A 57,671-nucleotide genomic window follows, 5' to 3' on the forward strand; every position below is an offset into this window, starting at 1 on the left:
ACCAAAGGGAGTGAATTTTCGATTAATTGTTTCCCAACCCCTTTACCTTGACGATTTGGCAATACTGCCAATTGCTCTAACTCCAGAACCGCCTCCGGACGGAAGCCGCTCTTTTGCATCCAAACAATATATCCAATAACGCTACACTCCTCCTCTACGACAAAGCAAAGAAATCGAGGAGAGGCACTGAGACTGCATTTCAACCATTCATACGAATGCGTTTGGCGAGGGAATGCCAGTGAATGAACGTTTGCAGCTTCATCCAAATCAGCGATATTCATTGACCTTATTTTCATTAAAAACCTCATCGATTTATTGAAGCATATCGGCTGCGACTAGCCTTTCAGTGCCAACCCTATTAGCCTGCTAATTCACTTTAAGGGTTTAGCATGCAAGAAACGACTTTTCGGCAGCGCTTGGCGGGTGTGCTGATTCTGCTTGGGTTGATCGCACAGATTCTTGGGTTTACCGGTCTGATAAACACGGCGCACGCAGTGAGCTATGTGTTGTGGCTCGCCGTGATATTGCTGTGGAAGGACATTCCCAAACGCTCACGTTTTCAGGCCGGCGTGTTGATGGCTTTGGGCATATTAATGCTGCTGGTGGCGCGCTTTTATTACCATAACCACGTAGATTGGCCCGCCATGCTGCAGGGCAATGCCTTTGTAGTGGCCATGCTGGTAGGCGTCAGCTTTATTTCCCTGGTAGGTAAACAGCAAGGGCGAAAAAAAGCACCAGGCAAACGCTTAACGGGCAGTGGCGGCGTATTACGTACCTGGCTTGGCGTGCATTTTCTGGGCACGATTTTGAATATATCAACCGTTATTATGGTCGGTGACCGATTGGCACGAACGGCTCCATTAACGATTCCACAGTACCTGGCATTGAATCGAGGGCTTTCAAGTGCCGCGCTATGGTCACCGTTTTTTGCTTCCATGGGAATAGTGATCGCACTCGCACCGCAGATGCAGTACTCCTACGTGGCACTCTTTGGATTCCCATTAGCAATGATTTCCGGGTTGCTAACGACGCTTGAACTTGGCCGTCGATTTGATTTACGTGAGGTGTATGGCTTTTCTCTGGCACCGCGTAGCCTGATAATGCCCGTGATCATGGCCTTGTTGGTCATGGTGTTTCATTTCTGGCTAACGCCCAGGCTCTCAATCGTTGGCATTATTACCTTTTTGATCCCGGCCGTTGCCTTGATCTATAACCTGCGCGAAGGCATCGGCTATACGTTGTGGCGTGTTCGCCAACACACCACCACACGGCTCCCGGCCATGCGAGGAGAAGTTTCACTGTTTTTAGCGGCGGGGCTTTTTACGCTGGGGCTTTCAGCGCTTGTGGCTGCCGTAGCGGGCAACGATTGGACGCTATTCGAAACCTTTGGCGCGCAACAAGGCATGATCAGTTTTCTCAGCATTGTGCTGAGTGCGCTGGTGGGGCTCCACCCAATTATTGGGGTATCGGTGCTGGCCTCTATCGTAAGTTTGCACGGTGGAGAGCACACTCTGTTTGCGTTTGTCTGTTTATGTTCATGGGCCGTGGGCACCAGCGTCGGGCCTTTATCAGGGATTAACCTGAGCCTTCAGGGCCGCTACGGGATCAACGGTTACCACATGATGAAAAACAATCTTCTTTATGCAGCGGTGATGAGTCTACTTTCGCTAGCCTCAATCACGGCGATGAGCTATCTGGTGACGTAGCTCCTCGCCTATTGCATCACACGGAATTACCAACACAACAGGGGCAGCCCCCTTCGGCGAGCCCCTGCTCTGACCCGCCCTCGCTGCCCACACCGTTTGTCAGCGGTTAGAGAGATGCTCAGGTTTCGATAATTTTACTGGGAAACCGATAAAAGTAGCGGTGACCACATTGATGGCAAGGCTCAAGGCGCGCCACATGGGGCAGCATTACCTGGGCATCACAGTGGACACAGGCCATCAAACCTGGTGCTGCCATTTCACCTTCGCAGTAATCTGCCCGAGCCGCCTCAAGATCGTCATCAAAGCGTTCACGCTCTACAATGCTTCGATCTGCGATGGAAAGTAGTGACTCCGCAACGCGACGTGAAAGCCCGCTGATATCGACACCCAACCAGGTAGCGACCTGCATCCCGGTATCTGCCAGGTAGTGGCGCATATCTTTTAAGTCGCGCTCAACCCAAGCACGCAGCAGGGCCAGCTCATCTTTCGTGTACTCTTCAAGCTCCGCTTCAAAAGCGACTGCGTCGTCTAAATCCTTTTGCAGGTTGTCCCAGGTTAAGTCATTTGCGCCATGCTGCATGCGCTCCAGCAAGCGCTCATAGCCTTCGCGCAAGCGGTGGTCATTGTGTTGTTCACTCATGATGCCTCTCCTTTTGTCGACGCAGGTGTTTCCTATCATCAGCTTGCCGTTCAAGGATACCCCTTCATAGGATACAATCGACACTACTTATCTGACAGTCGTCATCTACCATTCACTTTGCGCCCTATTGGGCGAATACGCCAAGGCATTAAAAAAACCGATGGACGCACACTATAGCCCTCGTGAAATTGAACGTGACGCCCAGCAGTACTGGGACAAACATCAGTGCTTCAAAGCAGTAGAAGACGCGAACCGCGAGAAGTTTTACTGCCTATCCATGTTCCCCTACCCCAGCGGCAAGCTGCATATGGGCCATGTGCGTAACTATACTATCGGTGACGTCGTTTCACGTTTCCAGCGCATGCAGGGTAAAAATGTGATGCAGCCCATGGGCTGGGACGCGTTTGGCATGCCTGCGGAAAACGCAGCGATCCAAAACCAGGTGCCGCCTGCGGAATGGACGTACCAAAACATTGATTACATGCGCAACCAGTTGAAGGCGCTAGGCTTTGCCTACGACTGGAGCCGCGAATTCGCCACCTGCGATACCAGCTACTATCGCTGGGAGCAGTGGTTCTTTACCAAACTGGTCGAGAAAGGCCTGGTTTACAAGAAGATGTCCACAGTGAACTGGGACCCGGTTGACCAGACCGTACTTGCCAATGAGCAGGTCATTGACGGCCGCGGCTGGCGCTCAGGTGCGCTGGTTGAGCGTAAGGAAATTCCGCTGTGGTTCTTGAAGATCACCGACTACGCCGATGAGCTTTTGACCGACCTAGACAAAGTAGAATGGCCTGAGCAGGTCAAAACCATGCAGCGCAACTGGATTGGTAAATCGCGTGGTGTTGAGCTGACGTTTGATATCGAAGCAGCAGACGGTAGCGCGGCTGAACCACTAGCCGTTTACACCACTCGCCCGGATACGCTGTCAGGGGTTACCTACGTCGCGGTAGCCGCTGGCCACCCGCTTGCCAAACAGGCGGCAGAACAAAATACAGAGCTGGCAGCCTTCTGTGAAGAGTGCGCCAAAGGCGGCACCTCAGAAGCTGAAATGGCCACTAAAGAGAAACTTGGCATGGCCACCGGTCATGTCGCCATTCACCCGCTTAGCGGCGCTAAAGTTCCGGTGTTTGTGGCCAACTTTGTACTTATGGAGTTCGGCACCGGCGCTGTCATGGCAGTACCTGCCCACGACCAGCGCGACTGGGAGTTCGCCACCAAGTACGGTGTCGATATTAAACCTGTTATTGCCGATGAAAACGGCAATACGCCCGACCTTTCCGAAGCCGCGTATATTGAGCATGGTGCGCTGATCAATTCCGGTGAGTTCGATGGCTTGGAGTTTGAGCAGGCCTTTGACGCGATTGCCGCAAAACTTGCCGAAATGGGCCGTGGCGAGGTTAAAACCAACTATCGCCTGCGCGATTGGGGGGTTGCCCGCCAGCGGTATTGGGGGGCGCCGATTCCGGTTAAATACGGCCCGGAAGGCCAGACCGTTCCGCTGACCGATGAAGAGCTCCCGGTATCACTGCCCATGGAAGTGACGGTTGACGCCTCCGGCTCACCGCTCAAGAAAATGCCTGAGTTTTCCGACCTGGGCGATGGCTGGGTACGCGAAACCGATACGTTTGACACCTTTATGGAGTCCTCCTGGTACTTTGCGCGCTTCTGCTGCGCCGATAACCATGACGCCATGCTGGATGATCGCGCCAACTACTGGTTACCGGTCGATCTTTATATTGGCGGTATCGAGCACGCCATTTTGCACCTGCTATACGCACGTTTCTTCCATAAGCTGATGCGCGACTTTGGCCTGGTGGATTCTGACGAGCCCTTCCAGCAGTTGCTTACCCAAGGCATGGTCATCGCGGAAACCTACTATCGCCATACCGATAACGGCGGCAAACAGTGGTTCAACCCGGACGATGTCGACGTTCAGCGTGATGAGAAAGGCCGTCCGCTAAGCGCTATCCTGATAAGTGATGGTCAGCCGGTTGAGATGGGCGGCATCGAAAAAATGTCCAAATCGAAAAATAACGGCGTTGATCCGCAGTCGATGATCGACAAGTTCGGTGCTGATACTGTCCGCTTGTTTATGATGTTTGCAGCCCCGCCCGAGCAGTCGCTGGAATGGTCTGACTCAGGTGTTGAAGGTGCGCACCGCTTCATCAAGCGCATTTGGCGCCAAGTGAGCGAGCATCTTGAAGCCGGCACACCGGGTGAGCTGAAGGTTGATGCGCTTAATGATGACCAAAAAGCACTGCGTCGAAAAACGCATGAAACCATCAAGAAAGCCAGCGACGATATTGGCCGCCGCACCACCTTTAATACCGCTATCGCGGCAGTCATGGAGCTTTCCAACGCGCTTGGCAAGTTTGATGACACCTCTGAGCTTGGTTTAGCGGTAAGCCGTGAAACGCTGGAAGCATGTATCTTGCTGCTTTCTCCAATCACTCCGCACGTGTGCCATCAGTTGTGGCAAAACCTAGGGCATGCAGAACCCGCTATTGAAGTGCAGTGGCCAGTGCTTGATGAAGCAGCGCTTACTCGCGATAGCATTGAACTTGTCGTGCAAGTAAACGGTAAGTTGCGTGCACGCCTGGAAGCACCGGCTAGTGCAGATAAAGCAGCCATCGAGAAACTGGCGATGGAAAACGAAAACGTCCAGCGCCACCTGGAAGACAAAACGGTCCGTAAAGTGATCGTCGTGCCAGGCAAGCTGGTAAACATTGTGGTAAGCGGATGAACCGACGCACATTTTTGACAACCAGCATCGCCGCTTCTGCGGCGGTGCTACTTAGCGGTTGTGGCTTTCATCTGCGCGGCCATAGCGCTATGCCCAGCCTGCCCGCACTGACGCTGGAAGGGGACATTAATAGCACCACGGCCCAGCAGCTACGTGCACGCCTGACACAGTTAGGAACCGAGATAAGACCTGACGCGCCCTGGCGCGTCACGTTAGGCACCCCTTCCTTACTGGAGCGACGTATTGGTAGCGATAGTCGCGCCAGCCGTGAACACGAGCTGGTGCTAAGCACAACGCTCTCGGTGCAACAGCGTCAGACCAATGCCTATGCGCTTAACGGCAGTAACGTATCTGTCAGCAGAACCATCCGTGTTAACGATGATGATTTGCTCAATCGTGAAACCTTGTTCAATGAAGCAGAGCGATCGCTTGCCCGGGAGCTAGCACAACGTATTGTGGAGCGCCTGGTTAACATTAAGGGTGTTGAGTGAAGGTTTTTGCCGACCAATTGCCGGGTGCCTTAAGTAAAGCGCTGCCTAAGGTCGTCATCGTAGCGGGCGATGAGCCGCTCCAGCACCGCGATGCCTGTGATGCAGTACGTGCCGCCGCACGCCAAGCCGGTATTGAAGAGCGCGAAGTACTGGACGTAGATGCCAACTTTGCCTGGACCCGCTTACTGGAGGCCGCCAGCAACCTTTCATTATTTGCAACCAGCAAGTTGATGGAAGTTCGCCTGGGCACCCATAAACTGGGCCAGGAAGGCAGCAAAGCACTAGCGCAGTACGCTGAAACCATCGCAAACAGCGACGACCTACTGCTACTCAGCATGGGTAAGCTGGATGGCAAACAGCAGAAAAGTGCCTGGTTTAAAGCCCTTGATAAGCACGGCCTGTTTGTCCCCGTATGGCCCGTAGATAATGCTCGCCTGGGCTACTGGCTACGTGATCGAGCATCAATGCATGGCTTGCAGATTGACCTTGAGGCTGCGCGCCTACTGGGTGAACGCACTGAGGGTAACCTGCTGGCCGCTGATCAGGAGCTTCAAAAACTCTCGCTGATTCATCCGCAAGGTACCCGCTTAAACGTTGAGAGCATCGCCCAAGGCGTAGAGGATAGCTCGCGCTTTGATGTGTTCAACCTGGCAGATGCCTGCTTGAAAGGTGAGGTTAGCCGCGCCTCACGCATAGTGCAGGGGCTGCGTAGTGAAGGGGTCGAAGCACCCATTGTGCTATGGGCATTAAGCCGCGAGTTACGCACGCTACTCTCTTTGCATCAGCACCTGGATCAAGGCCAAAGTTTTGAGCACGCCTGCAAAACCCAAAAGCCAATGATTTTTGATAAGCGCCGCCCCGCTTATCAAAAGGCCATAAAGCGTCTTCCCATGAAGCGTTTGCACAAGCTGCTTTTGATGGCGCAACGGCTGGATTTAGCCGTTAAAGGGGCCGCTAATGTGCCCTTATGGCCTGGCCTTCATGACTTGGCGATGACCATGGCGGGCGGAAAAGGTATTCTTGCTGAAACAGCCTGGACCTATCGCATTAGTGCAAATAATTAGCATATTGGACAATAGACTTAAAGCCTGCCCTCTTTATTCCTATACTAGTGATTAGAGCAGCACAATGCTCGACACCCCTGACCAGTCTCTAAGGAAGAAGACGATGAAAACATTGCGCGCTTACCTCTCTGCACTCTTGATCGCGGCGCTAGTGATCACCAGCTTGCCCGTCGCTGCTGCGCCTGCCGCCCCCCAATCCATGGATTTAGTTTCAACTCAGTCTGTTTTAGCAGGTGATCGTGTCGGCGCTGACCGTGAGCGGATAAACGAAATTCTGGCCCGTGCCGATGTACAGGACCAGCTGCTAAAGCAGGGTGTGGATCTTGATGAGGTGGACGCCCGCGTTGCCGCTCTGAGCGATGCCGAAGCACAGCAAATGACTCAGCAGCTTGATCAGTTGCCTGCCGGTGCAGGCGGCGGTGTTATCGGTGCCCTGTTTGCCGTTTTCATCATTTTGCTGATTACTGATATTCTCGGTTTAACCGACGTTTATCCGTTTACCCGCTAAGCTAGTCACTATGAAAACATTGTTACCCTACGCCCGCTTTGCGGGCGTTTTTATGCTCGCCCTACTGCTTTCTGCCTGTGCCCGCAGCCCCATTTTACTCGACAGCACCTACGAAGCCTTGACCCCTCAGGTAGAAAATCGTGCCGTGCCGTTTTTTGCCCAAAGCGAGTACCAGTGTGGCCCGGCAACGCTTGCCATGGTGTTGAACTACCAAGGCGTTGAGGTGGGCGTTGACCAGCTGATTCCGCAAGTATTCTTGCCAGGGCGTGACGGTAGCGTTCAACCTGAAATGCTGTCCACCGTTCGCCGCCACCAACAGCTTGCCTACCCCATTCGCGGTACCATGGATGCACTGTTAAATCATTTGGCTAACGGCGACCCAGTCGTGGTGATGCAGAACCTGTCACTGCCTATTTATCCCATGTGGCACTACGCGGTGGCTATCGGATTTGATTTGCCTGATGAAACGCTCATCCTGCGCAGTGGTGAACGTGAGCGACATACGTTGTCGTTTAGCCGCTTTGATGCGACCTGGGCGCGCAGTGGTCGCTGGGGATTTATTGTGGCCAACCCCGGCACTCTGCCGGAAGGCATTAGTGCCCGTAATGCACTGGAGGCTATTAGCGCTTACGAAGAAGCTCACGGCCCCAAAGAAGCTCTAAGCAGTTGGCAAGCCCTGGTTAACCGCTACCCAACGGACCCACTGGCGCAGTTTGCGCTGGGCAACGCGCTGTACGCCGACAGCCGGCCCAAGGAAGCGATGGCAGCCTTTGATGCAGCGACCCAGCACGATGCACACATGGGGGCCGCTTGGCTCAACCTGGGTATTTTGCTGCTGCAACAGGATAAGCCCGACGAAGCACGCAACGCCTTGATGCAGGCAGCATCAATAGACGGCAGTTGGCAGGCACGCGCGCAGCAGTTACTGGATGAATATTAAGTATACAAAAGGGGCCACGCAATTTCTGGTGGCCCCTTTTACACAGCGATGTATGACACTACACCTGCGCTTTACGCTACCCAAAGCGCGTTAAAATACTCTGTTCAAGCCATTTTGTGCTGCCACTCGGTACGCTTCTGCCATCGTTGGATAGTTAAAGGTTGTGTTCACAAAGTACTTAAGCGTATTGGCTTCACCCGGCTGCTGCATAATGGCCTGGCCGATATGTAGAATCTCAGAGGCCTGGTCACCAAAACAGTGGATCCCCAGGATTTCCAACGTATCCTGATGGAAGAGAATCTTCAGCATACCCACGACATCGCCGGTTATTTGCGCACGCGCGGTATCTTTAAAGAACGCTTTTCCGACTTCATAGGGCACTTTGGCTTCAGTCAACTCGCGCTCATTAGGTCCAAACGAACTAATTTCAGGAATAGTGTAAATGCCGGTGGGTACATCGTTGACGAAGCGATACTCTTTATCGAGCAGCTCGTTGCAAAGGTTTAGCCCCTGGTCATACGCGGCACTGGCAAGGCTTGGCCAACCGATCACGTCACCGGCGGCATAAATATGCGGAATTGTCGTACGGTAGTGTTCATCAACGCTGAGCTGGCCGCGCCCATTGGCTTCTAATCCAATATTCTCAAGCCCCAGGCTATCGGTATTGCCCGTGCGACCATTGGCCCATAAGAACGCATCAGCGCGGATCTTCTTGCCCGACTTAAGATGCACGACAACGCCAGACTCATCACCTTCTACACTCGCGTATTCCTCGTTATGACGGATCAATACGCCATGTTTACGCAGGTGGTAAGAGAGCGCATCACTGATTTCATCATCAAGAAATGAAAGCAAGCTGTCACGGTTGTTGATGAGATCTACCTTGAGGCCTAATCCTGAGAAAATTGACGCATATTCACAGCCGATAACGCCAGCGCCAAAAATCACTAACGTACGCGGTGTATGAGAAAGGCTTAGAATGGTGTCAGAGCAGTAGATACGTGGGTGGCGGAAGTTGATGTCCGCGGGCCGATAGGGCCGTGAGCCGGTAGCAATCACAATTTTTTTGGCGACCAGCTCTTCCATTCCTTCATGCTGGTCGCGCACAACCACGGTATGCGCATCTTTAAAGCGCGCAATACCATGAAACAAGTCGATTCGGTTACGAGCATAAAAGGTAGTACGCATTTCTACCTGTTTATCAATCGTGCCGCGCGAACGCTCCATCACTTTAGGGAAAGAAAACCAGCGCGGCTCACCAATATCGCGAAACATTCGGTTGGTGTTAAACGCCATGATTTGCTTAACCTGGTGGCGCAACGCTTTTGAGGGAATAGTGCCCCAATGGGTACAATTACCACCTACCTGTGCCTGCTTTTCGATAATCGCTACACGCTTACCGTGCTTGGCGGCGTTAATAGCCGCGCTTTCACCTGCAGGGCCTGTACCAATAACCACGACATCGTAATTGTGAACCGCCATACTCTCTGCGTCTCCTCGTTCCCCAATAATAAGGCGCAGCTGATCTCTCGGCTGCGCCCTGCACTCTTTCTCTTTCCGATACGGTTACGGATTGTGCTAGCGCCGTGTAGCGTCGTAGCCCAAGTCCGCTCCGCGGCTTTCATCACTGCGGCGACGCACATTTCCTCGCTTGCGGTTCTCCTCTTCACATACGTCATCTTTACCGCCACAAATATCGCAGCCGTCTTTCATACCAATCTGGTTTAAACCACCACATGAACCTGCGATAGGCTTACGACCCATTAAAACGCCAACCGCCATTGCGCACATTATCAACGCCATAAAGCCAAATACCAGTAGCCAAATCGCCATGTTAACCTCCCTGCATTGCTATGGATGCACCACCTACCGACAACAGCTTAGGCAATTAGTGCCTTCCAGATACTCGCTATACCTTAATTGTACCTTAGCTGACACATACTTATTAGCTGCCACGTACTGATAACTGCCAAGCACTTATTCACCACTCAGCACCTATTAGCGAAGGCTTGAGTCTATTCAAAACAAATGGGGCCAACCTTACGGCCAGCCCCAAATGTGCCCGAAGGCTACTTTCGATTACCTGAGCGCTTACCCGCCGAAGTCATCCAGCATGATATTTTCAGGCTCAACCCCCAGATCAAGCAGCAGCTTAATCACGGAAGCATTCATCATGGGCGGCCCACACATGTAGTATTCACAATCCTCAGGCGCCGGATGGTCCTTCAGATAGTTTTCATACAGTACATTATGGATAAAGCCCGTCGGCCCTTCCCAATTATCTTCAGGCTGCGGATCAGAAAGCGCCAGATGCCATTCAAAATTCGGGAACTCTTCTGCCAACTGATCGTACTCTTCGTTGTAGAAGGTTTCACGCCAAGAGCGTGCACCGTACCAGAAAGACATTTTACGCTTAGACTTAAGACGCTTAAGCTGATCGAAGATATGGCTACGCATCGGCGCCATACCCGCACCGCCACCGATAAAGATCATTTCGGCGTCGGTATCCTTGGCGAAGAACTCACCAAACGGACCCATTACGGTCACCTTGTCACCAGGTTTCAAGTTGAAGACGTAGGTAGACATTAGGCCCGGCGGATGACTGCTGCCTGGGGGCGGTGTAGCAATACGAATGTTGAACTTGAGGATACCCTTCTCTTCCGGGTAGTTCGCCATAGAGTAGGCGCGAATCACTTCCTCATTGCTCTTATGGGCAACCTTGAAAATTCCAAACTTGTCCCAATCGCCGCGATACTCTTCCTCGATATCAAAATCGGAGAATTTAATATCGTAAGGCGGTGCAACCAGCTGAACATAACCACCCGCGCGGAAGGCAACTTCTTCGCCTTCAGGCAGTTTTAGGTTCAGTTCCTTGATGAAGGTCGCGACGTTAGGGTTAGCGATAACTTCGGTTTCCCACTTTTTAACGCCGAACACTTCCTCAGGTACTTCGATCTTCATGTCTTGCTTAACGGGCACCTGGCAAGAGAGCCGCCAGCCCTCTTTCTTTTCACGCATGGTGAAATGCGACTCTTCAGTCGGCAGAATGGAACCACCACCCTCTTCCACACGGCATTTACATTGGGCGCAAGAACCACCGCCACCACATGCCGAGGAGAGGAAAATACCATTTGCCGCCAAGGTGTTTAAAAGCTTACCACCGGCCTGAGTCGTCAAGGTGTGCTCAGGGTCGTGATTAACTTCAATCGTCACGTCCCCGCTACTCACAAGCTTGCTGCGCGCTGCCAGAATGATCGCCGTTAAGCTAATAACGATGATCGTGAACATGACAACACCGAGCAAGATGACAGATGTATCAACCATGTCGGTTTCCTATTGCTGAGGTTTCCTGTAACCCGGCAGCGCAGAACGCCGCCGGGAAAAACCGGCTCCGTTTAGAGCTGAATGCCCGAGAAGGACATAAAGCCCAACGACATCAGACCTACGGTGATGAAAGTAATACCCAGCCCTTGCAAGCCACCAGGCACATCGCTGTATTTCAGCCTTTCACGGATACCTGCCAAGGCCGTAATAGCCAACGCCCAACCAACACCGGATCCAAAACCATAAACGAGGGATTCACCGAAGTTGTAGTTACGCTCAACCATGAACAGCACGCCACCCAGGATGGCACAGTTGACGGTAATAAGCGGCAGGAATACGCCAAGCGCGTTATACAGTGCAGGCACGTACTTATCCAAGAACATTTCAAGGATTTGCACTAGTGCTGCAATGACGCCGATATAGCTCAATAACCCAAGGAATGAGAGGTCAATGTTCTCAGCACCGCTAATACCGGTCCAGGAAAGTGCACCTTGCGCAAGCAGAAGGTTGAATACCAGGTTATTAACAGGCACTGAAATAGTCAGGACGACAATAACCGCAATGCCCAGGCCAAACGCGGAGGAAACCTTCTTGGAGACCGCGAGAAAAGTACACATCCCCAGAAAGAATGCCAAGGCCAGGTTTTCAACAAAAACCGAAGCGACGAAAAGGCTTAAATAGTGTTCCATTTTACACAGCCTCCTGTGGCTTGGAGTTTTCCTTCATCTTGAATTCAGTCTCTTCTACCTGCCCTGGATCGATTGAGCGCATAACCCAAATCATCAGGCCGATAATAAAGAAAGCGGACGGAGGCAACAGCAGCAGGCCGTTAGGCACATACCAGCCACCATCTTGAACGGTAGGCAGGATAGTAAAACCGAACACACTACCCGCACCCAACAGCTCACGGAAGAAGCCAACCACCAGCAACACGAACCCATAGCCCAAGCCATTCCCGATGCCGTCCAGGAAAGACATGCCGGGAGTGTTGGACATGGCAAAGCCTTCCGCACGACCCATTACAATGCAGTTGGTGATGATCAGACCCACAAATACCGACAGCTGCTTGGACATTTCATAAGCATAGGCTTTGAGGATCTGGTCAACCACGATTACCAATGAAGCAATAATCGTCATCTGCACAATAATACGGATCGAAGAAGGAATATGATTCCGAATCAATGATACGAAAAAGCTTGAGAGCGATGTTACGAAAATAACAGCTAACGCCATTACCAACGACACGCTCATGCTGGTCGTTACTGCCAGCGCAGAACAGATCCCCAATATCTGAAGTGCAATGGGGTTGTTCTGAAAAATAGGCGCTATTAAAACGCTTTTTGCATTTACGTCCGCCATGATTAAGCCCCCTCACCGTCTTCGAAGTCGGTATCGGTGTTGTCGGCATCTTCCGGATCAGCACCACTGCGGAATGTCGCAAGGTACGGACCAAACCCTTCTTCGCTTAACCAAAATTGCAGCATATTGGTCACACCATTACTGGTGAGGGTAGCACCGGATAACGCGTCAACTTCATTTTCGTTACTCGCGCCGCCTTTGGTTAAGTGGATGGCTGGCGAAAGAGAACCTTCTTCAGCGTAAATTTCTTTGCCTTCCCACTGCGCTTGCCAACGCGGGTTGTTCACTTCAGCACCCAGACCCGGCGTTTCACTGTGGTCATAGTAGGTAATACTGATGATAGTATTACCGTCACCTTCGATCGACAAAAAGCCCATCATCCGGCCCCACAGGCCTTGCCCACGAATCGGCAATACGATTTGGTCTGGGTCGTCTGCATTACCGACCAAATAAACAGTCGCGTAATTTTCAACCCGAGAAAGCCCGGCGATATCGCGGTCTCCGGACAGCGTGCGGCCGGTTGCCGGATCACGTGATGCTTCAAACCCATCAAACGTTTCGGGGTCAAACTCATCGGTATACTCACCGGTTTCAAGCTCAACCACACGCGCCGTAATTTGGGTCCGGAATGCTTCCTCTACATCCATTCCCGGCTCGTATAAACGCGCCACGTTAAGGATGTTGGTTTTACGATCTAATTCCTGATTGAGCTGCTGCGCAGGACGTAGTGCCACGGCGGCCGTCGAAACGATTACCGAACACACGATACACAATGAAAACGCGACAATCAGGATCTTCTTGATTGAGTTATTACCTTGTGCCATTAGGCAGTCTCCTCGGCCGGAACGCCAGTACGCTTGATACGGCGTTTTATATTGGCCTGGACGAAGAAGTGGTCAATCAATGGTGCAAACAGGTTAGCAAAGAGAATTGCCAACATGATGCCTTCGGGGAAGGCAGGGTTAACCACGCGAATCAGTACCGTCAGTACACCAATGAGCGCACCAAATATCAAACGGCCTTGGGTCGTCATGGAAGCAGAGACGGGGTCAGTAGCCATAAAGACCATACCGAATGCAAACCCACCTATCACGAAGTGCCAATACCACGGCATGGCAAACATGGGGTTGGTATCGGAGCCAATCAGATTAAACAACGTACTGGTGGCTACCATTCCCAGGAACACGCCAAGCATTATTCGCCACGAGGCAATACGCGTGTAGAGCAGCACCAATGCGCCGACAAGGATCGCAAGCGTCGACACCTCACCTACTGAGCCTGGAATAAAGCCAATGAAGGCATCCCACCAGCTAAACGCATTAGTGACTGCACCCATGCCGTCCTGGAACGCCATCGAAAGTACCGTTGCACCCGTATAACCATCAGCGGGCACCCAAATGGCATCGCCGGAAATTTGCGCAGGATAGGCGAAGTATAGGAAGGCACGACCAGTAAGCGCCGGGTTCAGGAAGTTTTTGCCCGTACCGCCAAAAATTTCCTTACCGATCACGACACCAAAGGTGATACCCAGCGCTACCTGCCAAAGCGGAATAGTGGCCGGAAGAATCAGCGCAAAGAGCACCGAAGTAACGAAGAAACCTTCATTAACTTCATGGCCACGCTTGATGGCAAACAGTACTTCCCAGAAACCACCAATGGCAAAAGTGACCAGGTAGATAGGCAGGAAGTACGTGGCACCAAGAACAAAGTTGGACCACAAGCTACCCGCATCATGCCCGCCAGCCAAGGTCATCAGGATCGCTTCACGCCAGCCACCCATGGAGGCATAGCCTGCATCAATAGCCACGTTGGCTTGCCAACCCGCGTTCCACATACCAAAGAACATTGCCGGGAAAGTACACAGCCAAACGGTGATCATAATGCGCTTCAGGTCGATACCATCGCGCACGAACGACGTTGTTTTGGCAACGCTTGGGGGTGAGTAGAAAATCGTATCTACGGCTTCATAAAGCGGGTAGAACTTTTCGTACTTACCGCCTTTATGGAAATGCGGCTCGAGATTATCGAGTGTTTGTCGAATACCCATTATCAGGCCTCTTTCTCGATCATGGCGAGGTTGTCACGCAGGATAGGGCCATACTCATATTTGCCGGGGCAAACGTATGTGCACAGCGCCAGATCCTCTTCGTCTAGCTCCAGACACCCAAGTTGCATGGCAACTTCAATGTCGCCCACGATCAGCGAGCGCAGCAGCTGAGTCGGCATGATATCCAGCGGCATTACCGTCTCGTAAGTACCAATCGGCACCATGGCACGTTCAGAGCCATTGGTCGACGTGGTAGGCGCGTAGTTACGCAGGCCTTTAATACGCGAGAGGTAAATACCCAGAATCGAGTGACGATCGGCCCCAAGAGAAAGCCAGCCTAACAAGGCACGCTTGTTGCCCTCTTCAAGCAAGCTAATCTGATTGCTGAAACGCCCCAGGTAGGTCAGGTGACCTTCCGCCGAGAAGCCCGAAAAAACCGAACCGGAAATTACGCGGGTGTCATCGGGTTTGATGACTTCATCTGCCAAAAACTCTTGGGTACTTGCTCCCAAGCGGGTCCGCAGAAGACGAGGTTTTTCAGCGCGTGGGCCGCCAACAGCGACAACACGAGTTGTATGCAGTTTGCCTTCGACAAAGAGCTTACCAAACGCGATCACATCCTGATAACCGATATGCCAGACTTGTTTGTGCAGCGCGACTGGCGAAAGATAATGGATATGCGTACCCACCAGACCCGCAGGATGCGGACCGGCAAAACTTTCGGTTTTCACACCGTCAATATCCCCGCCAGGGATATTGGCATCAGCCCCCGTGCACAGAAAAACGTTGCCCTCGGTCAGGCGTGTTAGCACCTTGAGGCCGTCTTCAAATGCCTGGGTTTCTTCATTGATGACAATTGCTGGATCAGCGCTTAACGGGTGGGTATCCACGGCCGTTACAAAGATATCAGCAGGAATGCTATCAATAGCTGGCGTGCGAGAGAAAGGACGTGTGCGTAACGCTGTCCAAAGCCCCGACTCAACGAGCTGGTCAACGACCAACTGTCGGTCAAGCTGCGCTAAAGAAGCGCGATCATGAGAAGCAAATGCCATCGCTTCTTCATTCTCGTCAACTTTAATAACGACAGATAGCAGGCGACGCTTTTCGCCACGGTTAATGGATACTACTTCACCGCTTGCAGGTGCCGTAAAACGGACACCCTCAATTTTTTTATCGGTAAAGAGCAGCTGGCCCAGTTTGACCTTATCCCCTTCCTGAACTTCCATGGTTGGCTTCATGCCAACGTAGTCAGTGCCCAGGATTGCCACGTAACGCACAGGCTGCGCATCTTCAATACGCTGCTCGGGCGCTCCCGTGATGGGGAGATCCAGGCCTTTTTTGACTTCGATCATAGTCTCGCCCAGTTGATGGATCGGATATACGAAGGTAAGGGGTTCGAATGCTTATTTTCTGTTCAGTGAATTGTTGTTTTCTGTCAGATCGTTACCAGTCAGGCCCAAGCACGCTTGAACCACCCCGAAAAATCTACAACATTATAAAGATAAGCGCGGACAATGACCACATCCCTGATGCCCACATAAAGTGTTACATGCCACCCATGACACTTGATTTTACAATTAAAAACGCCACCCGAAGGTGGCGTTAAGCAATCCAGACGCGATGGAAAAAGCTATTCCGCAGCTAATTCACCGGCATAGAGGCACTATGCGTGGCGTGGCAGTTTTAAAAACTGTACGTTCGACATTTGCTGCAGGATACGAATAACCTGGCAGCTGTAACCAAACTCATTGTCGTACCACACGTACACAACCACGTGATTACCGTTAGCAATCGTTGCTTTTGCGTCCACGATGCCTGCATGGCGGTTGCCAACGAAGTCCGATGAAACTACTTCAGCAGAGTCCACGTAATCAATCTGCTTCTGATAAGACGAATCAATGGACATACGGCGCAAATAGTCATTCAGCGCGGCAGCATCGGTTGGCTTATCTAACGTCAGATTCAAAATGGCCATCGAAACGTTCGGCGTCGGCACGCGAATCGCATTGCCCGTTAGCTTGCCTTCCAATTCAGGTAGCGCTTTTGCTGCGGCTTTGGCCGCACCCGTTTCGGTTAACACCATGTTAAGCGCCGCACTGCGGCCACGACGATCACCCTTATGATAGTTATCAATCAGGTTCTGGTCGTTGGTGTAAGCATGAACAGTTTCCACATGACCGGTGGTGACCCCGTACTGATCATTGAGCACCTTTAGAACGGGCACAATGGCATTGGTGGTACAGGAAGCCGCCGATACAATACGGTCATTCTCACCAATGGTCGCGTGGTTAACACCGTAAACGATATTTTTAATATCGCCCTTACCTGGCGCCGTTAGTAGCGCCTTGGCCACGCCTTTACACTCCAAGTGCTGACCCAAGCCAGCCTCATCGCGCCAAATACCGGTATTATCAACAATGACCGCGTTTTTGATGCCATAAGTGGTGTAATCGATTTCGCTGGGCGAGTCAGCGTAAATAACCTGAACCACATTGCCATTTACAGTAAGCGTACGCGCTTCAGCATCAACAGAAATAGTGCCTTCAAACGGGCCATGCACCGAGTCACGACGCAGTAAGCTGGCACGCTTCTCAAGGTCTTTACCCACATCGCCACGCCCACGCACCACAATCGCGCGCAAACGCAACAGGTTTCCGCCACCGGCTTTTTCAACCAGCACGCGCGCCAGCAGACGACCAATGCGCCCAAAACCGTAAAGCACAACATCCTGCGGCTCGCCTTTACTGGCTCCCGACTGATAACCGCCAATAATATCCTGCAGTTCGTTATGCAAGAATGCGTTTACATCACCACCGCCCTGCTTTTTAAGCATGACCGCCAGCTTACCCACATCAACATGAGCAGGCCCCAGATTAAGCGCGCTCATCGCTTCAACGATGGGGAAGGTGTCCTCAACCGACAATTCTGTCCCTTCAATTTTGCGCACAAACCGGTGATCTTTCAGGATACGAATAACGGACTGATTGATCAGTGAGCGCCCAAACATAGTAGCCACAACATTGTTATGCCGATAAAGGCGCCCAACAAGCGGGATCATCTGTTCGGCCAGAGCCTGGTTGTTCTGCCATTCCTCAAAAACGTTTTCGAGAGCTTGCTGACTCACATGCGGCCTCATTGGGTAATGATAAGGTAGTGATAAAAGATTACAGGCGTATTATCCCGGCCTTATTAGCTACTCGCAATGGAAGGATGGTCGCACACGTTGTAGGGGTATTACAGGAATAGAGGTTTGACTACAAACACAAAATAGGCTCTCACAGTAACAGTAATGTTTTGGCCCTCTAACTGAAAGAGGCGATCGTGTATGATCCAATATCCGTTTCAGCGCAAAATGACCTGACTATGCCCTCATTCTCTCTGCTCGAACCGCCTCAGCCACACGGGGCCCGCGACACGCTTTTCTGGACCGCGCCCCCGGGTAGTGCGTCTGCACTGGCGTTAGCCCAGGTAGCTTCTAGCGCCCCGCTGCTGGTAATTACCCCCAACACGGCCAGCGCTCAACGCCTGGAACAAGACCTTGCGTTCTACAGCGATGTCCCTGTACTGCCATTCCCTGATTGGGAAACCCTCCCCTACGACAGTTTTTCTCCGCATCAGGATATCGTCTCAGCACGCTTGCGCACATTACGCCAGCTACAAGACGGTGTACGCGGCATTGTATTGGTGCCTATTAATACATTAATGCAGCGCCTTCCCCCCGTCTCGTATATCGCGGGACGCGTGATGACGCTGAACGCAGGCGCCAAGCTTAATCGGGATACCTTTAGGGAGTCGCTTACCCGGGCAGGATATCGCGCCGTTGAAACCGTGTACGAGCCTGGCGAATACGCCATACGCGGCGCACTAATCGATCTTTTTGCGATGGGAATGGATGAGCCGATTCGTATCGACTTATTTGATGATGAGATCGACACACTCCGTCATTTCGACCCTGGCAGTCAACGCTCCACGGACAAGATAGACACGTTGGAACTACTTCCTGCCCATGAGTACTCGCTTAGCCGCAGCGCAATCGCCTGCTTTCGCGAGCAATTTGAAACCCTGTTCGATGTCGACCCTCGCCAGTGCCCGCTCTATAACGACGCTCTTAAAGCCATCCCCTCGCCTGGGCTCGAGCACTATTTGCCGCTATTTTTTGACGAAACGGCGTCTTTATTTGATCACGTAACCGATGATACGCGGGTGGCACTGCTACCCGGCGTTTTTCAGGCCGCCGAACAACACTGGCAATCCATTGAGGCACGCTACATCAACCTGGGCGTTGACCCTACCCGCCCACTACTGCCGCCTGGCCGGGCATTTTTCCCGGTTAACGATGTCTTTTCAGCGATCAAATCACGCCCTCGCATTGAACTCACTGAAGACGAAGCGCATCGCCATGCCTTAATGCCGGAAGCAAAAGCGCTTCCGCCGCTGGCCATCAATGCACGCGCCAAACAGCCGCTGAGCGAATTGGAAGTTTTTTTAAATAACGAACCTGATACGCGGGTCCTGTTTGTCGCTGAGTCACGCGGGCGTCGCGAAGCATTAGAGGAAGTGCTTGCACCGCTCACCCTGTCACTGCCTTATGTTGATAGCTTTCAGTCATTTCTTAAAAGCCAACACCCCTTCGCGATCACGGAAAGCCTGGTAGATAGCGGCTTATGGCTTACTGACCCTAGCCTTGCCATTATTAGCGAAACGGAACTGTTCGGCGAAGTCGTCCGCCAAAGCCGACGGCGTGAAAAAGCCACAGATGACAATGAATTGGCGGTTCGCCACCTTTCAGAACTTCGCGAAGGAGCACCCGTTGTTCATCAGGCGCATGGGGTAGGACGTTACCTGGGGCTAGAAACCCTCGCGGCCGGCGGGCAAGCCAACGAATTTCTAGCCCTCTCTTACGCCGATGGCGCCAAGCTTTATGTACCCGTTGACAGCCTTCACCTTATTTCACGCTACAGCGGCGCTGATGATGAGCTGGCACCGCTGCATAAGCTGGGTTCTGATCAGTGGGAAAAGGCGCGCCGTAAAGCGGCCGAAAAGATTCGCGATACTGCCGCTGAATTGCTGGATGTTTACGCAAGACGAGAAGCCCAGCAAGGGGTTGTCTATGAAGCGCCAAACGATGAGTACGTGCGCTTTTCCGCTAGCTTTCCGTTTGAAGAAACGCCTGATCAACAAGCGGCCATTGAAGCCGTCATTGAGGACATGGTTTCTCCGCAGCCCATGGACCGCGTGGTATGTGGTGATGTTGGGTTTGGTAAAACCGAAGTGGCCATGCGTGCCGCGTTTCTGGCCGTGCAGTCAGGTCGCCAGGTCGTCGTTCTCGTGCCGACCACGCTGCTCGCCCGCCAGCACTTTGAAAACTTCCGTGACCGCTTTGCCGATACGGCCGTCAATATCCGTTTGATCTCGCGCTTTACGGCGGGCAAAGAGATGACCCAGACGCTCGAAAGCATCAAAAACGGTCAAACCGATATCGTGATTGGCACCCATAAGCTGCTCTCCAAAAGTGTTGAGCTACCTCAAATGGGTCTACTAATTATCGATGAAGAGCACCGCTTTGGCGTCGCGCAGAAAGAAAAGCTCAAAACCCTGCGTGCAGAGATTGATATCCTAACCCTCACTGCCACCCCCATCCCGCGTACACTCAATATGGCGATGAGCGGCATTCGGGATCTCTCTATTATTGCGACACCGCCCGCTCGCCGCCTGTCAGTTAAAACATTTGTACAGCAGCGTGATAACAGCATTATCAAAGAAGCCCTACTACGGGAAATACTTCGCGGCGGTCAGGTCTACTTCCTTCACAACGAAGTAAAGACGATTGAAAACGCGGCTCAACAGATCCGCGAGCTGGTGCCAGAAGCTCGCGTAGCCGTGGCGCATGGCCAGCTCCCTGAACGCAGCCTTGAACGCGTAATGTCGGACTTTTACCATCGCCGTTTTAATGTCTTGGTATGCTCAACGATCATTGAAACCGGCATTGACGTACCCAGCGCCAATACCATTCTCATAGAACGAGCCGATAAGTTTGGTCTGGCGCAGCTGCACCAACTACGGGGGCGCGTCGGCCGCAGCCACCACCAGGCCTATGCTTACCTGCTTACGCCTCCCCCCAAGGCCATCACGCGCGATGCGGTTAAACGCCTTGAGGCTATAAGCGCCTCTGATGACCTTGGCGCTGGGTTTACTCTGGCAAGCCACGACATGGAAATTCGTGGCGCAGGTGAGCTACTAGGAGATGAACAAAGCGGCCAAATGGAAACTATTGGCTATACTCTTTATATGGAAATGCTGGATCGAGCAGTGAAAGCAATTCGTGCTGGCAAAACACCTAATATTGAGGCGCCCTTCAATACTGGCGTAGAAATTAGCCTGAACCTGCCCGCACTGATTCCAGAGGACTATATTCATGATGTACAGCAGCGGCTTGTTATGTATAAGCGCATTGCCAATACACAAAGCGATAGTGAGCTTAAAGAACTACAGGTCGAGCTCATTGACCGCTTCGGCCTCCTGCCACAGCCGCTGAAGAACCTGATACGTCAAACAAAGCTACGCCAACGCGCAGAGCAGCTGGGTATTAGCCGTATTGAAGCAGGCGAAAGCCGTGGCCGGGTGCTGTTTGATGGTACAACGAAGGTCGACCCACTCACCCTGGTTACGTTGATTCAAACATCGCCCAAGCACTATCGCCTGGATGGTTCAGACACCTTGCGGTTTGAATTTACCATGGAAAACAGTGATCAGCGTTTCGAGCAAGTTGAAGCACTTATAACGACCCTTAATCAAAAAGTAGCGGCGGCGTGAACCTTGGGGCAAACTGACGGCAAGCAACCATTGTTTGCCCGTTTACGCGTACTAGCAGTGCACTAACTTATTAGGAAAGATCATGAACATTCGTCACAAATTCAACCTTTGGGGTCCTACTAGCCTGGCAGTATTGTTGGCAGCTTCCCTCACTGGCCCTGCTTATGCGCAAACCGCATCTGAACAAGCGGAAAGCGCACCTGCGATCGCCGATGAATCCGTGGCAAGCGCTGAGCAGGTTGCCGACACGCGTGAACTACCCCGCGGGCATTTCCGACTCCCTGACCAAGGCGACATTATCGGTGAGTCGTATACCATCACGGTTGACGACCCCGCTGAGACTCTCATTGATATCGCTCGTCGTCATAATATCGGCTACGAAGAAATTCGCATGGCCAACCCCGGCGTCAGCATGTGGGTGCCTGGCGAAGGAACGGAAATCGTTATTCCCGCCCAATATATTTTACCGCCTGCACCACGTGAAGGGGTTGTTGTTAACCTTTCCGAGCTGCGCCTGTATTACTACCCTGCCGACAACCCGGGCATCGTTGAAACGTATCCAGTGAGTGTGGGCCGTGAAGAGTTTGCAACCCCCGTTGGCATTACACGCACGACCATTAAAGTAAAAGACCCGGCGTGGGCTCCTCCTGCCTCCATGCGTCGTGAAGCGGCCGCTCGCGGCGAGCCAGCGCCCTCCGTAGTGCCTGCTGGGCCGAACAACCCTTTGGGCGAGCATGCCATCCTGCTTGCCATGCCGAGCTACTTGATTCATGGCACCAACCGCCCTGATGGCGTTGGCATGCGCGCCAGCCGCGGTTGCATTCGCATGTACCCTGAAGACATTAAGTCACTCTACGAGCGCCTGCCAAGCGGCACCCAAGTAAACCTGATGGATGCGCCTTTTAAAGCTGGCTGGGCAGCGGATGGCACGCTGTTTGTGCAGTCCTACCCGCAGCTTGAAGAGAACGTGGGTGACTTTGAACCGCTCCTGGATGCCATTGATCGCGTTGATGCGCTAACGGAGGACCAGGTAGCTGTCGACTATGCCAAAGTAAAAAGCGCCGTAGAATCACCTGACGGCCGTTTTGTAGCCCTTTATGGCCCTCAGGCACAGCCAACCGTAGAAGAGGAGCCTGCCAGCCGTAACAGCCTGCTGGAGGAGATAGAACTTAGCCACCTACGAGCGGCTGAAGAAGATGCTTAACCTAAAATAGACAAGCAATAAAAAAACCCCGCCGAGGCGGGGTTTTTTTTACATCTTCAGCAACCGCTGAGTCAAACATCAACCCAGTGGTCCAAGCAGAATTACTTCTGCATGGAGCGCTGGAACATGCGGTTCATTTCTTCACGGTTTTGCTCAGTCATCTGCAGTGCAGCATTCGCGTCACGCTGTGCCTGGTTTGCAGTGTTCAGAGCTTGTGAAGCCATGCTGCGTGCTTCTGCGGCATCAGCCTGTGCAGATTCAGCAGTCATGCGAACTTCTTCCAGAGCGCTGGTAGAAGCACAGCCAGCCAGGATTGCCAGAGAAGCGGCAGCGGCGGTCATTTTCAGAGTCGTTTTCAAAGTCATAATGTTCTCCTTGAGTCTTCCTTGGGTACAACGTTAAGGGTATGACAAACCTAGGCTAATTGCTTAGCTGCGCTTTGTCTACCTGCGGTGCAGGTTCTTTTCAGTGACTTGTGCATGAGCACGCTAGTCAAACGCTGTTTTATAATAGACCACAACGCTTGTCTATAGCCACTTGTAGAAAACCTCTTACTTCCTTCAACAACATAAGACTAGCCGATCACGACGCGAGTGCCAATATCAACAAGCTGCACAACTCGCTCAATTTGCTCATTTGTTACCGCCACGCACCCTTGAGTCCAGTGGTAACGGCTATGAACATCAGGGTCTGCACTGCCGATACCATGAACACCAATGGCTCCACCCAGCGCCGTATTTTGCGGAGGATGGCCATAACGGCGGTAATAGTCGAAATAGGCTTCATAATCGCGTTGCGAGTATATGCCATTTTCTAACGCCATCCGCGCATGGGCCGGCGTAGGATAATCGATACCAATAAAGATATGCCATCGACTTTCGTAATTAAAACGATTAATACGAAATTCGCCCAGCGGCGTAACGTTATCCCCCATTACCCGCTGCGTTTTCGCACCTGAGCGACCCAGCGAAACCGGGCTAAAAAGCTCAACCAGCGTATCGCCACGATACACGCTAAGTGTAGATTCTTGATCATTTATCAATAACCATACTTCGTTGCTGTAGCGGGGCAAATGAGCCCGAGACAGTAACGTCTCAACCAGGTCTATCGGCTGTGAGTTTAGCGTAGCATTTGACGTAGCAGCGCTGGCCACTACTGGCCAGCCAAGCGCCAGCGCTAAAAAGCGGCGACGGTTTAAAGGCATAGGTTAGCTCTCAAAAACAGGTTAGCTCAGCACTGGCCAACTAAGCATTTCTTGAAGGTGTTATACCTTATATACACCGCGTCTGTCAGCGATTTTGAGAACAATTTAACCATGTGGACACGCCAAGCCCTGCCAATGAAACGCTATTCAACGCAGCGCTAAATATCGTCAAACTTTTGCATACTGCTGACCAGCTTACGAATTTCTGCTTCGTGCCCCTCTGCCAGCGCATTAAAAAACTCTGCTTCTGGCGGTATAGCGGCTCTGGAAGCGCGATGCTCATAGAGCGCTTGAAGCTTTCGATTGGACTCAACAGCCATGCGCGCTATTTCATCGACTGAATTCCATTCAGACTTTTCCGTAAGGCGCTCAAGCTCAGGCGGCTGAGGAAACTCACTTGACTCATCAAACCAGGTCTCCAACACATCTCTATGATCAGAACCGTCGTGAAACAAGTCATCAAGCCCCTGCTGCATTCGAAGCTCTCGGCTGGCTAGATAAGTCAGCACCATGGTCAAACGCTCATTATCTGTCCTATCGGCCGCCTCGCTGTACTGACGAGCCATACGCTGGTGAAAACCTTCCGCCCATACGACTAAGTCCTTGACCTGGTTGTAGCGCATCCGTGTCTCCTTTTCAGTCGTTCTATCATCTCGGCAACAGTATGCTGCTTTATGAGCGTAGCCGGTCAGGATAGATTCGTCATGTGGCAGCTTACCACTCCTGGCTTGTCTCCCTTAGGGCGGCTATTTCCTGCTTGGCATCGCTTATGTAATCAAGCAATTGCTCTCCCAGGCGTTTCTGACTCCCCATGGCGATCATGGCGGGATTAGTGACGGTGCGTCGTGCAGCCCCGTCGCTGCTGTGCAACTGCTCTAATTTGAACGCCAGCCAGTTTAGCCAACTACCCGGCTCGCGCCTCACATCGCGCAACCGCTGAAGCTCTGCCATGGGCGGACCATCAAGGGCTAATAACTCACGCCAGGCATGGTTTTCCAGACGAGCATGTTCGGTGACTTCTTTCAGCAGCGAACATAACGCCAGTTCAAACAGGGCCAAGGCGCTCTCTTCGAGCGCCATCTGACGAGCGATCGCATGCTCGTCCTCACCAACAGGCATACTTACCAGCAGCTCGGCCTGATAGAGCAGTTGATTAGTACGGGAGCGGTCGCTCATTTACGCTTGTCCTCTACGTGCCATTTGCCTGCATCAAACGTTGCTTTCCACCCCGTGGCTTTGCCTTCTTCATCGGTCATCACGTACTGCTCTTTGCTTTTACGCGAAAAACGAATTTGAGTTGGACGGCCGTCCGGGTCTTCGCTGGGCGCTTTGAGAATGAAGTGATACTTCTCAGGCAGCTCGTCAGCATGAGCTTTCAGCTCCTTCACCAACGGCGGACGCGTTTCACGATTTTTGGGGAATTTACTGGCCGCTAAAAACAGGCCGCTTGCCCCATCGCGCAATACGTAGTGGTCATCCACTTTCTGACAGACAAGTTCCGGCATCGGAATCGGGTCCATCTTGGGCGGCGCCACTTCACCACTTTTCAAAAGCTTACGAGTGTTTTTACACTCGCTGTTGGTACAGCCAAAGTACTTGCCAAAGCGGCCGGACTTAAGCTGCATTTGTGAACCGCACTTATCGCATTCGATAACCGGGCCGTCGTAGCCTTTGATCTTGAACTTGCCCTGCTCTATCTCATAACCATCACAGTCAGGGCTATTACCGCAGATATGCAGCTTGCGGGTTTCATCAATCAGGTAGTTATCCATTGCCGTGCCGCACTTATCGCACCGATGCTTGGCACGCAAGGCGTTGGTTTCGGCCTCTTCACCGGCATCTGCCGCCACGGCTTCCTCACCCGGAATCAAATCGATCGTGGTTTTGCAGCGCTCTTTGGGTGGCAGGTTATAGCCACTGCAACCTAAAAATACGCCGGTAGATGCAGTACGAATCTGCATCTTGCGGCCACACGAGGGGCAGTCAATATCGGTTGGCACGGGCTGGTTGGGGCGCATCCCGTCATCGCTTTCTGCCTTGGCAAGCTCTTCACGAAATTCACCATAGAAGGCATCGAGTAGCGCTCGCCAGTTGCGTTCGCCTTCAGCGACCTCATCCAGGCTATCTTCCATACGTGCGGTAAAAGAGAAGTCCATCAAGTCAGGAAACGACTCTTTCAGGCGCTCGGTAACGATATCCCCCAGTTTCTCGGCATAAAAACGCCGATTTTCCAACTGCACGTAGCCGCGATCCTGGATCGTCGAAATTATCGACGCGTAGGTAGAAGGACGACCAATCCCTTGTTTTTCAAGCTCTTTAACCAAGCTTGCCTCGGTATAACGCGCCGGGGGCTTGGTAAAGTGCTGCTGAGGGTCCAGCGTTTCCATCGCCATCGGCGTGCCTTTGGGCAAATCGGGCAGCGTCTGGTCTTCATTTTTACCGCTCGGCTTCATGACCCGCGTATAGCCGTCAAACTTCAGAACACGTCCTTTAGCGCGTAGGTCGTAGCCATCCACTTCAACGCTCAATGTGCTCGACAGATATTCGGCCGGCGTCATCTGGCAGGCGACGAACTGACGCCAGATCAACTCATACAAACGCTCAGCATCGCGTTCCATACCCACTAAATCGGTTGCCTTGCGCTCAACGCTGGATGGGCGAATCGCTTCGTGAGCTTCCTGAGCGCTCTCTTTGCTGCTATAGCGATTGGGCGCCTCGGGCAGGTAGCGCTCGCCGTACTCGCTGCCAATAAACTCACGCGCACTTTCAACCGCATCTTTCGAGAGGTTGGTGGAGTCGGTACGCATATAGGTGATATAGCCCGCTTCATACAACCGCTGGGCCATGGTCATGGTTTTCTTGACCGAGAAGCCCAGGCGCCCACTGGCCGCCTGCTGCAGCGTAGAGGTAATAAACGGCGCCGTTGGTTTGGAGCTGGTCGGCTTATCTTCGCGCGAGGTAATCGCAAGCTTTGCATTGCGCAACGCCGCAATACGCGACATCGTGTCTTGCTCAGACGTTGGCTTGAACGCCTTGCCATCCTGCTTGGCGAGCGCAAAGCGTACCAGTTCGCCGTCTGGTGAGACTAAATCCGCGTGCACATCCCAAAATTCCTCAGGGATAAACGCGCGAATATCCCGCTCGCGCTCAACAATAAGGCGCACTGCGACAGATTGAACGCGGCCAGCGGAGAGACCACGGGCCACTTTGGCCCACAGCAGCGGCGACAGCATAAAGCCCACCACGCGGTCCAAGAACCGCCGTGCCTGCTGAGCTTCTACACGAGGAATATTGAGCGCACCAGGGGCTTTAAACGCATCCTGAATCGCATTTTTAGTAATTTCGTTAAAGACCACACGCTTATAACGGCTGTCGTCTCCGCCAATGGTTTCCCGCAAGTGCCAAGCAATGGCTTCCCCTTCGCGGTCCAAATCCGTTGCCAGATAAACGGCGTCTGCCTTTTCAGCAAGCTTCTTTAACTCAGCCACTACCTTTTCTTTGCCCGGCAACACTTCATACTGGGCTTCCCAGCCGTTGTTGGGATCAATACCCATACGCCGAATTAACTGATCGTGGCTCTTGCGCTTTTTATACTCTGCCTTCTCTTCCGCCGACATTTTACGTGTTGCCGCGGCTTGGCGAGTGCGCTCCTTGGGGTCGGAAGCAGCCTTGCCCGAGCCGCTGGTCGGCAGGTCACGAATGTGACCCACGCTCGACTTGACGATGAAATCGTTGCCGAGATACTTATTAATCGTCTTCGCTTTCGCTGGCGACTCGACGATGACCAGTGACTTGCCCATAGTGCTCCACTTTTCTATTGCTTGGGCCGAGAGCCCGCGCTCTGAATACGGTACCGCATGGTTTTGAGTTTGCGGCGTTATTTCACTCGCCGAGACAAACATACGGATGAAAAAATGCGCCTACCCTACCCCAGGCCTTCACTTAGCGCCAGTGTCAACCGAACAGTAGTGAGAAAAGCTTACTTTTTTATACCGAAGTAGCTAGACACTAGACTGACGTTACGAGATCAGCAACCTACTATTTCTTTCATAAGCAGAACGCCCCTACGGTAAAGTAGAGGCGTTCTTTTTCAATCAGGATCCGATTAACGTTTGCGGGGGGCCTTGCCTTGGCTCACTGACGTGTCGGTCTTTTTGGCCTCGCTCGGTGGGTTCTCAACCGTGGTTGCCTTATTGACGGCCGTTTTTTTGACCGCAGGCTTGGCCGGGCGTGCTTTATCAAACAACGCTTTTACCTGTACAAAACGTTCTGCCGCGTGCTCAGTAAGCTCACCGCTTGCTGCAAACACCAGCTCCAGGTTTTTAATATAGCCATCAATCGCACTGTTGCTTTCACCGGCCAGTAACTCAGGCAGCGTATTCAGTGCCCTTTCACGATCAAGTTTTAAAATAAAGAATTGCTCGCGCACCAACCGCTTGAATTCGCAAAGCTCGATGTCTGACTCAAGCTTCGTCCTTGTGGCACGTAACTGCTTGAAGTTGCGCTCATCGGTGGAGGGTGCTCCACCCAACACGTAGATTAATGAACGCATAATCGCTTCATGCGCGCCCCCTTGAGCAATGCGCTCACCTAACTCTTCCCGGCGCCGCGCCAGGAAGCGACGATGCTCAGGCTCAGCGCCCGGCCTCCTGCGGTGTACATGCGCATCACCATAAAGTCCGACAGCCGCCTGTAGCAGTGGCTGGCCATAGACATCCATAAACAGACGCTCTGTACTGCTATCACGCAGATCGCGCCAGGCATTCAAGGCGGCGACGATCTGGTCAGAATGCATCGTCTCTAGCGCTTTAAAGAGATTGTCTGGACCAATTTCCTGACGGTTCTTGCGTATTGCTTCCGCCATTACCGGCAGGGGGACAGATAAAGGATTGCGGTCCGACAGCAGCTTGTAGCCCAAGCGGATAGGATGCATACGCCGAATAAAGCGCGCTGCTTCTGGCGTCATTATGGCCCGCAACCAGGGCTGCACATACAAACGATACAAGCCCAAATTTATCTCGGAAATTCGGGCAACCGTCGCGAAACGCCGATCATCGTCCGCATCATGATGTACTTCACGATCCAGCTCTTCAAAGTTACGCGGCGTAAATTCCAATAAGTAGTCACGCTCATACAGCGCGGCATCACTACCCTCTGGCGCCTCGGTAACCGAGGTTTCATACAGCCCCGGCGGCAGCACATCGATGTAGTCCATATTGGCAGTAAATTCAGAGTGCTCTTTGCGGGATACGCTGCCAGATACGAAGATCCCCAAATGGCCGGTCGTATCATGCATGCAGTAGACGATGGTTTGGTCGTTGGCGATGATATCGTCGGTATCTTCGTATAAATCACGGATCCAGCCCAGCGCCTGAGGGGGCGGGGTAATGTCGTCACCACGCGAACAGAACACCACCACCGGTGAACGTAGATTACGCAGATCAATCCGCCGCCCGTCACGGGTTACCAGTTGGGCCGTCGACAGCCGGTTACCGACAAATAAATTATCGACGATGTACTGGATTTCTTCGCCACCCAGAACCACGTGCCCGCCCCACCAGCGCTCAAAATCAAGATAACGCTCAGTTTCTGTGTCGATGTTAGCGTACAGGTGGTACTGCTTTTTCCAGTACGTATTGGCAGGATTCAAGCGCTCAAAGTTTTGCACCAACCAAGCGCCATCGAATAAGTCGTTACCCATATCACTGGTGAATGCGGTGATCCAGCTCCCCCCCGTCATGCCGCCGGTATAACGCATGGGCGCATTGCCATGCTCCCCCGCCCAGTAAGAGAGCGGCGCCCCCGCGATCAAGATAGGCCCAAAAACGTCCGGCTCAAGTGCGGCCGCCATCATCAACTGCCAGCCCGCTTGGCAATTGCCTACCACCATGGGCTTTTCGCTTATATCAGGATGCAGCTCAATCACATGGCGTAGAAAAGCAACTTCTGCCTCGACAACGTCCTCAACCGTTTGCCCCGGTTCAGGGTAGGGCAAGAAGCCGATAAAGTAACAAGGGTGCCCTGCTTTTAACGCCACGCCTAACTCACTGTCAGGCTTAAAGCCACCAATACCAGGACCGTGCCCTGCACGCGGGTCAACCACCACGAACGGGCGCTTGCGGGGGTCAGTGACGGTATCTTCAGGGGGCAATACACGCAGCAATTCATAGTTGGTCGGCTGGGCAAGCGTGCGACCATCAAGCAGCACTTCGGTTTTAAACCCAAGCACACTCGGCTTGGTTTGTTCCATGTGCTCCAGATACTGGTTGCCACGCTCGCGCATTACATCCCAATAGAGCACGCTACGCTCAACGCTATCTCGCCAGTAATCGGCCGCGGCACGCCCAAACCCAAAGGGGTCCATGAAAGAGGACAGCGTCTCACTGCCCGGTAGCAGCGTGGAGGAGTCGTTTGACTGCCCCCAAAAGGTACGTGTTAACGAGTTAGCGGTAAGCAAAGGGTTGGCGAGAAAATTCATAGAGTCTCCCTAGGGTGAATGCGCTGGCGATCAACCTAAAAACCATGATGCTGCGATGCAATATAGCTTAAGCCACTTCTCAACAGACGTCGATGGGTAGCACCACTGATTTACCGCAAGCGCTGCAAACTAGCGACACGGCAGGCGTAAACAGTGGTAGCATTTTAGGCAGCGTTAGTAATTCGTCGCGCTCGCCATCTTATTCGCCGCCGGAGGGCAATTCTCTTGAGGTTGTTATGTCATCCCCTAAGCTGCTCAATCGCCTAACGTTTCGTCAATTACAAGTCTTCCAGGCGGTATATCGCCAACGCTCTTACTCACGCGCAGCAGAACAGCTAGGGCTTACCCAACCCGCCGTCAGCGCTCAGATACGCCAACTGGAGCAGGCACTTGGCCAGCCGCTGTTTAAATATGCGGGAAAAACGCTGCATGTGCTGCCTGCCGCCGATACGCTGGCGCTATCAACAAGAGAAATCTTTAGCCAGCTCTCCCGGTTGCAGATGAACCTGTCAGACATCAATGGAAAAATTTCCGGGGAGCTCAACCTGGCCGCCGTGTCGTCAGCGCAATACATCGTGCCGTATATACTGGCCCGCTTTCGCGCAAGCTACCCTGATATTCATGTGCGCTTAAAGGTGTGTAACCGCAGCCAGGCCCTTGAGCGCTTGGCCGAACAGCAGGATGACCTGGTGATTATGGCCATGGTGCCCGAGGATGATCGCTTAGTCGTGACGCCCATCATCGATAATGAACTAATAGCAGTGGTATGGCCTGACCACCCTTTACTCGCCATGCTGACGCCTACTCTGGCTGATTTTTCCCGCCACTATGCGTTAATGCGCGAACCAGGCTCCGGCGTGCGCAATGCCTTTGAACAGCTTGCTGCTTATCAAAAAGTCGCGCTGCCGCACCGTATTGAGCTCGGTACTAACGAAGCCATCAAACAAGGGGTTATGGCGCATTTAGGCGTGGCCGTGCTGCCACGGCTTGCCGTGCAGCTAGAGCTTGAGCAGGGTCTTTTGTTTGAACTGCCGCTACCGGATTTTCCCATCCGCCGCGCATGGTGCACGGTTTATCGCCTTGAGCGCTTTCCCACACCTGTGGCTGAGCTTTTCATGCGGTTTATTCGCGAGCATGTCACTGAGTATCAAGACTACTTTGCAGCATCTCCTAGCCCCTTACCAAGCCACGGTGTTGCCTGTTTGCCCATGCCTGTAAGCTAAGTTGACGGTGTCTTGTTAATCACCAGATATGTTACATTACACCTACTACCTATGTATTAATTAGTAATCTGTTAATTGGCAACGTATTAATCGGCATGATTGGGGGGCAAGCGCTTACGTTTCTATGATAAGCCTTGCCTGCCGCACAGTAGAGAGGCTCTATTCCTATGAGCAACAACCCCACACAGCGTGTACCCAGCGGCCAGAAATTCCGTAATGAACACGGCACAACGGCGATCAAGGATGGCATGAAGGTGCGCAGCGCGCAGGCTGAAACCCCGTCTCTTGAACGCAAGCCCAAATGGCTGCGCGCTCAAATTCCCGGTGGCGAGCGCTTTGAAGCCGTTAAGCGCAATGTCTCTGAGCATCGTCTAAGTACCGTCTGTGCTGAATCACACTGCCCTAACATGGGCGAGTGTTGGAGCAATGGAACTGCCACCATCATGCTGATGGGGTCTGTGTGTACCCGCGCATGCCGTTTCTGCGCCGTTGATACGGGCAACCCCAAAGGCTGGCTGGACCACGAAGAGCCTGAAAACACCGCCAAGTCCGTCGAATTAATGGGGCTTCGCTATATCGTCCTAACATCGGTTGATCGCGATGATCTGGACGATGGCGGTGCGAGCCATTACGCAAGCTGTATCCGTGCTATTAAAGCGCGTACACCAGACGTGGTCGTTGAAGCGCTGACGCCTGATTTCGATGGTGAACACGCAGCCATTGAGAGCGTTGTGGATTCGGGCCTTGAAGTGTTTGCGCAGAATGTCGAAACCGTTGAACGCCTGACCAGCCGGGTTCGCGACCCCCGTGCAGGCTATCGTAAAACACTCGACGTTTTGGCCTACGCGAAAAAGCATCACCCCGATGTCATTACCAAAACCAGTATTATGCTGGGCCTTGGCGAAACCGATGAGGAGATCCTGCAAACATTTGATGATCTTCGTGAAATTGGTGTCGATATTGTGACACTCGGCCAGTATCTGCGCCCCACGAAAAACCACCTGCCGGTTGAGCGCTGGGTAAGCCCTGAAGAGTTTGATCGCTACCGTGTGCTAGGGCTTGAAAAAGGCTTTATGGAAGTGCCTTCTGGCCCGCTGGTTCGTTCAAGCTATCGCGCTGACCGGGTGTTCGAAAAGAACAACCTCGGGCTGGCCTCACCGGCAGCGATCCCCGGCCAGGAGTCTGACCCTAATATTATTCCCGCCCTAAATGTAGGCTGAAACAGAATTAAGCACGGGCTTGATCAGAGTAAGTTTAAAACAAGAAGCCGCCGCGAATATTAACTATCGCGGCGGCTTCTTGTTGTGTACTACCATCGCCTGCTCTACGGAAAACCCTGCGATTAGCCGATAGCAACCAGCTCTCTGTTCAACTTTAATGCCAGTGCAGATGCCAGTTGCTGGCCAACGTAATGCTCATTAGGCAAAGCAACAAGATCAGCCAAGCGAGTGACCGCCATACCTGCGTAGCCACAGGGATTGATGCGCTGAAAAGCAGAAAGGTCTCCATCCACATTCAACGCGACGCCGTGGTAACTGGCTCCCCGCCGAATTCGCAAACCCAACGACGCTATTTTGGCCTCGCCCATCGGGCTTTTGACATACACACCCGGTGCATCTGGGCGCGCATGTGCACTGACGCCATAGTCGGCTAACACCGTAATGACTGCATTTTCCAGTGCAGACACCAGGTCACGCACGCCTATTTTACTGCGCCGAACATCCAATAACGGATACAGCACTATCTGCCCAGGGCCATGATACGTTACCTGCCCACCACGGTCGGTTTGCACCACCGGTATGTCGCCTGGCATCAATAGATGTTCAGGTTTGCCTGCCTGCCCTTGGGTGAAGACAGCGTCATGCTCTACCAGCCAGAACTGATCCGGCGTCTCACTGTCACGAGAGTCCGTCAAGGCGCGCATTTCTTCCCAAACGGGCAGATACGGCCTGCGACCCAAGCAATGCAGCTCAACAGGTGCAGAACGACTCACTCACACCACCATATGAACACGGCCAGTGGCTTTTAGCTCTTCAAACAGCTGGCTAATTTGCTGCTCGCTGGTCGCATTAATCGTGATGCGAACGGATTGAAAACGACCGTTTCGACTATCCACCACTTGCAGCGTCGATTCATCAAAATCCGGTGCGTGACGCACCACGATTTGACAAACACAAGCCGTAAAATCCTCAGCAGCATCACCCACTATTTTTAAAGAGTAGTCACAAGGAAAAGTGATCTTGGGGGGTTCTTCTGCCACCGGCTCGCGCAGGTCTCGAAATCCCTTTTTCGTATCCTTAGTCATAACGCGCCTTTTATTGAAGGTAAAAAAGGCCCAGGACGCACCTGAGCCGAATCACTTAGTCAGTGAAGTTCGCAATTAAACCGCTGAAGAAGCGCTGAACCTGATCAAAAAGGCGTTTAAACAGCCCGCCCTCTTCCACATTTTCAAGCGCTACCAACTGGCGCTCGCCAACCATCTCTTCACCCAAGTAGACCTCTAGCGTGCCCACATCATCGCCTACCGCAATAGGTGCTTGTAAATCAGAGTGTAGATTAAGACGAGCACGCAGCTCTTCATTACGGTTACGCGGAAGGGTCATAAACACTTCTTCATCCACCCCCGCACGCAATTCGTTAATGTCACCACCCCAAACACGCGGCGTTGCAAGCACAGCACCACGCTCGTAGAGGTTCATGGTTTCGTAGAAACGAAAACCATAGCTTAAAAGCTTCTGAGTTTCCTGTGCGCGCGCTTCATCCGAATTGGTGCCCATCACAACCGAAATAAGCCGCATGCCATCGCGCTCAGCTGACGACACCAGGCAGTAGCCCGCAGCATCTGTCCAACCCGTTTTCAAACCATCTACTGACGGGTCACGCCACAACAGGCGGTTACGGTTGGGCTGATCAATTCCACCATAGGAAAAGTGGCGCTGCGAGTAGATCGCATAGTGCTCAGGGTAATCATTGATGATATGACGTGAAAGCCGCGCCAGGTCATGCGCTGTTGAGTAGTGATTATCAGAAGGAAGACCGGTTGCATTTTCAAAGTGGGTATTTTCCATCCCCAGTCGAGCCGCATGCTGGTTCATTAAGTCAGCAAAAGGAGCCTCCCCACCAGCCAAGTGCTCTGCCATGGCCACGCTGGCATCGTTACCTGACACAATAATAATGCCGTGCAGCAACTCCTCGACGGGGACCTGGTTGCCCACTTCAATAAACATTTTTGAGCCACCAGTCCGCCAGGCGTTTTCACTGACATTGACCAGATCATCCAACGTGATGGTATCGCGATCCAACTCACGCTCGACAAGGTAGGCGGTCATGAGTTTGGTCAAGCTTGCAGGTGCCAAGCGTTCGTCTGAGTTGTGCTCAACCAGAATTCGTCCGCTATTGGCATCCATTAAAATCCAGGAACTGGCAGCGAGCTGCGGAGCGGCTGGAATAATCGTTTGCGGCTGAGGTATGACTTGAGCCGCAGCCGGCAACGCAACAGCCGTCATGGCCGCAAACAAACATAATTGGGCAGAGCGGCGAATCGACACGAATACATTCATCACTAACATCTCACTTGCAAGAAAGTGGCGCTAAGCACCAAAGAATATAAAAAATGAATTATCTCACGATAAAAACTTGAGGAAACCCCGCTTGGCGAAGTGCTTCCCGAGCTTGGGTCTCTTGAGCCGGTGTTACTGGCCCCACCTGCACACGATGCACATTAGCCTCATTCATTACACGAACGCTGTGAGGCAATTCGTCTGTCAATCGCTGGCTAAGCTTACGAGCGCTATCAGCGCTTTCCAGCGCAGCAATCTGAAGGTAATAGCCGCCTGAAACCTCACCCTCAGCGGGGTTATTAGAGGCCACAGACGGAGCTGCTTGAGGTACAGATGCGGCTGGCGCGGGCTCCGCAACGGGCGCATCCTCATTCGGCGCAGTACTCGCGGGCGCTCCGCCGCGCTCAGCTAGCCAACGGTCAGGCTCAATGGCCTCGACTTTTACTCGTCCTGTTCCATTATCCAATATATCCAACCGGGCGGCGGCTGCGTAAGAAAGATCTATTTCTCTATCGCTATGAAAGGGACCACGGTCGTTAACACGGACAATCACCGACTGCCCGCTGTCCAGGCTAGTAACGCGTGCAAAGGTGGGCAACGGTAGCGAGCGATGCGCCGCCGACATTTTATACATGTCGTAAATCTCGCCATTTGAGGTCGCATAGCCATGAAATTTTTCGCCGTACCACGAGGCCAAACCTTGCTTGGCATAGCCAGAAGCGTCCGGCATTACATGGTACTTTTCACCCCATACTTCATAGGTTGAGCGGTTGCCCCCCGCAGAACGCGGTTCATTACGTGGTACAGCATCCGGCACGGTGGATACATCCGGCGGCGCAACAGGATACGCATCCCCATGCATGGCATAGCGCCCACCTCCACTGGCAGTAGTACTTGCGGCGGGTGCAGCGTCAGGTTGAGTTTGAGTTGGCGTAGCAACGCGCTGAGCTTCACGATTCGCGCAGCCGCTTACCACTATTATCAAGGCGATCATACTGCCTACTTGCCAGGTCCTTGATTGCAACATGCTCATCCTTGTTCCTCAGCCCGCTGTTGAATGGCCTCAGCTAACTCTGTCACTGCCATGGCGTATAAATGACTGTGGTTATAGCGTGTAATAACATAAAAGTTGTTTTCACCCAGCCGATAGCGTAGCTGTCCATCATCCATCTCAAACACCAAGGGCATCACAAGCAAAGTATCGTTAAGCGCTTCTTGCGGTTCAATCCCTTGCTTGGCTGTCTCAGCCACACTCATGGTCGGCGAAGACGTTTGGTTAAACGTCAGCGCCTGGGGCAACACTTCCGGTCCCGTTGCTTCATGATAAATGGCACCATCACGCCGCCAGCCATGCTCAGCAAAATAATTCGCGACGCTACCGATGGCATCCACTGGGTTTTCCCATAAATCACGAATGCCGTCATCGTCAAAATCAACGGCATAGGCCTGGTAACTAGTGGGAATAAATTGAGGATACCCCATTGCGCCTGCATACGAGCCATAAAGTTCAGCCGGATCGACCTTTTGCTCATGGGCGATCTGCAAAAAAGCAGCTAGCTCACCACGGAAAACCCCCCCTCGACTGGGATGATAAAACGCCAGCGTAGCCAGTGAGTCCAGCACGCGATGGCGCCCTTTATGGCGGCCATAGTACGTCTCTACGCCAATAATGGCGGTAATAACATTACCCGGCACGCCATAAACATCTTCCGCACGCGCCAGGGTCTCAGCGTGCGCTTGCATAAAGGCAGCGCCCTCTTCGATACGCTGCTCCGTTAGAAATATATCGCGGTACTCGTGCCACTTTAAGCGGCGCTCTGCCGCGCCTTCCATGGCATCCAGCACCGCTTGAGAATATGCGGCTTGAGAGAAAGCATCACGTAACCACGCTTCCGGTATGCCTTGGGCGATTAACTCATCTACCAATATCTGGGTGCGTTCATTATGTTGCAGGTCCACCCCTTCCGCCGAGTGCTCCTCTGCGAATACGGCAGGCATCGAACACGCTATTAGCGCGGCAACAAGGCAACTGCCAGCTTTATTTCGGGCCCTTTTTATCAACTCACCACTCCTTTGAAAACACACCGTCCTGACTGAAATACTAACGTGGCAATAGCCGACGATGGGCATGAATAGACATGAGAATACCGAACCCTGCCAACAAGGTCACGCTAGAGGTGCCGCCATAACTCACCAAGGGTAGCGGCACGCCTACCACGGGTAAAATACCGCTAACCATCCCCACGTTGACAAACACATAAATGAAAAAGGTGAGAATGATACTACCGGCAAAAAGGCGTCCAAACGTATCCTGTGAAGAAGCCGCCAACCAAATACCGCGACCTACGATCATCAAGTAAAGCGCCAATAAAACCAGCATCCCGATAAGCCCAAACTCTTCACCCAATACGGCAATAATAAAATCAGTATGCCGCTCAGGCAGAAATTCAAGCTGCGACTGCGTGCCCCCCAGCCACCCCTTTCCCCATAGCCCTCCACTACCAATGGCCGTGGTTGACTGAATAATATTCCAACCCGAGCCTAGTGGGTCGCTTTCTGGATCAAGAAAGGTTAATACCCGCTGACGTTGGTAAGTGTGCATGTTCATCCACAAAAGCGGCACGCACGCAGCCAACAATCCACCAACAAATCCAATCAAGCGCCATGAAAGACCCGCGAGCAAAACCACGATGACAGCCGCACTGGCCACCAGTAACGATGTACCCAGGTCCGGCTGAATAGCGGTCAATACAACCGGCACACCAATGATCACCGCGCACACCACAATATCCTTTAATCGCGGTGGAAGCTGGCAACGATTCAAATAGGCAGCCACCATTAACGGAACCGCTAGCTTCATCATCTCTGAGGGCTGAAATCGGATAACGCCAGGGATCTCAAGCCAGCGCTTAGCCCCCATGCCAATATCACCGGCAATTTCCACTGCCAATAACATGATGACCCCTGCGCCATAGGCAAAGGGTGCCCAGCGTAAAAACGTGGTCGGTGACAGCTGCGCCAATAATGCCATCACTGCCAGCGCAACGCCAAACCGCATCGCCTGAGCGATTACCGACTCAATACGCTGGCCAGACGCACTATATAAAACCAGTAGGCCACCCACCATTAAGACCAATAAAAGGCCTAATAACCAAGGGTCAATATGGATGCGTTCCCAAATACTTTTACGTCGCGCGATACCGCTATCGGGCGGTCGAACGGGATAACGACGCAATGGGCGGGTAATCGTCTGCCAGGGCATAGGTCAGTTCCCCTCCACTTGAGCGGTATCTTCTTCCAACACGTCGCGTACATCATCTGCGTCAGGCGCTTCATCTTTTAAAAGCCATGCATCGGTCATGGCGCGCGCCAAATGCGCTGCATGGGTACTGCCGCCGCCCGCATTTTCAACGATAACCGACACGGCAATTTGGGGGGAATCAACCGGCGCAAACGCTACAAACAAGGCGTGATCTCTCAGGCGTTCCTCAAGCTCATCGGCGTTATAGCGCTGGTCCTGGCCCAAAGAAAACACCTGAGCCGTTCCCGATTTGCCGCCCATTCGATACTCAAGGCCAACGCCAGTCCGCCGTGCAGTGCCTTCGCTACCGCTGAGCACTTTCTCCATACCGCTAAATACCCGGTCCCACCAGGCATCATTTTCCAGCTGAATATCGTCCAGCGTGTCGGGTAAATCTTCACGAAGCAGCGTATCGCCCACCTGGAGAGCTAAGCGGGGTTTTACCCAGTGGCCCCGGTTGGCAAGCGTTGCCGTTGCGCTTGCCAGCTGCAACGGCGTTACTTGCCAGTAACCTTGGCCAATACCTACTGACAAGGTTTCGCCGGGGTACCACGGCTGGTTAAAACGCTCCCGCTTCCATTCGCGAGACGGCATCAGCCCAGTGCTTTCCCCTTGAACATCGTAGGCGACTCGCCGCCCGAATCCGAACCCATTCATCCGTTCATGTAGATTATCGATACCTAAATCATGGGCCAATGTGTAGTAGTAAGTATTATTAGACACAGCTAATGAGCGCTCTAAATCCACACGACCATGCCCCCAGCGCAACCAGTTCCGGTAACGCCGGGAGTCATTAGGCAGTTGATAATAGCCTGGGTCGCTAATCGTGCTGTCTGGGGTAATAACCCCCCCAGCCAGTCCCGCGAGGGCTAAAAAGGGTTTAATGGTCGAGCCAGGTGGATAGTGACCACGAATAGAGCGGTTAAAAAGAGGTAAGTCCAGGTCGTTCTGCAAGCCGCGATAGGAGGCAACATCGATCCCGGTCACAAACTGGTTGCTGTCAAACCCAGGCGTCGACACCATGGCCAGAATCTCGCCCGTTGCAGGCGCAATAGCGACGATCGACCCACGCCGCCCATCCATTAACTCGTAGGCAAGCGTTTGTAGCGACTTATCAATTGTCAGCGTTATGTTCTTCCCAGGCACTGGGTCGGTGCGGCCCAGCTCTCTTAATACTCGACCTCGGGCGTTGGTTTCGACTTTACGCAGACCTGCTTCGCCATGAAGCTCCTCTTCATAGAAGCGTTCAATGCCGGTTTTACCAATAAAGTGGGTGCCGGCATAACGGCCGGCATCCAAATTTTGCAGCTCATCAACATTAATACGCCCTACATAGCCCAGCGTATGGGCCATAACGTTTGAATCGGGATAGTAACGTAGCAGTTGGGCTTCGACTTCAACGCCTGGCAGGCGGTGGCGATTAATCGCGAGCCGAGCAATTTGGGCTTCACTCAGATCGCTCATTAAGAGCGCAGGTTGGAAAGGACGCTGTCGCTGGCGTGAACGTACGTTAAAGGCCTCGATATCTTCTTCTGGCAGTTCCAGCAACTCCACTAACAGGGCCAGCGTTGCATCAAGGTCATCAACACGCTCACGCACCAGCGTCAGGTTATAAGTAGGCCGGTTTTCAGCTAACAGCACACCATTTCGGTCATAAATCAAACCTCGATTAGGTGGCAGCGGCTCAACACGCACACGGTTTTTTTCTGACCGCGTGGTGTAAATTTCATGTTGAACAATTTGTAAGTAGCCTAAACGCCCTACCAGCAGACCGGTAAGCGTTATAACGACCAGAACGGCAAGAAGTGTTCTGACACGAAAAATGCGCAACTCTTGCTCAGAATTTTTTAGCGTGTCACGGCGCTGGGGCATGGCAACAGATGACTCTCAAATCAGACGATTGACGCAACACAGCCAACAAATACCACCACCTTTTGAGCCGTTAACGGTGGTAGGGGTGACCAACTAATAGCGTCCAGGCACGATAAAGCTGCTCGGCCAGCATGATACGAACTAACGGGTGCGGCAACGTTAACGGTGACAATGACCACGCTTTATCGGCTATCGCAGAGAGGGAAGGTTCAAGACCATCAGGCCCACCGACCAGCAATACAATATCGCGGCCCTCCATACGCCAGCTATCCGCTTCCTGGGCCAGTTGTTCGGTTGTCCAGGGTTTGCCTTTTACTTCCAGCGCAACCAGATACTCATCACCCCGCAGTTTATCGCGAATGCGTTGAGCCTCTTGAGCACGCGCTTTGGCAATATCTGCATTTTTACCGCGCTGGCCAAGCGGGATTTCTTCTATTTCAAGGCTGAAATCCCGAGGGAGCCGTTTACGGTAGGTTTCAATGCCCTCTTCAACCCAAGCAGGCATTTTCGTACCTACCGCCAACAGCCTTATTTTCATGACATCGTGGCTCGCTCTTCAAAAAGCGTGCGTGCCTCATCCGTCATGCTTGCATCGCTAGGCAGGTCTGCCCAGAGGCGTTCAAGGTCATAAAGTGTACGGGCTTCCGGCATCATGATATGAACAACAATGTCACCCAGATCGACCAATACCCAATCCGCATTATCACCGCCTTCAACACCGCGCGGCGCAAGACCGGCTGCCTTGGCTTTTTCTACGACGTTTTGCGCAAGTGCCGCAACATGCCGGGTAGACGTACCACTAGCAATCAACATAAGGTCGGTAACCTCAGTTAAGCTGGAAACGTCCAGTTGAGTGATATCGCGTGCCTTAAGGTCTTCTAACGCATCAAGCGCTAGGCTTTTCAGTGTATCGATGTGCATGACTCCTGCAGATAACCTCGTATGGTGTTCTGGTATTCGGCTAGCAAAGCGGGCCATTGTAACGGCTTCTTGCGTGACTACCAGCGCTATTCAACGTCCTGGTAAAAGCCTTTATGTAAAATGGCCTCTTCAACCGCTTCCGGGAGCAAATAACGAACGCTTTTTCCCTCACGAAGCCGCTGACGAATATAGGTCGCTGAAATTGCCATCATCGAAGGGAGCGACAGCAGTAAAACGCCACCACTGGGGCGCTGCATCAGCGAGTCCACGCCTTCGACTTCACGTTGCCCTACCAGTTCCCTTAATTCATCAGACCAGGGTGTTTGATAGCCAGGTCTGGCCATCACTACCAAGTGAGCGAGGGAAAACAACGTGTCAACCTGCTGCCACTGAGGAAGGCGTAAAAAGGCATCAAACCCAATCACCATGACTAAACGTGCCTGTTCACCATATTCAGCCCTCAGTTCAGCAAGCGTATCAACGCTGTAGGATGGCCCTTCGCGGCGCAGCTCACGGTTATCCGCGTAAAGCCCAGGCGTAGTGCCAATCCCGGCTTGTAACAACGCCATTCGTTGCTCTGCCGACACTTGTGGTGCACCACGTAAAGGTGGTTTTGGCGCCGGTATCATATGCAACTGGTCAAGGCCCAATGCTTCTCGCACTTCCAAAGCACTGCGCAAATGGCCATGGTGAATAGGGTCAAATGTCCCTCCCAGCATGCCTGCTTTTATGGGTACTGAATTCATATCGACCTACCACTCATAGCGCTGCAAAACTCATAGCGTACACGCCTTATTGGCGAACCTGGCCATCGCCGAATACAACGTATTTACGCGTGGTAAGGCCTTCCAAGCCCACCGGCCCTCGCGCATGCAGCTTATCGGTCGAAATGCCAATTTCAGCACCTAACCCATACTCGAACCCATCGGCAAAACGGGTTGAGGCATTCACAATCACAGAGCTTGAGTCCACCTCGGCCATAAAACGGCGCGCCAGAGAGTAGTCCTGGGTCACAATGGCGTCGGTATGGTGCGAGCCATAGCGCTCAATATGCGCAATCGCCTCTTCCACGCCATCCACTATTTTGATCGCTAGTACCGGTGCAAGATATTCGGCGTACCAATCCTCCTCGGATGCCGCCAAGGCCTGAGGAAGCAGCGCTTGAGTGCGTTCACAGCCTCGTAGCTCAACCTCATGTCCTGCGTAAGCCCGCGCCAGCTCTGGCAACAGCAAATCAGCCACCGGCGCATCAACCAGAAGTGTTTCCATGGTATTGCAGGTGCCGTAACGGTGCGTTTTAGCATTGACCGCGATAGCCAAGGCTTTAGCTGGATCCGCCGTGGTATCAATATAGACGTGACAAACACCATCAAGGTGCTTGATAACGGGCACTGTAGCGTCACGCGAGATTCGCTCAATCAGCGATTTCCCACCACGCGGGATAATGACATCCACGTAATCTGGCATGCTGATCAATGCGCCGACGGCGGCACGGTCGGTCGTCGCCACCACCTGAACGCAGTTAGCAGGCAGTCCCGCATCCAGCAGTCCTTGCGTAATGCATTCGCCAATGGTTTGATTGGACGCGCTCGCCTCTGACCCGCCGCGTAAAATACAGGCATTGCCCGATTTTAAGCACAAACTGGCCGCTTCAAGCGTTACATTGGGGCGTGATTCGTAAATGATGCCAATGACCCCCAAAGGCACGCGCATTTTGCCTACCTGGATGCCGCTGGGACGGTAACTCATATCGTCTATCTCACCCACCGGGTCAGGCAAGGCGGCCACTTGACGCAGCCCTTCAATCATCGCATCAAAACGGGTGTCATCAAGCGCCAAGCGGTCAAGTAACGCACTATCCAGACCATTTTCCTTACCGCGCTGCATATCCTGAGCGTTGGCGTCTAAAATACGCGCGCGAGCCGTCATCAGCTGCTGCGCTATTGACTCAAGGGCACGATTTTTAATGCCGGTATCGGCACGACGTAGCTCACTTGCGGCTGAACGCGCTGCCTTTCCAAGCGCCTGCATGTATGCGGGAACATCACCGGCGGTGAGTTGCTGTTGAGCCTCATCTTGTAAGGGCGTTGAAACGCTCATGCTGTCTCCCTTTATCATCATGCACGCCGCCATCATTTTATCTGGTCAGGCGCGTCGTAATTGTGTCCAGTAGTAGGCAATATATTACGCTACTTAAACGTTATAATGAGCATTTTAAGTTTCACACTTGGTCCTGTCACCGCTGATTAGACGACGGGGAACGTACATGGAGTTCGTGAAGGTGAATAGTAAGCCACCATGCAAAGCAAATACAAAATTCACTTGCTTAGAGCCAATTTACTCGCCGCAGCGGCTGCACTAGCGTTCTGGACGTTGGGCGCACAGCCCATGGCCATCCTGCTACTTTGGCTATCCGTCAGCTGGCTTTGCATTACGGCGCTGCTTCTGGACTTTAGTCATCGTCACTCCAGAGGGCTGCCCTGGCAAGTGCTGCCGGGCTTATTACTGCTGGGATTAATTGCCAGCGCACCAGAGCAGCATGATATGTTGATCTGGGCGTGGGCGGCCATATTCATGCTACCCCAGGCGCGCTGGATTCTTGTACTTAATGCCATGGCCGCACTACTTAGCGGCGTCTTAATAGCGCCACAATTATCCTTTCCAGCCGGGGGGCTAATACTACTGTTATTGGGCATACTGCGCTTGCTGGCGGTTTCTAGCGCACGCCAATTGGTTGATATGAATGGGGCTATCGGCCAGCGTTTGCGGCTTATCCCAAAGGTTAATCTTTGGGCTGGCGAACAGTTGCTGCGCGATCTTCCTCGTGAGCAAACCCGCTCTGAGCGCGAGGCTATCTACGCAGAGCTGTTTATATTGCAGGTTAAGCGGCGCCAGCTTTGGCCCACCGCAAAAAAGCTTTGTGAGCTAACCTACTCCTTTGAGAACACCTATCGCCTGAATAGCACAACGCTTGCCGCCTTGATGCTTTCTCGCTCGCCACAAGAAGCCACACGCCGTCGCAAGCAGCTCCAAGCAGCACTTCCTGAAAATGTGGTGAGCCATCATGAGCCGCTAATGGATATTGAGTCTTCAACCTTAACGCTTGAACACCTCTGCAATACCCCCAAGACGCTGGGTTCCTCATGAACAGCTATCCGTTCTCCAAGCGGCTAATGATCATCACTTACAGTACCAGCCTGGTAGTAATGATGGGGTACGCGTTATGGCTCTATAAAATGGGCAGCTACCGGAGCTTATGGGTACCCGCGTTTGTTACCCTGGTGCTATTAGCGGCCCTACTGATGCATTTAGGGCAGGGATTAAAGGGATACATATCTCAAATACTGCTGGTAGGCAGCACCTACCTCACGGTATTAAGTACGCTTTCTATCTCTAACGCATCAGCCATCTGGCTTGGCCTACCCATCACCTCTGCTTTTATACTCTTACCCCTTTGGCTTGCCTTGGTGCTGACGGGGGTGCTTGGCCCCCTTGTCTGGTTGTTTATCTCTCACCCGACACCTGAGCCACCCTTCTATCTCGGCTATGTTATTTTGCTTTTACTGCTGGCCCTCCCTCGATGGGAGCATGCTCGCCGCCGCGCATTACTACAGGCCACTGACCCTTATGATAGCCACTGTCGCGCCTACAACTACGAAACGTTAAAGGAGCGCTTAAACAACGAATTTCAGCGTGCTGCCATGCTTAACAAGCGCTTGGCAGTACTGGTCATTCACCTGCCACAGCTGGATATGGCCGAAGAGCAATTCGGCTCTCGAGCTAAAATCGCGCTACTTGATACACTGTGTAGCGAAGTGATAGGTCGCTGCCGTGATCATGACATATTGGGGCGCGCTGGCGAGGCCACCTTCTGGCTGGTGCTGCCCGACACCAGCGAAAGCGGTGCGCTGCTGGTTCGTGAGCGGCTACAGCATGCACTTTCCCAGTGTGTATTGGTTGAAACCGGTCATCTTGAAGCCCGCATTGCAGCTTGTTTGCCTCATAAAGAGAGCTTCGAGCGCTATATACAACGCCTGCACGCCCGTGCTCATGCGCTGGCAAACGGATGACAGCGTATCGCTCTTTCAGGAGTCCCTCGTGTCTTTAGTCGAAACCTTTCAACAGCTCTCGCTCTCTCCTTTCATGCTTCTTCTGCTGATGCTGCTCATTTCGCTTGCAGAATCGTTAGCATTAGTGGGCCTGTTGGTGCCCGGCGTGGTGCTGATTACGGCAGTGGCCTCCCTGGCGGGGCATGAGTCTATCGGGCTAGTGTGGTTAGTAATGGCCGCCTTTTTAGGCGCGGTGATCGGCGACGGCATTAGTTTCAGGCTTGGTTATCGCCACCATGCACAAATCACTCAACGCTGGCCACTTTCCCTACATCCAGAATGGCTAGGCAGAGGCTCCCGATTTTTTGATCGTTATGGTCTTTACTCGGTCTTTATTGGCCGATTTGTTGGCCCGGTAAGACCCGTCATTCCGCTCATAGCGGGCATGATGCGGATGCCACCCCGTAATTTTTTATGGACAAATATCACATCTGCCGCACTGTGGGCACCTGCCTATGTACTGCCAGGCTATTTGCTCGGACGAACATGGCAAGAACACCTTGATTTACCCCCGGGCATCGAAACTGCGTTGATCATAATAGCCGCCAGCGTGGTGGTACTCGCGGTAGTGTTCTCCTGGGGGCGAGCACAGGTGGGCCGTCATGGACGCCTCTACCTTGCTACCGCCCGTTTAGCACGTCGTATTCCGTTTATGCGCCGCCCCTGGCTTGTCATGAGCCAATCTGGCGAAGTTCCTCTCGCTTCGCTGCTGCTATTTATTATTGCCTTAACCTGCCTTTCGGGTTGGACACTGCTGGTTGTGCATCACAATGGTCCATTGACGCTCGACCTCTATATCCAACGGCTCTTTAGCTGGCTGCAAAGCGACACCCTTATCGCTATTGGTGCCGTATTTGCCAAGATTGGCGACAAGTTGGGCATTGCCGTCCTGTTGCTGCCGTGGGCACTATGGATGATTTTTTATAGAAGATGGGATGCCTTGCTGCATTGGGGAGCGGCGGTGGGAGGCGTAGCGCTTCTTAACACGCTTGGTAAAGCCATTTTCGGGCGTGCTCGACCTGACACCCCCGATTACCTGACCGGCTCGCTCTCTTATCCGAGTGCCCATACGTCAACCTCGGTTGTCGTATTGGGCCTGGCCGCCGCGTTTATTGCCTCGGAGCTACCTCTCCAAAAACGTATCTGGATCTATTGGGTGGCGATTGCTTTGGCGGTGCCAATGGCACTGTCACGGCTCGTTATTGGCGTGCACTGGTTTAGTGACCTGGTCGGCGGCGCTCTGCTTGGGCTGATGATCTGTGCGCTGGTTCGTTTAAGCTGGCAACGCTATCCTCGAAAGCCATTAACGCCCTGCCCTTGGCTGCTATTGGGGTCGGCCTCGCTGGTGTTAATCAGCCTTCGCGTGGTTTTCTTCCCACCAGTGTAGGCGGCCTAGCCTAGCGCCAGCCATAATCCAACGCCCATCATTAACGTGCCGGCAATGCGGTTAAGTAAACGCACATTGCCGCTTTTTCCCAGCGTTTTACGCAGCGTTTTACCGCCGACGGCATACACCAACAGGCTGGCAAACTCGATCAACAAAATAACCACAATCAGCAGAACCAGTTGGCTACCCAGCGGGCGGCTGCTATCCAAAAAGGGGGGCAGCAGTACCATAAAAAATGCCCACCCCTTCGGATTAGCCACAGCGGTCACAAACCCTTGCATGGCAAGTGTTAGCCGCCCGGCGGCAGGCCCCGCATTTAGTTCACTGGGTATCGCCATACGCCCACGAGAGCGCCACATCATAATGCCCAAATAGGCCAAATAAGCGCCGCCCACCCACTTGAACACCGTGAAGAGTTCAGGCTGACGGAGCATTAAGGCGGCTACCCCGGCGCCTGCTGCTGCGGCTACCAAGCCTACGCCAACCAGCTCTCCCATCATCATCCACAGCGTACGTTTTACGCCTTGGGTCATGCCCAGCACCATGGCAAGCGTCATGCACATACCCGGCGTGAGTGACACAAATAAAAACGTGGGTACAAATATAGAGAGCGTGGCCCAGTTCATTGCTTATCCTTAGACATGTTATCGGCTTCATCCTCGCCCCAGCGAGGCATCAAGGTATGCTGAATGCCCAACTGATTAAGAATGCGTGCCACAATAAAATCAATGAGATTATCAATGGATTGCGGGCGGTGATAAAATCCGGGGGCGGCAGGTAAAATGACAACCCCCATGCGGCTTAGCCCCAGCATATGTTCCAAATGGATAGGCGAAAATGGACTCTCTCGGGGCACTAGCACTAACGTTCGGCGCTCTTTAATCGCGACATCGGCCGCCCGCTCAATCAGGTTGTTACTTGCCCCAGTGGCAATAGCCGAGAGCGTTCCCGTCGAGCATGGGCACACCACCATAGCCGAGGCCGCTCCAGACCCGGAGGCAACAGGCGCCATCCAGTCCTCTCGCCCAAAGCAGCGGATTTGGCCAGCCGCGGCGCCGCTACGCTCTCTCAATGCAGCAGCCAGCCGTTCTGGCTGAGCAGGCAGGCTAATCTCGGTTTCCGTGGCAATCACCATGTGTGACGCTTTGGAGATCATGACCCACACTTCATGGCCTGCCTCTACCAATACGTCTATCAGCCGCAGGCCATACTGCGCCCCAGAAGCGCCCGTTAATGCCACGGTGATCGGCTTTTTGAACAGGGAATCTGTACTCACGTGTTCAATTCCTTGGCCGTTAAGGCATTTAGCAGACGTTCATGTACGCCCTCAAAGCCACCGTTGGACATCACCACAATCCGATCCAGTGGTTCGGCATGGCGAACAACCGCCTCTACCAGTGTTTCAATCTGCTGATAAAGATGGGCTTTAGCACCTTGCTCAGCTACCAGCGCCTCCATCGACCAATCAATACCGGCAGGTTGATACCAATACACCTGATCCGCATCAGCGATGCTGTCGTTGAGTCGATCGCGTAGCGCACCTAACCGCATGGTATTGGAACGTGGCTCAATGACCGCCAGCAAGCGCCCTTTGGTCGTTGTGGCACGCAAGCCTTGCAAGGTCGCCGCAATCGCCGTGGGGTGATGGGCAAAGTCGTCAATGACTTGAACGCCCCCCACTTCTCCACGCACTTCCTGGCGCCGTCGTGGCGTTTCGAAACGCGCTAGTGCTGCGCATGCCCGGGCTAAATCAACTCCGCACTCGTGGGCAGCCGCCAACGCTGCCAAAGCATTTCGCGCGTTGTGAACGCCGCTTAACAACCACTCGACGACGCTATCCTCTTCGCCCCGGTCTGTGCGGTGAATCACCTGAAAACGGCTGGCATCAGGGCGCTCAAGGTAGAGCTGCCACGCACTTTGGGACTGCTCACCAAAGTGCTTAATGGGTGTCCAGGCTCCCATCGCTATGACTCGCTCTAGCGCTGGCTGTTCATCGGCTACTAGCAGGCGCCCTTGGCTGGGTACGGTGCGCACAAGGTGATGGAACTGGCGTTCAATAGCAGCTAAATCCGGAAAGATATCCGCATGATCAAACTCAAGATTATTGAGCACAGCAATATCGGGGCGATAGTGTACAAATTTGGAGCGTTTATCAAAAAAGGCCGTATCGTACTCATCTGCTTCAACAATAAAAGGCCCCTGAGGATCACCCAGCCGCGCGGAAACACCAAAGTTACGCGGCACACCGCCAATTAAAAAGCCCGGTACTTGGCCCGCGCTCTCCAATAGCCAGGCCAGTAAACTGGCGGTGGTGGTTTTACCATGGGTACCGGCGATAGCAATTACCCGCCGCCCTGGTAACACATGCTCAGCAAGCCACTGCGCTCCTGAGGTATACGGCAAACCGCTGTTAAGTAGCGCCTCTACTTCAGGATTTCCGCGTGACAGCGCATTCCCCACTACCACCAAGTCAACCGAAGCACCAAGGTGCTCTGCTCGATAACCTTCCATTAACGTAATGCCTGCTTCAGCAAGCTGAGTGCTCATCGGAGGATAGACGTTTGCATCTGACCCGCTAACCTGATGGCCCTGCTCGCGCGCGAGCAGCGCAAGACTACCCATAAAGGTGCCGCAGATACCGATAATATGAAGATGCATGGTTTCTGTCCCTGAACAACGTAATAAACACAGCTTAAAATAGCTGAAAAGACTAGCATGCTCGGCTTGTTTACTCACCCAGAAGCAAGGGTTTAAGCACACGTGGTGGTTAGAAAATGCCCCAATATACGTATAGCGAGCGTAGCCAAGTGACAAATGCGTTCGATTATTGCAGGATGCGCGCACGCTTGTTTAAAGCCCACCTGTTGGCGCGTAGCATCGCTGTTTACAATGACGTACTTTTTCTAAGAACGCTGACCCATGCCCCAGGGTTAGCGATGGAGTTTATTATGCGTGTATTAATTCGCTATTTTTTCCGTGGTGTTCGTTTGGTGCTGGCACCGGTCATGCTTATCAGTGAAAAACTCTCAACGCCTAACGCGATTGAGCGTGCCCCCGCCGATCAAGCGCGCGTCGACCAGGCTTGCCAACGCCTGGCCCTTTATCAATTCCGTACCTGCCCTTTCTGCATTAAGGTGCGTAAAGAAATTGCCCGCTTAGGACTAACCATTGAGCTGCGCGATGTTCAGCATGACCCCGCACATAAGCAGGACCTCCTTGAAGGCGGCGGCAAAACCAAAGTGCCTTGCTTAAAGATTCACCATGAAGATGGTCGCGAAGAGTGGCTGTATGAGTCTGATGATATTAATGCATGGCTGCATCAGCAATTTGGGGCCTAGAGTTCTGCTTATTAGAACTGTGCTTGTTAGAACCGTGCTCGATAGGCATTAACGTCAAACTGCACATCGATGTCGATTCCCTCAGCCCGGCTGGGCGCGTCGTCCAGTGCAGTTTGCAACGCCAATACGCCTTCGACACGTCCAGCAATATGAATGTGGCTGCCTTGCTGCTCAAGCTGCGTCAACGTGACGGTAACACTGCCTCCTTCAGAGGTGTAAAGCGGCGGTACGGTGGTGCTACCGATCAGTTGTACCACGTGGGCATCGATAAGCTGGTTGTCTTCAACCGCCAGGCTAATAGACAACCCTTCGTAGGCGTCCCTTTGGTCAGGCTCGACAAACCCTGTGATAGTGATTTGGCGTTGATCGCCAACCTCTACAAAAGAAGCATTGGAGTCACGGCCCTGGCTCAGCACAAACCACTCCCGCGGCTCGCCGTCCAGCATGCCGTCAATAGTGTCAGACTGTGCGGTTAATGGAAGCCAACCGATTAACACCAGAATGATCCATTGATTCCATTTCATCATTTTCAGCCTGCCTTCCAGCGGGTCACTAATGGCTTTCGTGGGCTGATACCAAACGCCCGTTTATTTTTCATCTACGACTTTAGACTAGCTTGCACTCCACTATTCACTGCTACAAGCCCAATCATTCAATAGTTGAATAGGGTCTATCACTATTTCGATTGTATGACGCATTCAACACTCTCTATGTTAATAGGATAGCTTACAAGCTGACCGTGTCTGCTTTGCTGTCTCGCCAATAGCGTTTAGACGGTAATGTGAACAATAAAATTATCAATAAGACGGGAACGATTATGGCGCTCAAAAAAAAGATACTGGCCACTATTATCGGTGCAACTGTTGCGGGTAGCGCAGTGCTCCCTTTAACAGCAAACGCTGAAACGTTGCGCATTGGCTACTCCGCCGATCCGGAAACGCTTGATATTCACGAACAACTTTCCGGCGGTATGCTGCGTTTCTCCCACTTGGCGTTTGACCCTCTCGTCCGCTGGACCAAGGATTTTCAGTTTGAGCCCCGCTTGGCAACTGAATGGGTACAAACAGACGATACGCATATGCGCATGACGCTTCGTGAAGGCGTTAAGTTTCATTCGGGTAACGAGCTGACGGCTGAAGACGTGGTATGGACGATTGAGCGCTTAAAAGAGAGCCCTGACTACCGCGCCATTTTTGAGCCCATTGCTACCGCCGAAGCGGTTGATGACTACACGGTGGAAATCACGACGACGACCCCCTATCCGCTGTTGCTCAACCTGGCGACCTACATTTTTCCCATGGATAGCCAGTTCTATACTGGTGAAACCGAAAATGGCGTCGATAAAGCGGAGATCGTAAAAGCAGGCAACTCGTTTGCTTCACGCAATGTTTCCGGTACCGGCCCGTTCGTTCTTACTGACCGTCGCCAAGGCGTACGTGTCGATTTTGAGCGCTTTGAAGATTATTGGGATACTGAAAGCGAAGGCAATGTCTCAAGCATTGTACTCACGCCGATTGCGGAAAACGCCGCGCGCGTAGCAGCCTTGCTCTCGGGCGGCGTCGACTTTATTGACGCTGTGCCGCCGAATGATCTGGAGCGCGTTCGTGAAGCAAGTGATGTTGAGCTTTTCGAAGTACCGGGCACGCGTATTATCGGCTTCCAGCTTAACGAAGAACAAGTTGAAGCCTTCAAAGACGTGCGCGTTCGTCAAGCCGTTGACCTTGCCATCAATCAGGAAGGCATCGCTGATCGCTTAATGCGTGGCTTTGCGACACCTGCTGGGCAGTTTTCACCGGAAGGCTACTCCGGTCACAACCCGGATCTGGTACCACGCTATGACCTGACCCGCGCTCAAGAGCTAATGGCGGAAGCGGGTTATGAAGATGGCTTTAGCGTTGACATGATTGCGCCCAACAATCGCTACGTCAACGACGCACAAATTGCCCAAGCGGTAGCGAACATGCTATCGCGTATCAATATCAACGTTAACCTGCGCACCATGCCGCTTGCCCAGTACTGGCCAGAATATGATACCCGTCAATCGGATATCGCCATGCTTGGCTGGCATTCGGATACTGAAGATACTGCCAACTTCTTCCAGTACCTCACCTTCTGTATTGATGAAGAGAGCGGTGCGGGCCAATACAACTATGGCAATTACTGCAATGAAGAGATCGACGCGCTGGTCACTGACAGCCGACAGCGTAACCGATCTTGAGCGGCGCAATGAAATGCTGCGTGAAGCAGAAGCCATGCTGTATGAAGATGTTGGTTTTATCACGCTGCATTGGCAGAACCTTGCGTATGCCGCTGCCGAAGGCGTTGAGATTGAACCTGTCGTTAACGCCATCGACTTCCCCTACTTGGGCGATCTCGTTATTAACCGCTAAGTTTGACTAACGGTTTGTAAATTGCCTGCACGGATGCTTCGTTCTCCAGCCAACTGGAGGGCGAAGCGCTTGTTGTGTCAAAACCCATTGCGAAATGTTTAACGGCACTGACCTCTACTTCCTTTGCTAAACACTATTACATAGGTGGCGTACGCCATGATTGCCTTTTTAATCAAGCGGCTGATGCACGCGGTATTGGTGATGTTCATCATCAGCGTGCTGGCCTTCGCCATCCAGGATAACCTGGGTGACCCGATACAGCAGATGGTTGGACAATCGGTCCCCGAAAGTGAACGAGAGGCCCTGCGCGAGCGCTTAGGGCTTAATGATTCTTTCATGGTGCAGTATGTGCGCTTTGCCAAAAATGCCGTACAAGGCGATTTTGGCAACTCCTACTTCTACCGCGAACCGGCGCTCAGCGTTATTGCACGCCACCTGCCAGCAACGCTTGAGCTCGTCTTTGCGGCCACCTTAATTATCGTGGTTTTTTCGGCACCTATCGGGGTGTACAGCGCTATCAAACCGCGCTCGATTATCTCGCGTTTTTTTATGGGGGCATCGATTATCGGTATTTCGATTCCGGTGTTCTTAACCGCGATTGTATTAATTCAAATTTTTGCTATCGGCATTACCGTCTCAATTTTCCCCGAAGGGACCGCGTGGGGGGCCTGGTTAAACAGTGCGCTATCCACTCAAGGTAATATGCCCTCGTTTGGGCGCGGTTATGACCTAGTGCACGTGTTTGGCTATTGGGATACCAACCTGGCCACCTGGAGCGGCCTGCAACACCTAGTGCTGCCCGCCATTTCACTCGCCTCTATCATGCTGCCGCTGTTTATTCGCTTGATCCGCGCTGAAATGATGGAAGTACTGCAGTCTGAATACGTCAAGTATGCCCGCGCCAAGGGCATTTCAATGCGCCGCGTCTATTTTGTCCACGCGCTTAAAAACACCATGCTACCGGTGATCACCGTAGGCGGTGTTCAAATCGGCACGATGGTGGCTTACACCATTCTGACCGAAACCGTGTTCCAGTGGCCGGGCATGGGCCTGATGTTTTTGGACGCGATCAACCGGGCTGATATCCCGCTAATCGTGGCCTATCTAATGATTGTCGGTGTCATTTTCGTGGTGACCAACACCATCGTGGATTTGATTTACGGCTTTGTGAACCCCACCGTAAAACTGACGGGTAAACCCGCATGACGATGACAACAAAGAGCGTGCCCAAGAGCAAATCGCCCAGCCATTTCCAACGCTTTCGCGACTCCTATTTATGGTACAGCTTCAAGAGTGACCGCACGGCACAGCTCTGCCTGGCGGTATTTATCTGCCTGGTAGTGGCTGCCTTTGCCGCGCCTCTTATTGCACCTACCGATCCCTACGATTTGCGTCAGATCGATATTATGGCCTCCGAATTGCCACCGTTCTGGGTCGACGGAGCGGACGAACGCTACTCGCTGGGCACCGATGCCCAGGGCCGAGACCTTTGGTCGATTATTTTGTACGGTACGCGGGTATCGCTTTTGATCGGCTTTGGTGCGGTGATCTTGCAGGCACTTTTAGGCGTAACGTTTGGCCTAATGGCAGGCTATTTGGGCGGCCGTGTGGATGCTTTTTTTATGCGTCTGGCGGATATTCAGCTGTCATTTTCCACCTTGATGGTGGCTATCGTGGTCGGTGCTGTGGTGAAGGCCACCCTGGGTAGCTCATTTTATAGTCAATACGCGGTACTGATGCTGGTACTGATTATTGGCTTGGCCGAGTGGCCACAATACGCCCGTACCGTGCGCGCTTCCGTACTTGCCGAGAAAAACAAGGAGTACGTAGACGCTGCACGAGTAATGGGACTCCGCAGCAAACGGATCATGTTCCGCCATGTGCTGCCTAATACGTTATCGCCTATTTTCGTTATTTCTACCGTGCAAATTGCCAACGCCATTATTTCTGAAGCGGCGCTGTCGTTTTTGGGCCTGGGGATGCCCGAGACCCACCCATCGCTTGGTTCGTTAATCAAGGCAGGCTTTGATTACATTCAGTCAGGCTCCTGGTGGATCACGCTAATTCCCGGTGCGGTACTGGTAGTGCTGGTGCTGTCTATCAATCTATTGGGCGACTGGCTGCGCGATGTCATGAACCCACGACTCTATAAAGGCTGAGGGCACCATGGCATTACTTGAAGTTTCCCAACTGGATGTACGTTTTGGCCTGCGCCAGGGCGAAGTACGTGCACTGCGTGATGTTAGCTTTACGCTAGAGCGCGGTGAACGTTTAGGCATTGTAGGCGAGTCTGGTGCTGGCAAATCGGTTGCGGCGTTTTCGCTGCTTAACCTGATTGCCAAACCCGGATTTATTGCCGGTGGCAGTATTACGTTTGAAGGACAAACGCTGAATACCATGTCGGAGCGCGGGCTGCGTAAAATACGTGGCAACCGAATCTCAATGATCTTCCAGGACCCAATGATGACGCTGAACCCGGTGTTATCAATTGGCGCTCAAATGGTGGAGTGTCTAAAAGCTCACCGACGGATTTCCTCTAAAGAGGCCCGCGCCATTGCACTGGATAAATTACGCCAGGTGCAAATTCCCTCACCGGAAAAGCGTCTGGAACAATACCCTCATGAACTTTCCGGCGGCATGCGGCAGCGCATTATTATTGCCATTGCGTTGCTGCTTGACCCGGACATCATTATTGCCGATGAGCCTACAACGGCACTGGATGTGACCATTCAGGCAGAAATCATGGCGCTATTGCTGGATCTCTGCGAACAGCACAATGTCGGGCTTATTTTGATTACTCACGACCTTGGCGTCGTGAGTCAGGTCACGCAACGCATGCTGGTCATGTATGCTGGCCGCGTGATTGAGCAAGGCCCCACGCGTGAGATCATTAATGACCCGCAGCATCCTTACACCCAAGGGCTGATTAATGCCCTGCCCCAGATGGCAACGCCCGGTGAAAGACTGAATCAAATCCGTGGCAGCATGCCTTCGCTTTCCAATCTACCCAGCGGCTGCGCCTTTCACCCGCGCTGCGACTTTATTAAGCGCGCCGATGGGCAAACCCGCCCCGCTTGTATTGAGCAAGTGCCCGGATTTGTACAAGCGGGCAACTGCCAGGTAGCTTGCCATATGGTGGCTGAACTGCTGGAAGATCGTCGTTTAAAGGAGGAAAGCCAATGAGTACGCAGGCAAGTGCGATGGCAGAGCATCACATCCCCGCTGAAAACGTCGAAGAAGCCCAGACACTTCTGCAGATCCGCGATCTCAAAAAGCGGTTTTCGCTATCAGGCGATTTTCTTGACCAGTTGCGATTTAAAGGCGGCAAGCTCGTTCGTCACCAGGAACACGTACACGCTATTAATGGCGTGAACCTGGAGATAATGCGTGGCGAGGCACTCTGCGTCGTCGGCGAATCCGGCTGCGGTAAATCGACCGTTGCCCGTACGGTCATGGGGCTCATTACGCCATCTGAAGGCGAGATTCACTATGATGACCAGCGCATTGACCATTTAAGCTCGCGCCAATTGCTGCCGTATCGTAAGCGCATGCAGATGATTTTCCAGAACCCTTACGCGTCGCTTAATCCGCGGATGACCATCCAGCAAACACTGGAAGAGCCACTGCGCTTGCACCACCCCGCATGGAACCGCCAGCAGATCGCCGATAAGGTCGAAGAGGTAATGAGCTCGGTGGGCATTGACCCAGACTGGGGCAAGCGATTTGGTCATGAATTCTCCGGCGGCCAGCGTCAACGTATTGCCATTGCGCGAGCGCTGGCAGTGGACCCTGAGTTTATTGTTGCCGATGAGCCCATTTCAGCGCTGGATGTCTCGATTCAGGCACAGGTGCTGAACCTGTTGATGGAAGCCCAGCACGCGCGCAATTTGACCTACCTGTTTATTACCCATGACCTTGCGGTAGTGGAGCATTTTGGTACGCGGGTTGCCGTGATGTATCTGGGCACCGTGTGCGAAATAGCCACGACCTCGACCCTGTTCGCCAAGCCTCGCCACCCCTACACCCAAGCACTCCTTTCATCTATTCCGCGCCTTGAAGATGATCGGCCTCAGCATATTCGCCTTAAAGGTGAGGTGCCAACGCCGGTTAACTTACCGAGCGGCTGTGTTTTTCATGGTCGCTGCCCGTATGCCAATGCGCGCTGCATTCAAGAAATCCCGCAATTAAAAATGCAGGATGACGGCACGCGTGTAGCCTGCCACGCTGTTGAGGAAGGCCGCCTATGAAGCGTAGGCATTTACTGGCCAGTCACGCCATCTCACTGCGAGGTAAAGCATGGAAATTCGCTGGCTAGAAGACTTTATTGCCCTGGCCAGGACTCGGCACTTTTCACGTGCCGCCGATGATCAAAACGTAACCCAGCCGACCTTCTCTAGACGGATTAAACTGTTGGAAGAAGAGATGGGTATTACGCTCATTAATCGCCAAACGCTACCGCTTTCGTTAACCCCCGCCGGAGAGGAGTTCCTCACCTTATGCGAACAGGTAACGGAGCGCGTTCGTTTAACGCGTGACCGATTGCGCGAGATTAATGCCGGTCAACAGCGGCGCATTATGGTAGCCGCCCCGCAAAGCCTGCTGGGGAATTTCCTGCCTGAATGGCTAGCATCTACCGGCTGGCAGGACCATGTACAGCCCTACCTGCGCGCTACCGGGTGGATTGCTCACGACTATTTTCAAGCGTTAATGCGCGCAGAGTGCGACCTGGCTATCTGTTACTGGCCTGTCGGGCGATGCGACCTGGATATCGATACAAGCGCTTGTACCTATCGAGTGATCGGCCATGAGCGGCTAATTCCCGTGACGGGGCTTGCTCCTCAAGGCGAGCCTTGTACCGTTTTACCGGGCACACGCCAGCAGCCCTCGCCTTGGCTTGCCTACCCCAAGCGAGGCCTGCTGGGCTCTGCAATAAAGGCACACCTGGCCAGATTACCTCAAAGCACCCACCTGGTGGCACAAAGTGAAAATCTGTACGCGGCAGGTATAAAAGAGCTGGTACTGCTGGGATATGGCATGAGCTGGCTG

Annotated in this window: 51 protein-coding genes and 1 pseudogene (1 of these 52 running past the window's edge); 20 read left to right on the plus strand and 32 right to left on the minus strand. The window is 52.9% G+C overall.

The genetic code is table 11. The annotated features are described in order from the left end of the window. A partial coding sequence (locus ACT3TC_RS12595) for a GNAT family N-acetyltransferase (protein ID WP_444640266.1) occupies positions 1–281 on the minus strand: 281 nt, incomplete at its 3' end. A 108-nt stretch (positions 282–389) separates the two neighbouring features. On the opposite strand from ACT3TC_RS12595, the gene ACT3TC_RS12600 reads away from it, so the two are divergent. Further along, on the plus strand, positions 390–1,706 hold the full coding sequence (locus tag ACT3TC_RS12600) for a hypothetical protein (protein WP_444640267.1): 1,317 nt from the start codon (positions 390–392) through the stop codon (positions 1,704–1,706). A gap of 118 nt (positions 1,707–1,824) precedes the next feature. Here ACT3TC_RS12600 and ACT3TC_RS12605 read toward each other — a convergent pair whose 3' ends face one another. Beyond that, positions 1,825–2,346, minus strand: coding sequence for a zinc ribbon-containing protein (locus tag ACT3TC_RS12605; RefSeq protein ID WP_172118391.1), 522 nt, complete (start codon positions 2,344–2,346; stop codon positions 1,825–1,827). 160 nt (positions 2,347–2,506) lie between these two features. Here ACT3TC_RS12605 and leuS point away from each other — a divergent pair, with 160 nt between their 5' ends. The 5 genes from leuS to ACT3TC_RS12630 all read left to right on the plus strand — a co-directional run bounded on the left by leuS (position 2,507) and on the right by ACT3TC_RS12630 (position 8,095). After that, positions 2,507–5,092 (plus strand): leucine--tRNA ligase, encoded by a 2,586-nt coding sequence (leuS, locus tag ACT3TC_RS12610; RefSeq protein WP_172118390.1) that lies wholly within the window; start codon positions 2,507–2,509, stop codon positions 5,090–5,092. Beyond that, positions 5,089–5,583: an LPS-assembly lipoprotein LptE gene (locus ACT3TC_RS12615; RefSeq protein ID WP_441679450.1), complete on the plus strand. Its 495-nt coding sequence runs from the start codon at positions 5,089–5,091 to the stop codon at positions 5,581–5,583. Before leuS ends, ACT3TC_RS12615 begins: the two co-directional genes overlap by 4 nt. Next, positions 5,580–6,647 carry a DNA polymerase III subunit delta gene (gene holA, locus ACT3TC_RS12620; protein ID WP_444640268.1) on the plus strand — a complete coding sequence of 356 codons (1,068 nt, stop codon included), beginning with the start codon at positions 5,580–5,582 and terminating at the stop codon, positions 6,645–6,647. The genes ACT3TC_RS12615 and holA overlap by 4 nt, the downstream gene beginning before the upstream one ends. A gap of 103 nt (positions 6,648–6,750) precedes the next feature. Further along, positions 6,751–7,155 (plus strand): PA2779 family protein, encoded by a 405-nt coding sequence (locus ACT3TC_RS12625; protein ID WP_444640269.1) that lies wholly within the window; start codon positions 6,751–6,753, stop codon positions 7,153–7,155. Positions 7,156–7,165: 10 nt separating this feature from the next. Beyond that, entirely contained in the window at positions 7,166–8,095 is a 930-nt protein-coding gene (locus ACT3TC_RS12630) for a PA2778 family cysteine peptidase (RefSeq protein WP_444640270.1), read from the plus strand. Between the two features lie 90 nt (positions 8,096–8,185). Here the strand turns inward: ACT3TC_RS12630 and sthA are convergent, their stop codons facing one another. The 9 genes from sthA to ACT3TC_RS12675 form a co-directional block, all read right to left on the minus strand. Then, positions 8,186–9,577, minus strand: coding sequence for a Si-specific NAD(P)(+) transhydrogenase (gene sthA, locus ACT3TC_RS12635; RefSeq protein ID WP_172118387.1), 1,392 nt, complete (start codon positions 9,575–9,577; stop codon positions 8,186–8,188). 96 nt (positions 9,578–9,673) lie between these two features. Then, positions 9,674–9,928 carry a (Na+)-NQR maturation NqrM gene (gene nqrM, locus ACT3TC_RS12640; RefSeq protein ID WP_087107496.1) on the minus strand — a complete coding sequence of 85 codons (255 nt, stop codon included), beginning with the start codon at positions 9,926–9,928 and terminating at the stop codon, positions 9,674–9,676. Positions 9,929–10,186: 258 nt separating this feature from the next. Then, positions 10,187–11,419, minus strand: coding sequence for an NADH:ubiquinone reductase (Na(+)-transporting) subunit F (nqrF, locus tag ACT3TC_RS12645; protein WP_193053118.1), 1,233 nt, complete (start codon positions 11,417–11,419; stop codon positions 10,187–10,189). 71 nt (positions 11,420–11,490) lie between these two features. Next, the gene (gene nqrE, locus ACT3TC_RS12650; RefSeq protein ID WP_087107500.1) at positions 11,491–12,108 is read right to left on the minus strand and encodes an NADH:ubiquinone reductase (Na(+)-transporting) subunit E; all 618 of its coding nucleotides are present in this window, start codon (positions 12,106–12,108) and stop codon (positions 11,491–11,493) included. Position 12,109: 1 nt separating this feature from the next. Further along, complete coding sequence (locus ACT3TC_RS12655) at positions 12,110–12,778, minus strand: NADH:ubiquinone reductase (Na(+)-transporting) subunit D (RefSeq protein ID WP_087107502.1); 669 nt, start codon at positions 12,776–12,778, stop codon at positions 12,110–12,112. A 2-nt stretch (positions 12,779–12,780) separates the two neighbouring features. Continuing rightward, on the minus strand, positions 12,781–13,602 hold the full coding sequence (locus ACT3TC_RS12660; protein ID WP_441679454.1) for a Na(+)-translocating NADH-quinone reductase subunit C: 822 nt from the start codon (positions 13,600–13,602) through the stop codon (positions 12,781–12,783). After that, positions 13,602–14,825 carry an NADH:ubiquinone reductase (Na(+)-transporting) subunit B gene (locus tag ACT3TC_RS12665; protein WP_193053120.1) on the minus strand — a complete coding sequence of 408 codons (1,224 nt, stop codon included), beginning with the start codon at positions 14,823–14,825 and terminating at the stop codon, positions 13,602–13,604. The genes ACT3TC_RS12660 and ACT3TC_RS12665 overlap by 1 nt, the downstream gene beginning before the upstream one ends. A gap of 2 nt (positions 14,826–14,827) precedes the next feature. Beyond that, a complete protein-coding gene (locus ACT3TC_RS12670) occupies positions 14,828–16,177 on the minus strand; it encodes a Na(+)-translocating NADH-quinone reductase subunit A (protein ID WP_444640271.1) in 1,350 nt (449 codons plus the stop codon). Between the two features lie 311 nt (positions 16,178–16,488). Next, positions 16,489–17,949 carry a glyceraldehyde-3-phosphate dehydrogenase gene (locus ACT3TC_RS12675; protein ID WP_444640272.1) on the minus strand — a complete coding sequence of 487 codons (1,461 nt, stop codon included), beginning with the start codon at positions 17,947–17,949 and terminating at the stop codon, positions 16,489–16,491. 239 nt (positions 17,950–18,188) lie between these two features. On the opposite strand from ACT3TC_RS12675, the gene mfd reads away from it, so the two are divergent. Both mfd and ACT3TC_RS12685 read left to right on the plus strand, forming a co-directional pair. After that, positions 18,189–21,638, plus strand: a complete 3,450-nt coding sequence (gene mfd, locus ACT3TC_RS12680; protein ID WP_444640273.1) for a transcription-repair coupling factor — start codon at positions 18,189–18,191, stop codon at positions 21,636–21,638. Positions 21,639–21,720: 82 nt separating this feature from the next. Continuing rightward, the gene (locus ACT3TC_RS12685; protein WP_444640274.1) at positions 21,721–22,842 is read left to right on the plus strand and encodes a L,D-transpeptidase family protein; all 1,122 of its coding nucleotides are present in this window, start codon (positions 21,721–21,723) and stop codon (positions 22,840–22,842) included. A gap of 101 nt (positions 22,843–22,943) precedes the next feature. Here ACT3TC_RS12685 and ACT3TC_RS12690 read toward each other — a convergent pair whose 3' ends face one another. The 6 genes from ACT3TC_RS12690 to ACT3TC_RS12715 form a co-directional block, all read right to left on the minus strand. After that, positions 22,944–23,207 (minus strand): Lpp/OprI family alanine-zipper lipoprotein, encoded by a 264-nt coding sequence (locus tag ACT3TC_RS12690; RefSeq protein WP_087107516.1) that lies wholly within the window; start codon positions 23,205–23,207, stop codon positions 22,944–22,946. A gap of 209 nt (positions 23,208–23,416) precedes the next feature. After that, positions 23,417–24,046 carry a L,D-transpeptidase family protein gene (locus tag ACT3TC_RS12695; RefSeq protein ID WP_087107518.1) on the minus strand — a complete coding sequence of 210 codons (630 nt, stop codon included), beginning with the start codon at positions 24,044–24,046 and terminating at the stop codon, positions 23,417–23,419. 158 nt (positions 24,047–24,204) lie between these two features. After that, entirely contained in the window at positions 24,205–24,669 is a 465-nt protein-coding gene (locus ACT3TC_RS12700; RefSeq protein ID WP_444640275.1) for a 2-hydroxyacyl-CoA dehydratase, read from the minus strand. Between the two features lie 91 nt (positions 24,670–24,760). Next, complete coding sequence (locus ACT3TC_RS12705) at positions 24,761–25,222, minus strand: DUF6586 family protein (RefSeq protein WP_444640276.1); 462 nt, start codon at positions 25,220–25,222, stop codon at positions 24,761–24,763. Then, a complete protein-coding gene (topA, locus tag ACT3TC_RS12710) occupies positions 25,219–27,846 on the minus strand; it encodes a type I DNA topoisomerase (protein WP_444640277.1) in 2,628 nt (875 codons plus the stop codon). Before topA ends, ACT3TC_RS12705 begins: the two co-directional genes overlap by 4 nt. Positions 27,847–28,151: 305 nt before the next feature. Next, positions 28,152–30,524 (minus strand): DUF3141 domain-containing protein, encoded by a 2,373-nt coding sequence (locus tag ACT3TC_RS12715; protein ID WP_444640278.1) that lies wholly within the window; start codon positions 30,522–30,524, stop codon positions 28,152–28,154. Between the two features lie 236 nt (positions 30,525–30,760). Here ACT3TC_RS12715 and ACT3TC_RS12720 point away from each other — a divergent pair, with 236 nt between their 5' ends. Together ACT3TC_RS12720 and lipA are read left to right on the plus strand one after the other, a co-directional pair. Continuing rightward, complete coding sequence (locus ACT3TC_RS12720) at positions 30,761–31,747, plus strand: LysR family transcriptional regulator (protein ID WP_444640279.1); 987 nt, start codon at positions 30,761–30,763, stop codon at positions 31,745–31,747. Positions 31,748–31,914: 167 nt separating this feature from the next. Next, complete coding sequence (gene lipA, locus ACT3TC_RS12725; RefSeq protein WP_444640280.1) at positions 31,915–32,967, plus strand: lipoyl synthase; 1,053 nt, start codon at positions 31,915–31,917, stop codon at positions 32,965–32,967. Positions 32,968–33,089: 122 nt separating this feature from the next. On the opposite strand, the gene lipB is transcribed toward lipA, so the two are convergent. The 11 genes from lipB to ACT3TC_RS12780 all read right to left on the minus strand — a co-directional run bounded on the left by lipB (position 33,090) and on the right by ACT3TC_RS12780 (position 43,501). Further along, positions 33,090–33,740, minus strand: a complete 651-nt coding sequence (gene lipB, locus ACT3TC_RS12730; RefSeq protein ID WP_444640281.1) for a lipoyl(octanoyl) transferase LipB — start codon at positions 33,738–33,740, stop codon at positions 33,090–33,092. Continuing rightward, on the minus strand, positions 33,741–34,052 hold the full coding sequence (locus tag ACT3TC_RS12735) for an HP0495 family protein (protein WP_444640282.1): 312 nt from the start codon (positions 34,050–34,052) through the stop codon (positions 33,741–33,743). It abuts the gene before it with no gap. A gap of 55 nt (positions 34,053–34,107) precedes the next feature. Then, positions 34,108–35,307 (minus strand): D-alanyl-D-alanine carboxypeptidase family protein, encoded by a 1,200-nt coding sequence (locus ACT3TC_RS12740; protein WP_444640304.1) that lies wholly within the window; start codon positions 35,305–35,307, stop codon positions 34,108–34,110. Between the two features lie 58 nt (positions 35,308–35,365). After that, entirely contained in the window at positions 35,366–36,340 is a 975-nt protein-coding gene (locus ACT3TC_RS12745; protein ID WP_193053133.1) for a septal ring lytic transglycosylase RlpA family protein, read from the minus strand. After that, positions 36,337–37,305, minus strand: coding sequence for a lytic murein transglycosylase B (gene mltB / locus ACT3TC_RS12750; RefSeq protein WP_193056808.1), 969 nt, complete (start codon positions 37,303–37,305; stop codon positions 36,337–36,339). Before mltB ends, ACT3TC_RS12745 begins: the two co-directional genes overlap by 4 nt. A 103-nt stretch (positions 37,306–37,408) precedes the next feature. Then, entirely contained in the window at positions 37,409–38,569 is a 1,161-nt protein-coding gene (gene rodA / locus ACT3TC_RS12755; RefSeq protein WP_444640283.1) for a rod shape-determining protein RodA, read from the minus strand. A gap of 3 nt (positions 38,570–38,572) precedes the next feature. After that, a complete protein-coding gene (gene mrdA / locus ACT3TC_RS12760) occupies positions 38,573–40,480 on the minus strand; it encodes a penicillin-binding protein 2 (protein WP_193053136.1) in 1,908 nt (635 codons plus the stop codon). Positions 40,481–40,550: 70 nt separating this feature from the next. Then, positions 40,551–41,018 (minus strand): 23S rRNA (pseudouridine(1915)-N(3))-methyltransferase RlmH, encoded by a 468-nt coding sequence (gene rlmH / locus ACT3TC_RS12765; RefSeq protein WP_172118366.1) that lies wholly within the window; start codon positions 41,016–41,018, stop codon positions 40,551–40,553. Continuing rightward, entirely contained in the window at positions 41,015–41,401 is a 387-nt protein-coding gene (gene rsfS / locus ACT3TC_RS12770; RefSeq protein ID WP_172118365.1) for a ribosome silencing factor, read from the minus strand. Before rsfS ends, rlmH begins: the two co-directional genes overlap by 4 nt. Positions 41,402–41,487: 86 nt before the next feature. Further along, positions 41,488–42,147: a nicotinate-nucleotide adenylyltransferase gene (gene nadD / locus ACT3TC_RS12775; RefSeq protein WP_441679478.1), complete on the minus strand. Its 660-nt coding sequence runs from the start codon at positions 42,145–42,147 to the stop codon at positions 41,488–41,490. Positions 42,148–42,193: 46 nt separating this feature from the next. After that, positions 42,194–43,501, minus strand: a complete 1,308-nt coding sequence (locus ACT3TC_RS12780; protein ID WP_444640284.1) for a glutamate-5-semialdehyde dehydrogenase — start codon at positions 43,499–43,501, stop codon at positions 42,194–42,196. Positions 43,502–43,699: 198 nt separating this feature from the next. Between ACT3TC_RS12780 and ACT3TC_RS12785 the strand changes: the two genes are divergently transcribed. Genes ACT3TC_RS12785 through ACT3TC_RS12795 form a run of 3 tightly spaced genes read left to right on the plus strand, consistent with a single transcriptional unit; the run spans position 43,700 to position 46,897 of the window. After that, positions 43,700–44,548 (plus strand): hypothetical protein, encoded by an 849-nt coding sequence (locus ACT3TC_RS12785; RefSeq protein WP_444640285.1) that lies wholly within the window; start codon positions 43,700–43,702, stop codon positions 44,546–44,548. Continuing rightward, on the plus strand, positions 44,545–45,471 hold the full coding sequence (locus ACT3TC_RS12790; protein ID WP_444640286.1) for a diguanylate cyclase domain-containing protein: 927 nt from the start codon (positions 44,545–44,547) through the stop codon (positions 45,469–45,471). Before ACT3TC_RS12785 ends, ACT3TC_RS12790 begins: the two co-directional genes overlap by 4 nt. Before the next feature lie 28 nt (positions 45,472–45,499). Further along, positions 45,500–46,897, plus strand: coding sequence for a bifunctional DedA family/phosphatase PAP2 family protein (locus tag ACT3TC_RS12795; protein WP_444640287.1), 1,398 nt, complete (start codon positions 45,500–45,502; stop codon positions 46,895–46,897). A gap of 5 nt (positions 46,898–46,902) precedes the next feature. Here ACT3TC_RS12795 and ACT3TC_RS12800 read toward each other — a convergent pair whose 3' ends face one another. The 3 genes from ACT3TC_RS12800 to mpl are packed head-to-tail and all read right to left on the minus strand — an operon-like array spanning position 46,903 to position 49,555. Next, positions 46,903–47,523, minus strand: a complete 621-nt coding sequence (locus tag ACT3TC_RS12800; RefSeq protein WP_172118359.1) for a LysE family translocator — start codon at positions 47,521–47,523, stop codon at positions 46,903–46,905. Then, the gene (locus tag ACT3TC_RS12805) at positions 47,520–48,173 is read right to left on the minus strand and encodes a flavin prenyltransferase UbiX (protein WP_444640288.1); all 654 of its coding nucleotides are present in this window, start codon (positions 48,171–48,173) and stop codon (positions 47,520–47,522) included. Before ACT3TC_RS12805 ends, ACT3TC_RS12800 begins: the two co-directional genes overlap by 4 nt. Further along, the gene (gene mpl, locus ACT3TC_RS12810) at positions 48,170–49,555 is read right to left on the minus strand and encodes a UDP-N-acetylmuramate:L-alanyl-gamma-D-glutamyl-meso-diaminopimelate ligase (protein WP_444640289.1); all 1,386 of its coding nucleotides are present in this window, start codon (positions 49,553–49,555) and stop codon (positions 48,170–48,172) included. Before mpl ends, ACT3TC_RS12805 begins: the two co-directional genes overlap by 4 nt. 290 nt (positions 49,556–49,845) lie before the next feature. On the opposite strand from mpl, the gene ACT3TC_RS12815 reads away from it, so the two are divergent. After that, the gene (locus tag ACT3TC_RS12815) at positions 49,846–50,235 is read left to right on the plus strand and encodes a glutaredoxin family protein (RefSeq protein WP_193053180.1); all 390 of its coding nucleotides are present in this window, start codon (positions 49,846–49,848) and stop codon (positions 50,233–50,235) included. 26 nt (positions 50,236–50,261) lie between these two features. Here ACT3TC_RS12815 and ACT3TC_RS12820 read toward each other — a convergent pair whose 3' ends face one another. Next, a complete protein-coding gene (locus ACT3TC_RS12820; protein WP_444640290.1) occupies positions 50,262–50,762 on the minus strand; it encodes a hypothetical protein in 501 nt (166 codons plus the stop codon). Positions 50,763–51,052: 290 nt separating this feature from the next. On the opposite strand from ACT3TC_RS12820, the pseudogene ACT3TC_RS12825 reads away from it, so the two are divergent. From ACT3TC_RS12825 to ACT3TC_RS12850, 6 genes and pseudogenes are all read left to right on the plus strand, one after another. Further along, positions 51,053–52,625, plus strand: a pseudogene (locus ACT3TC_RS12825) (ABC transporter substrate-binding protein). 156 nt (positions 52,626–52,781) lie between these two features. Beyond that, the gene (locus ACT3TC_RS12830) at positions 52,782–53,831 is read left to right on the plus strand and encodes an ABC transporter permease (protein ID WP_172118203.1); all 1,050 of its coding nucleotides are present in this window, start codon (positions 52,782–52,784) and stop codon (positions 53,829–53,831) included. Next, on the plus strand, positions 53,828–54,784 hold the full coding sequence (locus ACT3TC_RS12835; protein WP_172118204.1) for an ABC transporter permease: 957 nt from the start codon (positions 53,828–53,830) through the stop codon (positions 54,782–54,784). The genes ACT3TC_RS12830 and ACT3TC_RS12835 overlap by 4 nt, the downstream gene beginning before the upstream one ends. A gap of 7 nt (positions 54,785–54,791) precedes the next feature. Next, on the plus strand, positions 54,792–55,808 hold the full coding sequence (locus ACT3TC_RS12840; RefSeq protein ID WP_172118205.1) for an ABC transporter ATP-binding protein: 1,017 nt from the start codon (positions 54,792–54,794) through the stop codon (positions 55,806–55,808). 17 nt (positions 55,809–55,825) lie between these two features. After that, the gene (locus ACT3TC_RS12845; RefSeq protein WP_444640305.1) at positions 55,826–56,872 is read left to right on the plus strand and encodes an ABC transporter ATP-binding protein; all 1,047 of its coding nucleotides are present in this window, start codon (positions 55,826–55,828) and stop codon (positions 56,870–56,872) included. 49 nt (positions 56,873–56,921) lie between these two features. Then, positions 56,922–57,671 carry the 5' portion of a LysR family transcriptional regulator gene (locus tag ACT3TC_RS12850; RefSeq protein ID WP_172118206.1) on the plus strand. Its footprint extends 162 nt past the window's final position, so only the first 750 of its 912 coding nucleotides appear in the window; its start codon is at positions 56,922–56,924; its stop codon lies beyond the right edge, outside the window.

Origin of the sequence: Halomonas sp. AOP27-A1-41 (assembly GCF_052378605.1) — a bacterium.
Lineage (GTDB): Bacteria > Pseudomonadota > Gammaproteobacteria > Pseudomonadales > Halomonadaceae > Vreelandella > Vreelandella citrativorans.

Coding starts and splice junctions, on each gene's coding strand:
- lipA (WP_444640280.1), top strand. CDS start 31,915: ATGAGCAACAACCCCACACAGCGTGTACCCAGCGGCCAGAAATTCCGT.
- sthA (WP_172118387.1), bottom strand. CDS start 9,577: ATGGCGGTTCACAATTACGATGTCGTGGTTATTGGTACAGGCCCTGCA.
- ACT3TC_RS12735 (WP_444640282.1), bottom strand. CDS start 34,052: ATGACTAAGGATACGAAAAAGGGATTTCGAGACCTGCGCGAGCCGGTG.
- nadD (WP_441679478.1), bottom strand. CDS start 42,147: ATGAATTCAGTACCCATAAAAGCAGGCATGCTGGGAGGGACATTTGAC.
- ACT3TC_RS12740 (WP_444640304.1), bottom strand. CDS start 35,307: ATGAATGTATTCGTGTCGATTCGCCGCTCTGCCCAATTATGTTTGTTT.
- ACT3TC_RS12660 (WP_441679454.1), bottom strand. CDS start 13,602: ATGGCACAAGGTAATAACTCAATCAAGAAGATCCTGATTGTCGCGTTT.
- ACT3TC_RS12800 (WP_172118359.1), bottom strand. CDS start 47,523: ATGAACTGGGCCACGCTCTCTATATTTGTACCCACGTTTTTATTTGTG.
- ACT3TC_RS12665 (WP_193053120.1), bottom strand. CDS start 14,825: ATGGGTATTCGACAAACACTCGATAATCTCGAGCCGCATTTCCATAAA.
- ACT3TC_RS12835 (WP_172118204.1), top strand. CDS start 53,828: ATGACGATGACAACAAAGAGCGTGCCCAAGAGCAAATCGCCCAGCCAT.
- mfd (WP_444640273.1), top strand. CDS start 18,189: ATGCCCTCATTCTCTCTGCTCGAACCGCCTCAGCCACACGGGGCCCGC.
- ACT3TC_RS12815 (WP_193053180.1), top strand. CDS start 49,846: ATGCGTGTATTAATTCGCTATTTTTTCCGTGGTGTTCGTTTGGTGCTG.
- ACT3TC_RS12845 (WP_444640305.1), top strand. CDS start 55,826: ATGGCAGAGCATCACATCCCCGCTGAAAACGTCGAAGAAGCCCAGACA.
- ACT3TC_RS12600 (WP_444640267.1), top strand. CDS start 390: ATGCAAGAAACGACTTTTCGGCAGCGCTTGGCGGGTGTGCTGATTCTG.
- mrdA (WP_193053136.1), bottom strand. CDS start 40,480: ATGCCCCAGCGCCGTGACACGCTAAAAAATTCTGAGCAAGAGTTGCGC.
- ACT3TC_RS12820 (WP_444640290.1), bottom strand. CDS start 50,762: ATGATGAAATGGAATCAATGGATCATTCTGGTGTTAATCGGTTGGCTT.
- ACT3TC_RS12625 (WP_444640269.1), top strand. CDS start 6,751: ATGAAAACATTGCGCGCTTACCTCTCTGCACTCTTGATCGCGGCGCTA.
- nqrM (WP_087107496.1), bottom strand. CDS start 9,928: ATGGCGATTTGGCTACTGGTATTTGGCTTTATGGCGTTGATAATGTGC.
- topA (WP_444640277.1), bottom strand. CDS start 27,846: ATGGGCAAGTCACTGGTCATCGTCGAGTCGCCAGCGAAAGCGAAGACG.
- ACT3TC_RS12690 (WP_087107516.1), bottom strand. CDS start 23,207: ATGACTTTGAAAACGACTCTGAAAATGACCGCCGCTGCCGCTTCTCTG.
- ACT3TC_RS12780 (WP_444640284.1), bottom strand. CDS start 43,501: ATGAGCGTTTCAACGCCCTTACAAGATGAGGCTCAACAGCAACTCACC.
- ACT3TC_RS12605 (WP_172118391.1), bottom strand. CDS start 2,346: ATGAGTGAACAACACAATGACCACCGCTTGCGCGAAGGCTATGAGCGC.
- ACT3TC_RS12695 (WP_087107518.1), bottom strand. CDS start 24,046: ATGCCTTTAAACCGTCGCCGCTTTTTAGCGCTGGCGCTTGGCTGGCCA.
- ACT3TC_RS12790 (WP_444640286.1), top strand. CDS start 44,545: ATGAACAGCTATCCGTTCTCCAAGCGGCTAATGATCATCACTTACAGT.
- rlmH (WP_172118366.1), bottom strand. CDS start 41,018: ATGAAAATAAGGCTGTTGGCGGTAGGTACGAAAATGCCTGCTTGGGTT.
- ACT3TC_RS12670 (WP_444640271.1), bottom strand. CDS start 16,177: ATGATCGAAGTCAAAAAAGGCCTGGATCTCCCCATCACGGGAGCGCCC.
- ACT3TC_RS12655 (WP_087107502.1), bottom strand. CDS start 12,778: ATGGCGGACGTAAATGCAAAAAGCGTTTTAATAGCGCCTATTTTTCAG.
- nqrE (WP_087107500.1), bottom strand. CDS start 12,108: ATGGAACACTATTTAAGCCTTTTCGTCGCTTCGGTTTTTGTTGAAAAC.
- ACT3TC_RS12720 (WP_444640279.1), top strand. CDS start 30,761: ATGTCATCCCCTAAGCTGCTCAATCGCCTAACGTTTCGTCAATTACAA.
- rsfS (WP_172118365.1), bottom strand. CDS start 41,401: ATGCACATCGATACACTGAAAAGCCTAGCGCTTGATGCGTTAGAAGAC.
- ACT3TC_RS12785 (WP_444640285.1), top strand. CDS start 43,700: ATGCAAAGCAAATACAAAATTCACTTGCTTAGAGCCAATTTACTCGCC.
- rodA (WP_444640283.1), bottom strand. CDS start 38,569: ATGCCCTGGCAGACGATTACCCGCCCATTGCGTCGTTATCCCGTTCGA.
- leuS (WP_172118390.1), top strand. CDS start 2,507: ATGGACGCACACTATAGCCCTCGTGAAATTGAACGTGACGCCCAGCAG.
- ACT3TC_RS12840 (WP_172118205.1), top strand. CDS start 54,792: ATGGCATTACTTGAAGTTTCCCAACTGGATGTACGTTTTGGCCTGCGC.
- nqrF (WP_193053118.1), bottom strand. CDS start 11,419: ATGGTTGATACATCTGTCATCTTGCTCGGTGTTGTCATGTTCACGATC.
- mpl (WP_444640289.1), bottom strand. CDS start 49,555: ATGCATCTTCATATTATCGGTATCTGCGGCACCTTTATGGGTAGTCTT.
- ACT3TC_RS12615 (WP_441679450.1), top strand. CDS start 5,089: ATGAACCGACGCACATTTTTGACAACCAGCATCGCCGCTTCTGCGGCG.
- ACT3TC_RS12700 (WP_444640275.1), bottom strand. CDS start 24,669: ATGCGCTACAACCAGGTCAAGGACTTAGTCGTATGGGCGGAAGGTTTT.
- mltB (WP_193056808.1), bottom strand. CDS start 37,305: ATGCCTGCCGTATTCGCAGAGGAGCACTCGGCGGAAGGGGTGGACCTG.
- ACT3TC_RS12705 (WP_444640276.1), bottom strand. CDS start 25,222: ATGAGCGACCGCTCCCGTACTAATCAACTGCTCTATCAGGCCGAGCTG.
- ACT3TC_RS12685 (WP_444640274.1), top strand. CDS start 21,721: ATGAACATTCGTCACAAATTCAACCTTTGGGGTCCTACTAGCCTGGCA.
- ACT3TC_RS12630 (WP_444640270.1), top strand. CDS start 7,166: ATGAAAACATTGTTACCCTACGCCCGCTTTGCGGGCGTTTTTATGCTC.
- ACT3TC_RS12830 (WP_172118203.1), top strand. CDS start 52,782: ATGATTGCCTTTTTAATCAAGCGGCTGATGCACGCGGTATTGGTGATG.
- ACT3TC_RS12745 (WP_193053133.1), bottom strand. CDS start 36,340: ATGAGCATGTTGCAATCAAGGACCTGGCAAGTAGGCAGTATGATCGCC.
- ACT3TC_RS12715 (WP_444640278.1), bottom strand. CDS start 30,524: ATGAATTTTCTCGCCAACCCTTTGCTTACCGCTAACTCGTTAACACGT.